General features: G+C 62.2%; 55 protein-coding genes, 1 tRNA gene and 1 pseudogene (3 of these 57 running past the window's edge). 26 read left to right on the forward strand and 31 right to left on the reverse strand.

Annotated elements, in window-relative coordinates; all coding sequences use genetic code 11:
• The 7 genes from NKI66_RS03445 to NKI66_RS03475 form a co-directional block, all read left to right on the forward strand.
• Positions 1 to 434, forward strand: partial view of an MFS transporter gene (locus NKI66_RS03445; RefSeq protein WP_352750893.1) — the final stretch only. 766 nt of this gene lie to the left of the window's left edge; only the last 434 of its 1200 coding nucleotides appear in the window; its start codon lies off the left edge, out of view; its stop codon occupies positions 432 to 434.
• Positions 431 to 1843 (forward strand): hypothetical protein, encoded by a 1413-nt coding sequence (locus NKI66_RS03450; RefSeq protein WP_352750895.1) that lies wholly within the window; start codon positions 431 to 433, stop codon positions 1841 to 1843. Before NKI66_RS03445 ends, NKI66_RS03450 begins: the two co-directional genes overlap by 4 nt.
• Positions 1844 to 2535: 692 nt before the next feature.
• Entirely contained in the window at positions 2536 to 4494 is a 1959-nt protein-coding gene (locus NKI66_RS03455) for a hypothetical protein (protein ID WP_352750898.1), read from the forward strand.
• Between the two features lie 169 nt (positions 4495 to 4663).
• The gene (locus NKI66_RS03460; RefSeq protein WP_352750901.1) at positions 4664 to 5548 is read left to right on the forward strand and encodes a hypothetical protein; all 885 of its coding nucleotides are present in this window, start codon (positions 4664 to 4666) and stop codon (positions 5546 to 5548) included.
• Positions 5549 to 11050, forward strand: a complete 5502-nt coding sequence (locus NKI66_RS03465; protein WP_352750904.1) for a DEAD/DEAH box helicase — start codon at positions 5549 to 5551, stop codon at positions 11048 to 11050.
• Between the two features lie 91 nt (positions 11051 to 11141).
• Positions 11142 to 13049 carry an ATP-binding protein gene (locus NKI66_RS03470; protein WP_352750907.1) on the forward strand — a complete coding sequence of 636 codons (1908 nt, stop codon included), beginning with the start codon at positions 11142 to 11144 and terminating at the stop codon, positions 13047 to 13049.
• The gene (locus NKI66_RS03475) at positions 13049 to 14233 is read left to right on the forward strand and encodes a PP_RS20740 family protein (protein ID WP_352750910.1); all 1185 of its coding nucleotides are present in this window, start codon (positions 13049 to 13051) and stop codon (positions 14231 to 14233) included. The genes NKI66_RS03470 and NKI66_RS03475 overlap by 1 nt, the downstream gene beginning before the upstream one ends.
• Before the next feature lie 11 nt (positions 14234 to 14244).
• On the opposite strand, the gene NKI66_RS03480 is transcribed toward NKI66_RS03475, so the two are convergent.
• Both NKI66_RS03480 and NKI66_RS03485 read right to left on the reverse strand, forming a co-directional pair.
• Positions 14245 to 14703 carry a very short patch repair endonuclease gene (locus tag NKI66_RS03480; protein WP_352750913.1) on the reverse strand — a complete coding sequence of 153 codons (459 nt, stop codon included), beginning with the start codon at positions 14701 to 14703 and terminating at the stop codon, positions 14245 to 14247.
• A gap of 69 nt (positions 14704 to 14772) precedes the next feature.
• Positions 14773 to 15822, reverse strand: coding sequence for a DNA cytosine methyltransferase (locus tag NKI66_RS03485; protein ID WP_352750917.1), 1050 nt, complete (start codon positions 15820 to 15822; stop codon positions 14773 to 14775).
• A gap of 248 nt (positions 15823 to 16070) precedes the next feature.
• Between NKI66_RS03485 and NKI66_RS03490 the strand changes: the two genes are divergently transcribed.
• Together NKI66_RS03490 and NKI66_RS03495 are read left to right on the forward strand one after the other, a co-directional pair.
• Positions 16071 to 17792: a hypothetical protein gene (locus tag NKI66_RS03490; RefSeq protein ID WP_352750920.1), complete on the forward strand. Its 1722-nt coding sequence runs from the start codon at positions 16071 to 16073 to the stop codon at positions 17790 to 17792.
• Positions 17793 to 18009: 217 nt separating this feature from the next.
• Positions 18010 to 18615, forward strand: a complete 606-nt coding sequence (locus NKI66_RS03495; RefSeq protein ID WP_352750923.1) for a hypothetical protein — start codon at positions 18010 to 18012, stop codon at positions 18613 to 18615.
• Between the two features lie 679 nt (positions 18616 to 19294).
• On the opposite strand, the gene NKI66_RS03500 is transcribed toward NKI66_RS03495, so the two are convergent.
• Complete coding sequence (locus tag NKI66_RS03500) at positions 19295 to 19531, reverse strand: helix-turn-helix domain-containing protein (RefSeq protein WP_352750926.1); 237 nt, start codon at positions 19529 to 19531, stop codon at positions 19295 to 19297.
• Positions 19532 to 19723: 192 nt separating this feature from the next.
• On the opposite strand from NKI66_RS03500, the gene NKI66_RS03505 reads away from it, so the two are divergent.
• Positions 19724 to 20203 (forward strand): helix-turn-helix domain-containing protein, encoded by a 480-nt coding sequence (locus NKI66_RS03505; RefSeq protein WP_352751104.1) that lies wholly within the window; start codon positions 19724 to 19726, stop codon positions 20201 to 20203.
• Between the two features lie 16 nt (positions 20204 to 20219).
• Here NKI66_RS03505 and NKI66_RS03510 read toward each other — a convergent pair whose 3' ends face one another.
• From NKI66_RS03510 to NKI66_RS03525, 4 genes are all read right to left on the reverse strand, one after another.
• Positions 20220 to 21473, reverse strand: coding sequence for a CapA family protein (locus tag NKI66_RS03510; RefSeq protein ID WP_352750929.1), 1254 nt, complete (start codon positions 21471 to 21473; stop codon positions 20220 to 20222).
• A 74-nt stretch (positions 21474 to 21547) separates the two neighbouring features.
• The gene (locus tag NKI66_RS03515) at positions 21548 to 22396 is read right to left on the reverse strand and encodes a transporter substrate-binding domain-containing protein (protein WP_352750932.1); all 849 of its coding nucleotides are present in this window, start codon (positions 22394 to 22396) and stop codon (positions 21548 to 21550) included.
• Between the two features lie 51 nt (positions 22397 to 22447).
• Positions 22448 to 23170 carry an ABC transporter permease gene (locus NKI66_RS03520; RefSeq protein WP_352750935.1) on the reverse strand — a complete coding sequence of 241 codons (723 nt, stop codon included), beginning with the start codon at positions 23168 to 23170 and terminating at the stop codon, positions 22448 to 22450.
• A 38-nt stretch (positions 23171 to 23208) separates the two neighbouring features.
• Positions 23209 to 23868 (reverse strand): ABC transporter permease subunit, encoded by a 660-nt coding sequence (locus NKI66_RS03525; RefSeq protein ID WP_352750938.1) that lies wholly within the window; start codon positions 23866 to 23868, stop codon positions 23209 to 23211.
• 272 nt (positions 23869 to 24140) lie between these two features.
• On the opposite strand from NKI66_RS03525, the gene NKI66_RS03530 reads away from it, so the two are divergent.
• A complete protein-coding gene (locus tag NKI66_RS03530) occupies positions 24141 to 25058 on the forward strand; it encodes a LysR family transcriptional regulator (protein WP_352750941.1) in 918 nt (305 codons plus the stop codon).
• A 200-nt stretch (positions 25059 to 25258) separates the two neighbouring features.
• Here NKI66_RS03530 and NKI66_RS03535 read toward each other — a convergent pair whose 3' ends face one another.
• Positions 25259 to 26353 (reverse strand): site-specific integrase, encoded by a 1095-nt coding sequence (locus NKI66_RS03535; protein WP_352750944.1) that lies wholly within the window; start codon positions 26351 to 26353, stop codon positions 25259 to 25261.
• A 128-nt stretch (positions 26354 to 26481) separates the two neighbouring features.
• Between NKI66_RS03535 and dusA the strand changes: the two genes are divergently transcribed.
• Positions 26482 to 27477 carry a tRNA dihydrouridine(20/20a) synthase DusA gene (gene dusA, locus NKI66_RS03540; protein WP_352750946.1) on the forward strand — a complete coding sequence of 332 codons (996 nt, stop codon included), beginning with the start codon at positions 26482 to 26484 and terminating at the stop codon, positions 27475 to 27477.
• Between the two features lie 10 nt (positions 27478 to 27487).
• Here dusA and NKI66_RS03545 read toward each other — a convergent pair whose 3' ends face one another.
• On the reverse strand, positions 27488 to 28192 hold the full coding sequence (locus tag NKI66_RS03545; RefSeq protein ID WP_023813938.1) for a TIGR02281 family clan AA aspartic protease: 705 nt from the start codon (positions 28190 to 28192) through the stop codon (positions 27488 to 27490).
• Positions 28193 to 28199: 7 nt separating this feature from the next.
• Complete coding sequence (locus tag NKI66_RS03550; RefSeq protein WP_352442418.1) at positions 28200 to 28433, reverse strand: DUF1289 domain-containing protein; 234 nt, start codon at positions 28431 to 28433, stop codon at positions 28200 to 28202.
• 197 nt (positions 28434 to 28630) lie between these two features.
• On the opposite strand from NKI66_RS03550, the gene NKI66_RS03555 reads away from it, so the two are divergent.
• Positions 28631 to 29629 carry a nicotinate-nucleotide--dimethylbenzimidazole phosphoribosyltransferase gene (locus NKI66_RS03555; protein ID WP_023813940.1) on the forward strand — a complete coding sequence of 333 codons (999 nt, stop codon included), beginning with the start codon at positions 28631 to 28633 and terminating at the stop codon, positions 29627 to 29629.
• A gap of 12 nt (positions 29630 to 29641) precedes the next feature.
• Here the strand turns inward: NKI66_RS03555 and NKI66_RS03560 are convergent, their stop codons facing one another.
• Both NKI66_RS03560 and NKI66_RS03565 read right to left on the reverse strand, forming a co-directional pair.
• A complete protein-coding gene (locus NKI66_RS03560) occupies positions 29642 to 30040 on the reverse strand; it encodes a GNAT family N-acetyltransferase (RefSeq protein WP_352750948.1) in 399 nt (132 codons plus the stop codon).
• A 181-nt stretch (positions 30041 to 30221) separates the two neighbouring features.
• Complete coding sequence (locus NKI66_RS03565; RefSeq protein WP_352721515.1) at positions 30222 to 31742, reverse strand: sensor histidine kinase; 1521 nt, start codon at positions 31740 to 31742, stop codon at positions 30222 to 30224.
• A 75-nt stretch (positions 31743 to 31817) separates the two neighbouring features.
• Here NKI66_RS03565 and NKI66_RS03570 point away from each other — a divergent pair, with 75 nt between their 5' ends.
• The 4 genes from NKI66_RS03570 to NKI66_RS03585 all read left to right on the forward strand — a co-directional run bounded on the left by NKI66_RS03570 (position 31818) and on the right by NKI66_RS03585 (position 34314).
• Positions 31818 to 32438, forward strand: coding sequence for a thermonuclease family protein (locus tag NKI66_RS03570; RefSeq protein ID WP_023813943.1), 621 nt, complete (start codon positions 31818 to 31820; stop codon positions 32436 to 32438).
• Between the two features lie 43 nt (positions 32439 to 32481).
• Positions 32482 to 33093, forward strand: a complete 612-nt coding sequence (locus NKI66_RS03575; RefSeq protein WP_352750951.1) for a glutathione S-transferase — start codon at positions 32482 to 32484, stop codon at positions 33091 to 33093.
• A complete protein-coding gene (locus NKI66_RS03580; RefSeq protein ID WP_352721571.1) occupies positions 33033 to 33713 on the forward strand; it encodes a uracil-DNA glycosylase family protein in 681 nt (226 codons plus the stop codon). Before NKI66_RS03575 ends, NKI66_RS03580 begins: the two co-directional genes overlap by 61 nt.
• 109 nt (positions 33714 to 33822) lie before the next feature.
• Complete coding sequence (locus NKI66_RS03585; protein ID WP_006205209.1) at positions 33823 to 34314, forward strand: Lrp/AsnC family transcriptional regulator; 492 nt, start codon at positions 33823 to 33825, stop codon at positions 34312 to 34314.
• 20 nt (positions 34315 to 34334) lie between these two features.
• Here NKI66_RS03585 and NKI66_RS03590 read toward each other — a convergent pair whose 3' ends face one another.
• The 12 genes from NKI66_RS03590 to moaA all read right to left on the reverse strand — a co-directional run bounded on the left by NKI66_RS03590 (position 34335) and on the right by moaA (position 43665).
• Positions 34335 to 34904 (reverse strand): DUF3299 domain-containing protein, encoded by a 570-nt coding sequence (locus tag NKI66_RS03590; protein WP_352721511.1) that lies wholly within the window; start codon positions 34902 to 34904, stop codon positions 34335 to 34337.
• A 170-nt stretch (positions 34905 to 35074) separates the two neighbouring features.
• Positions 35075 to 35779 carry a DNA alkylation repair protein gene (locus tag NKI66_RS03595; protein ID WP_352721509.1) on the reverse strand — a complete coding sequence of 235 codons (705 nt, stop codon included), beginning with the start codon at positions 35777 to 35779 and terminating at the stop codon, positions 35075 to 35077.
• Positions 35780 to 35788: 9 nt separating this feature from the next.
• Complete coding sequence (locus NKI66_RS03600; protein WP_352552222.1) at positions 35789 to 36658, reverse strand: NAD(P)-dependent oxidoreductase; 870 nt, start codon at positions 36656 to 36658, stop codon at positions 35789 to 35791.
• Between the two features lie 106 nt (positions 36659 to 36764).
• Positions 36765 to 37586 carry an ABC transporter permease gene (locus tag NKI66_RS03605; protein ID WP_352721507.1) on the reverse strand — a complete coding sequence of 274 codons (822 nt, stop codon included), beginning with the start codon at positions 37584 to 37586 and terminating at the stop codon, positions 36765 to 36767.
• A complete protein-coding gene (locus NKI66_RS03610) occupies positions 37583 to 38302 on the reverse strand; it encodes an ABC transporter permease (protein ID WP_352552218.1) in 720 nt (239 codons plus the stop codon). The genes NKI66_RS03605 and NKI66_RS03610 overlap by 4 nt, the downstream gene beginning before the upstream one ends.
• Before the next feature lie 80 nt (positions 38303 to 38382).
• A complete protein-coding gene (locus tag NKI66_RS03615) occupies positions 38383 to 39168 on the reverse strand; it encodes an ABC transporter substrate-binding protein (RefSeq protein WP_023813951.1) in 786 nt (261 codons plus the stop codon).
• A 157-nt stretch (positions 39169 to 39325) separates the two neighbouring features.
• Positions 39326 to 39835 (reverse strand): molybdopterin-guanine dinucleotide biosynthesis protein B, encoded by a 510-nt coding sequence (gene mobB, locus NKI66_RS03620; protein WP_023813952.1) that lies wholly within the window; start codon positions 39833 to 39835, stop codon positions 39326 to 39328.
• Complete coding sequence (mobA, locus tag NKI66_RS03625) at positions 39832 to 40458, reverse strand: molybdenum cofactor guanylyltransferase MobA (protein WP_023813953.1); 627 nt, start codon at positions 40456 to 40458, stop codon at positions 39832 to 39834. The genes mobB and mobA overlap by 4 nt, the downstream gene beginning before the upstream one ends.
• Positions 40459 to 40513: 55 nt before the next feature.
• Complete coding sequence (locus NKI66_RS03630) at positions 40514 to 41434, reverse strand: DMT family transporter (RefSeq protein ID WP_023813954.1); 921 nt, start codon at positions 41432 to 41434, stop codon at positions 40514 to 40516.
• A gap of 225 nt (positions 41435 to 41659) precedes the next feature.
• A complete protein-coding gene (locus NKI66_RS03635) occupies positions 41660 to 42019 on the reverse strand; it encodes a hypothetical protein (protein WP_023813955.1) in 360 nt (119 codons plus the stop codon).
• A 120-nt stretch (positions 42020 to 42139) separates the two neighbouring features.
• Entirely contained in the window at positions 42140 to 42613 is a 474-nt protein-coding gene (locus NKI66_RS03640; RefSeq protein WP_023813956.1) for a hypothetical protein, read from the reverse strand.
• 56 nt (positions 42614 to 42669) lie between these two features.
• The gene (gene moaA / locus NKI66_RS03645; protein ID WP_031213805.1) at positions 42670 to 43665 is read right to left on the reverse strand and encodes a GTP 3',8-cyclase MoaA; all 996 of its coding nucleotides are present in this window, start codon (positions 43663 to 43665) and stop codon (positions 42670 to 42672) included.
• 196 nt (positions 43666 to 43861) lie between these two features.
• Between moaA and NKI66_RS03650 the strand changes: the two genes are divergently transcribed.
• Positions 43862 to 44215, forward strand: a complete 354-nt coding sequence (locus tag NKI66_RS03650; protein WP_023813958.1) for a gamma-butyrobetaine hydroxylase family protein — start codon at positions 43862 to 43864, stop codon at positions 44213 to 44215.
• A 73-nt stretch (positions 44216 to 44288) separates the two neighbouring features.
• On the forward strand, positions 44289 to 44900 hold the full coding sequence (locus NKI66_RS03655) for a pyridoxamine 5'-phosphate oxidase family protein (protein WP_352721504.1): 612 nt from the start codon (positions 44289 to 44291) through the stop codon (positions 44898 to 44900).
• Positions 44901 to 44917: 17 nt separating this feature from the next.
• Here the strand turns inward: NKI66_RS03655 and NKI66_RS03660 are convergent, their stop codons facing one another.
• Positions 44918 to 45370: a MarR family winged helix-turn-helix transcriptional regulator gene (locus NKI66_RS03660; protein ID WP_023813960.1), complete on the reverse strand. Its 453-nt coding sequence runs from the start codon at positions 45368 to 45370 to the stop codon at positions 44918 to 44920.
• Between the two features lie 47 nt (positions 45371 to 45417).
• Between NKI66_RS03660 and NKI66_RS03665 the strand changes: the two genes are divergently transcribed.
• Positions 45418 to 46326: an alpha/beta hydrolase gene (locus NKI66_RS03665; RefSeq protein WP_023813961.1), complete on the forward strand. Its 909-nt coding sequence runs from the start codon at positions 45418 to 45420 to the stop codon at positions 46324 to 46326.
• A gap of 13 nt (positions 46327 to 46339) precedes the next feature.
• On the opposite strand, the gene NKI66_RS03670 is transcribed toward NKI66_RS03665, so the two are convergent.
• Positions 46340 to 46735 carry a rhodanese-like domain-containing protein gene (locus NKI66_RS03670; protein ID WP_023813962.1) on the reverse strand — a complete coding sequence of 132 codons (396 nt, stop codon included), beginning with the start codon at positions 46733 to 46735 and terminating at the stop codon, positions 46340 to 46342.
• Between the two features lie 108 nt (positions 46736 to 46843).
• Positions 46844 to 47458 (reverse strand): TetR/AcrR family transcriptional regulator, encoded by a 615-nt coding sequence (locus NKI66_RS03675; protein ID WP_023813963.1) that lies wholly within the window; start codon positions 47456 to 47458, stop codon positions 46844 to 46846.
• Positions 47459 to 47556: 98 nt separating this feature from the next.
• Between NKI66_RS03675 and NKI66_RS03680 the strand changes: the two genes are divergently transcribed.
• The 3 genes and pseudogenes from NKI66_RS03680 to NKI66_RS03690 all read left to right on the forward strand — a co-directional run bounded on the left by NKI66_RS03680 (position 47557) and on the right by NKI66_RS03690 (position 51689).
• Positions 47557 to 48303 (forward strand): 3-oxoacyl-ACP reductase family protein, encoded by a 747-nt coding sequence (locus NKI66_RS03680; RefSeq protein WP_023813964.1) that lies wholly within the window; start codon positions 47557 to 47559, stop codon positions 48301 to 48303.
• 209 nt (positions 48304 to 48512) lie between these two features.
• Positions 48513 to 50411 (forward strand): L,D-transpeptidase family protein, encoded by a 1899-nt coding sequence (locus NKI66_RS03685; RefSeq protein WP_352750954.1) that lies wholly within the window; start codon positions 48513 to 48515, stop codon positions 50409 to 50411.
• A 367-nt stretch (positions 50412 to 50778) separates the two neighbouring features.
• Positions 50779 to 51689, forward strand: a pseudogene (locus NKI66_RS03690) (arginase family protein).
• 153 nt (positions 51690 to 51842) lie between these two features.
• Here the strand turns inward: NKI66_RS03690 and NKI66_RS03695 are convergent.
• The gene (locus NKI66_RS03695; protein ID WP_032909546.1) at positions 51843 to 52328 is read right to left on the reverse strand and encodes a hypothetical protein; all 486 of its coding nucleotides are present in this window, start codon (positions 52326 to 52328) and stop codon (positions 51843 to 51845) included.
• Between the two features lie 219 nt (positions 52329 to 52547).
• On the reverse strand, positions 52548 to 52805 hold the full coding sequence (locus NKI66_RS03700) for a PepSY domain-containing protein (RefSeq protein WP_023813967.1): 258 nt from the start codon (positions 52803 to 52805) through the stop codon (positions 52548 to 52550).
• A 673-nt stretch (positions 52806 to 53478) separates the two neighbouring features.
• Between NKI66_RS03700 and NKI66_RS03710 the strand changes: the two genes are divergently transcribed.
• Entirely contained in the window at positions 53479 to 53832 is a 354-nt protein-coding gene (locus tag NKI66_RS03710) for a hypothetical protein (protein ID WP_031213807.1), read from the forward strand.
• Between the two features lie 49 nt (positions 53833 to 53881).
• Here the strand turns inward: NKI66_RS03710 and NKI66_RS03715 are convergent.
• Both NKI66_RS03715 and NKI66_RS03720 read right to left on the reverse strand, forming a co-directional pair.
• Positions 53882 to 53956: transfer RNA gene (locus NKI66_RS03715), tRNA-Val, on the reverse strand.
• A 361-nt stretch (positions 53957 to 54317) separates the two neighbouring features.
• Entirely contained in the window at positions 54318 to 54998 is a 681-nt protein-coding gene (locus tag NKI66_RS03720) for a phosphoglycolate phosphatase (protein ID WP_352750957.1), read from the reverse strand.
• 321 nt (positions 54999 to 55319) lie between these two features.
• On the opposite strand from NKI66_RS03720, the gene rpiA reads away from it, so the two are divergent.
• Positions 55320 to 56038 carry the 5' portion of a ribose-5-phosphate isomerase RpiA gene (gene rpiA / locus NKI66_RS03725; RefSeq protein ID WP_023813970.1) on the forward strand. It continues 13 nt past the right edge of the window, so the window shows 719 of its 732 coding nt (coding positions 1–719); its start codon is at positions 55320 to 55322; its stop codon lies off the right edge, out of view.
• Position 56038, forward strand: a 1-nt sliver of a protein-coding gene (locus tag NKI66_RS03730; protein WP_352442439.1) for a DUF2059 domain-containing protein. The gene runs 602 nt beyond the window's last position; only 1 of the gene's 603 nt is visible here; the start codon is cut by the window's right edge — 1 of its three bases falls inside, at position 56038; the stop codon falls past the right edge of the window. Before rpiA ends, NKI66_RS03730 begins: the two co-directional genes overlap by 14 nt.

The raw sequence follows: 56038 nt of genomic DNA on the forward strand, positions 1-56038 counted from the left end.
GCTACCTTGAGGCTGCATGGTCGACGGGCTCACTGATCGGCGCGGTCTCTCTGTTCCGGATTGAAAGAGCGATGAGTACCCACGCGCGGCATCTCATGCTTTTGGGCATAACGGCGCTGGTACTCATGGCGTTGGCATATCTAAGGACGCCTTGGACAGTGGTTCTTTTTGCCGCGCTCGGATTTATATACAATCTTGGACGCGTCAGCGTTGAAGTCACATTGCAGTCGCGAGTGTCGGTCTATCTGTTGGGCCGGGCAAAAGGCATTATGCACAGTGTGGCCGTGGCGCTCGGATTACTCGTCTTCGGCATCGCCGCCGCTGTAGGAGATCGAGCATTTCCTTCGACGATTTTCTTCAGCTTTGGCGTGGCGCTCCTCGTCAGTATTTTTGTGTTTGAGCGTTGGTGTAATTCAGACACAAGAAAAAGGTGAATCGTGAGGTGGAAGAGCTAACAGCAGGCGTTGATGCGAAACAGGCAGTCCTGGGGTCGCTGACGGCACTCTACCCCTGGATGAGCCCATACCATTCCCGGCCGATCCGCGATTATGCGTTTCGCCTGTTTACGGCGCCGGCTTCGGTTCCCATGCCAGAAATCCGGCTCCGAGCCTTCACCAAACTGCTCGACGTCATCAGGAAGGCAGCGACCCGAAACGGGTTGTCTGCCGATACCGCCTTGGAAATCTGCAGGGATTTCGAAAGGCGGCGCGTGTTGCAGACAGGCCCCCATTTGTTTCTCCTCATGGAGCCAGAAGCCTATTACACGCATATCTTCAGCCTCCTTGGTCTCTCGGCGCACGGATGTTCAACCTACGTTTCCTACGCCGTTTCGACGGTGAATCTCGTTGAAAGGGCACGCAAGGGGCCAGGCTGGCTCACCGTTGGCGGCAAGCCGGTCAATCTCTTCGGCCTCAGCCGCAGCCGGATGATCGGATACAGCCTGCTAGCCGGGCGGGGACCCTATAGGTTCGAGTTGTTGCCGACGGAACCAAATACTGGGGGCGACGCGCTCACGCTGCTTCGTGCCCTTCTGCCGAAGACGCAATTCGAGCGGCCCGCGCATGCCATCAAGGCAGCCAATCTTACGCTTTGGCCAAAGATGTTCGGAGGCCGCTTTGCCTTCCTGCAGATCGACGACGAGGATATTGCCGACTTGGTGGCGGACCATCTATCGGACGAAAATTCCTGGCTGCGCATGAGACTGCTGGAAGACCCGAAGTTCGCTCCCAACATCCTTGCCGGCCTCGACGGACTCGCGTCCGGCCCCTGGAGTGGCTGGCTCGCGCGCGGTACTGATTTCTTCTGGCTGTATGAAAATGGCAAACGCCGTCCGCTGCGTCTGGTCGCCGGCGAACTCATCGATCCTGCGACCGGGATGAAGGTGGCGTGCTTCACAGCCCCCGACATCCTCGAGCGGCTGGCAAACCGCAGCCTTGTCCCGAATCTCCTGCTGATGTTTCTGGTTTTGTCGATCCTGCCCGGCGTGCGCGCGCTTGGAGGCAGCTATCAGCCGATCTACTACCCCCTGATGCGCTATGTCGTCTGCCGGGCGCTCGAGGCCGCAGGCGTGGATGGAGATCTTCGGCAGGCTCTCGCAACCGACGACCTACCGGGTGCCTGGGGGCATCGGGTAATCGAGTGTGATGATGATCCGCTCGAACTGTTCCTAAATGGCAGGAATGGCGGGGGGAGTGATCTTATCGACCGTTTGGGCGACATTTCCTTCGCCGAGGCATGTGGAAGCATGAAAGGCTTCGTGACAGACCCGTCGTGGCATGAACTTCACAGCCGGCTGCGGCACGGGCTGATTGCGCCGACCGACGAGGAATGGGCTTTTTCCTGAAATGTTTTTGTGCGACCCAGAACCTGGCATGTATGCGCCGAAACGGCAGCGTCTTTGCTAGATCGCGCTTCGTCGTAGACGCGTAATTCCCCGCTCTCTTGCATCGTCGCGATCCCCGAGCCTGCATATGTTCTCGCCCGGGTCCATTCGGAAACAGCTTCGCGGCTATCCAGCAATACAGCAATATAGAAAGCCCTCGTGAGATACCGTCTCGGATGCGACGCGACCGCGATCTTCCACCGAGTGGTAAACGGGTCGCGGACCGAATTTATGGACATATTGGCTGCTCACGGCAAGTAATGTCCGAGTAGTATTGCGCGACGTCAGGTTTGGTTTAAGTTGTGCCTCGGTTGGGGGAGATTGTCGGAATGTTGAGGTTGTCGAAGGAAAATGCCGGGGCGAATCTTCGAGGTTGCCTCAGCTTCTCGAGAGGGATTCAGTCGGCACCTACCATCTTACAACTGCGACTCGCGCTGCGCTGCCCCGCCGAGGCGTGGAGCTGACGGGTGCTGGGGTTCCTCCGTTCGGCCCGCCGTTTCGCTGAGAGGCTGCTCCGTCGCACGCTAAATATGTTCGGCGGCCGGAAAACTGAGCCGTTCGCGCCAGTTTCAGCCCGTGAGGGCAGGGCGGCGGCGGTAGCGAAACGGGGAGGACCTTCTCTCCCGGCTCACGTCGAGGCATCGGCGGTGGGTTTGACGCGGGGCGAACTGAGCAGCAAGGACGATGTCGCCGAGATGGCTGACATGTCCGTCATCGCGGACTCCGATATGGAAGACATAGCATCGGTCGGCATCACTTCGGCCGACGCAGGGCCATTGGACGCGGCCGGGTCTCACGACTCGCCCGGGGAGGAGCAGGTTCAGGCTGAGGAAGTCGAAACTGGAGGGCGGCGGGGTGATGAGGCAGTGTATGATGTCGCCGCCGTTGCGGCACCCCAGGTGCTGCCGGAGTCGGAGTGGCTCACGCCCGTGACTGATGCTCGCCGCCCTCTAGATGAGTTGGTAAGCGTCGCACGGGCTGAATGCATCGGAGGCGGGGGGCCGCCTTTTGCAGCAGCCGAGATCGCAAGCTCGGAGGTTGCCTGCCGCGCGCCGATGGAAGTCGCCTTGACCGCTCCGCCTTTCATTGGCGTAACGGAAGAGTTATTTGAGGACGCAGCCGATGCTCCCCAGTGTGCTAGGGTCGAGCCGGCGATCGCTCCTGCGTGCTGCGCCGATTTGCCAGATAAATCCGATGAGGACGACCACATTATCCCACGCCAGCCGGCGACCGGGGATGTTGGGCGGCTCGCCATCGCCGGAACGGAAACGACCGAAGTGCCTCAAGTGGCCGATGTACCCACTGGCACGCCCGAGCCTGCCCTGTTGGGACCCGGCGCGTCGCCGGATGGCGGTTTCCCGGACGTGACGGTATTCGATGCCGAGTCTAATGCAATCGAGGTCCCCCATCCGGAGATAGCTCCAGACATCATCGATCCAGCGTCCTCAGGACCCGAGCGGTCCACCCCCCAAGGCGGGGTGGTGCCCGGCGAGAATGAAGCCGGCCGAGAGCCGGGGCCTGGCCGGCCGCCGACCTACCGCCCAAGACTCGAACGGTCGCGGACTAAGCGCGAACCCGGGCTTCCCGCTGCCAACGCGGAACGTGAGTATCAGGATCTGGAAGCGGACCTTCAGCTACTATTCGGCCCGGGTGATTGGGGGATTGAACTGAGCGCGCTGCTGCGCCAGCCGGTCGGCGCTGAAGAAGTCGCGGTATTGGAAGGCGGAGACGAAACTTGGCTGGGCGCGCTGGATGACCGGCTCCTCGAGCCGCTTGCGCTAGCGGATTGTGCCCGTGTCCTTTCGGAAGGTCTGTCAATCGCGGCTGTGGGGTTGAACGCCCGGTGGCACCGCTCGTCGCGGGACATTCACATCTTCGGGGAGCATCCGAGCGTCGCAGGATTCGTCAGCCAACCTCGCGTTGCGATCGGGCGCGAGAACGTGGTCGTCTGCAAGGAAGATCTCGCCGGCGTGGCGCTCGCCCAGATCGCAGCCACGGGCGCCACCGCTCCCATGAGGATCGAGGGTCCGGGAGTTCCGGCCAATTGGTTCTGCTGGCGCGGCATCCGCCCGGCCCGGCCCTCAGCTCCCCAGGATGGCCCGGCGATCCTCCATGCACTCGATCCGCTGCCTGCCGTGTCGATCGAATTGGCGGGAGGCCTGCAGCTTGCGCGTGGAAGGTGGCTAGAAGGGCACCCGCCTTCGATCCGTTTGCTAGGGCTGTTGGAGCCAGGCGAACCCGTGCGTATCGACGGCCGTACCGCGTCGCTCGAAGGCGACGGTACCTGGGCCGCAGAGGGCTGGGACCGCCGAGGTGGTCATCGAATCGAATATGGCGGCATTACTGCCACCACGAGGTCGAACCTGGTGCCTTGGTCTGGGATTGGTGGCCCGCGTGGGGTGAGACGACGGCTGTGGCGGGTGCGCTCGCCTCGGAGAATGGAGGTAAATACTTCCATGTCGATCCCTTCGCACATCTGCTCGGTGCAGCGCCGGGTGAGATTTGTGGCTTTAGCGCAGCGATCGGCGGCATCTACGTCGCCAGGCCGGAATTCACTCCGGTATGGCTTCTGGCTCGCGCCGCGAGCATGCGCAGCTCAAAGCCCTCCCTGATCGGCGCACCGCTCGCGCCCTCCGCGTCGGCCGACGCGGCGACCTCGGCGATCATCCGGTGGGCACGGACAATCTGCTCCGCTGGACGCGCCGGGGCACGCGGATCTGCGGATCGGCGTTTGTGGGACCAGTATCTGGCGGTTGCCAAGCGAAAACGAAGGCCGCCGCGATGAACGAGCTTCTCCAATGGGTGTCGGCGGTCGCATACGGCACCGACGCTACTTTCAAGCGTAAAGCAGCGGAGCTTCTTCCTTCCTTGCGGGGCGGGCCAGCCGCTCACAACCGGGCGATGTGGGCGTTCGGCAGCCTGGCGCACTGTGAGTTCGGCCACGCAGCCGGAGGCGGGTGGCGCGTGGTACCGCCGATGCTTGCCGCCGGCGATCCCGCGACTTCGGCGACCGCTGTCCTGTGCGGTGCGCGCAGCGACGCGATCCTCGAGCGCCTGGCTTCCGCGGCAGCCGGAAGGATGTTCACGCTTCCGCAGAGAGGAGCCCCTGATCTAGTGCGCGTCGAGGCAGCATCGGCCGGAGAGATGATCGGCCTGGCGCGTGAAGTGGGCATCCCCGTGCAATGGAACGCCTCGCTGGCCGTGCTCGCAGCCTACCGAGTCCCGTCGCCTGCGAGCTTTCCGGAGACGGCGTTGCCCAGCGGCGGGTGGAAGGTGTCGCGATTCTCCCGCTCGGGAATGGACTGGACTGCCTCGACTCTGGCGGAGGCCGGGTGTGCGCAGCGCGGCCTCTTCCGATTCAGCTCTGACTACGGCACCCGCCATATCGTCAGGCACGCCGGGATCTCCCGCGACGCACCTCCGGCCGTGGCGAAGTTCTGGGTCCTTGGCCGCCGACAGCGTGCGATGCGGCTTGACCTGTCCAAGGGCATCGCCAGCTTTCCGATCACGGTCCGGCCGCCAGGCCTCATCGACCGCGCGCTGGTGGTCTGCTCCGGCACGCTGCCGTCCATTGCAGAGCGGCGCCTCGTTTACTCCGGGGTGACCGCCCCGGTTGCTGCGGCAGTGTCAGCCGCCCTGCGAAACATTGGAGAGGGAGCTAAGTAGTTGACGAACCCGGTTGCGATTTTCGAGCGTATGCGCGACATCTATCTGCGCTACCTCGATAGCCCCTTCGACCTTCGATATGACAGCCTGGTCGCCGAGCGCCGCGCGCTTCTCGATGCCGACGGGCGCCTCTACCGCCGCCCGCTCATCGAGCCGGCACCGCCATATGCTATGAGCGGCCGCAACTTCGCCGCCGCGGCATCCGACATCCTCGGCGGATCCCTCTCGCCCCAGCTCATCACAGACATATCGGACTTCGTGTCGCAGGGCCTGTTCCCCGTCGAGCGCGAGCTCTTCCAGCATCAGTTCAGCGCGCTCGATGCTTCGATGCGTGAGCGCAGGGACGTCATCGTCACCAGCGGCACGGGTTCGGGCAAGACCGAATGCTTTCTCCTGCCGCTCGCAGCGGCACTTGTCGCCGAATCCGCGCGTTGGGGAGCCCCAGGAGCCGTGCCGGCCGAGCACGACTGGTGGAACCACGACGGCCCGCAGGGACTGCGATACCACCCGCGCATCTCGCAGCGAGGTCACGAGAATTCCGTCACACGGCCGCCGGCGATGCGCGCATTGGTGATGTACCCGCTGAATGCGCTGGCGGAGGATCAGCTCGTGCGCCTTCGCCTGGGCTTTGACAGCGTAGGCGCCAGAACCTGGCTCGACAGCCACCGCCACGGCAACCGCCTCTATTTTGGCCGCTATACTGGTCGCACGCCAGTTCCTGGCGATCCGTCATCCACGAGCAAGGCAGGAGAGCTGCGGCGCGAGCTGGCATCGCTTGAGCGGGATGCATTTGCTGTCGCCGGATCACCCGAAGCTGCCCATTTCTTCCAGAGCATGGACGGTGCGGAGATGTGGTCCCGGTGGGACATGCAAGACAGCCCGCCTGACATCCTGATCACGAACTACAGCATGCTGAACATCATGCTGATGAGAGGCATCGAGGCACCTATCTTCGATGCTACGCGTGATTGGCTGAGGCTCGACACGCGGAATGTGTTCCATCTCGTAGTCGACGAACTGCACACTTACCGCGGCACTCCTGGAACGGAGGTGGCGTATCTCCTGCGGGTGCTGCTCGATCGCCTGGGGCTTCACCCGGACCACGATCAGCTCCGCATCATCGCGTCGTCCGCTTCCCTCTCTGACGATGTCGCCGGGCGCGACTACCTGCACGGATTCTTTGGCCGCGACAGGTCGCGATTCGCCGTGATCGGCGGCACGCAGCGGCCGCTGTCACCGACTGCGATGTCATCCATCGCGTCGCACGCTGCCGCGCTTGCCGCCTTTCCGGCGGCAGCCGCCTCGACAGGGACGGAGGCAGCAGCCGGCGCGCTCGAAGCCGCGATCGGGGTCAGCCAGAACGGCCATCTTCTGGCCGGGGAAAGGCTTGGCCGCGCTCTCGCGCACGTTGAGGCAGCCGATGCGCTCCGATCAGTGTGCAGATCCAACGATGGCTCTGGAAGATTGGAGCCAAGACAGACCGCCGACATCGGCGCCCGCCTGTTTCCTGCCGAGACTCCGCAGGTAGCGGCGGCTGCGGCGGAGGGCCTGGTGACTGCGCTCGCCAGCGCCGAGCTGCCGAATCGAGACTCATTGCTGCCGGTCCGCGCCCACATAATGTTCAGGAACGTGCAGGGGCTCTGGGCCTGCGCCGACCCCGCCTGCGGGCACACCCCACAGCGCTCTGACGCGCCACCTGTCGGTGCGCTCCATCACGTTCCGGCTTCCGGGTGCGGATGCGGCTCGCGTGTGCTTGAGCTCCTGTATTGCGAGCCGTGCGGCGAGGTATTCTTGGGCGGATATCGCGGTGCTACCAACAATCCGAACCAGTGGCGGCTGACACCGGACTTTCCCGATCTCGAACAGGTGCCGGACCGTGCCGGCGCGGAGCGCGACTACGGCAACTACGCGGTATTTTGGCCGTCCGCCGGGCGCACCCCGCGTTCGGCGACGTGGAGACAGGGGAACGCCCAGCGGGAATGGCGGCGTGCGCGCTTGGATCCGGCCTCCGGTATTTTGACAGCGGGCGTGACGGGCAATGGGCACATCTACTATGTTCGTTCCCAACACCAACCGCAGCGCGCCGGCAGCCCAGTTCCGCCGTCACCGGGCGCATTTCCATCTCGCTGCCCGCGCTGCGACGCGGACTGGGCGGGCCGCAACGTCGGCTCGCCAATTCGCGGCCAGCGCACGGGTTTCCAGAAGGTCGCCCAAGTCCTCGCGGATTCGCTCCTGCGCGACATCGCTCCTCCGGGCAGCGAGCGGAACCGGAAGCTGGTCGTCTTTTCCGACAGCAGGCAGGATGCGGCTAAGCTTTCAGCTGGCATGCGCCAGGCGCACCATCTCGACGCGGTTCGCCAGGCGGTCGTGGCTGCACTGGAAGTCGCAGGCCAGGGACCTGCCGCGTTCCAAAGGCAGGTCGCTGGTGCCCAGCTCACACCGGAGGAGGCCGCAGCAGCAGCAGCCTTTGTGCTAAGTTCGCCGCAGGACGCAATGGTCATCGGATCGGCTACTGGCCCGTTGGCGGGGCAGCCGTGCCCCTATTCACCCGGCTCCACTTTCGCCCAGGCGGCGGCGGCGATCCTCGCCCGGACAGCGGGGCCGTTCCTCGTCGGCGACCTGTTTCGCGATGCAGAACTCCGGCTTCTTGCAGCCGGCATCAATCCGGGAGGGTACGCCCAAGACAGCCTTTGGACCGATCCAGATCGGAAGACGGGCAACTGGCGGGAGCTGTTTGACTGGGCAACCTCGCCGCCATCGCCATTGCCAGGAGGGCTGTCGATCGAGCAGGACGAGCATCTTCGGCGGCTGCGCCGCAATGCTCATGCGGCGGTGCTAAACGTGATTTTCGCCTCGGGACGCCGTGGACTGGAGGCCCTTCAGATCGCCCACGCCGCCGTCGGGTCGGGGGCGCCGGGAGACGGCGACGCGGTCGTTGTCCAAGCGGCAGACAGCACGCTTCGGCTCCTCGGCGAGCGCCGCCGCATCGATGGCGAGCCCTACACCGCCCTAGGTGCACCGACCGCCCCGGGCTTTGTCCGAGACTATCTGGACGAGGTCGCAAGGGTCAACGGGAGATCCGCCGCGGCATTGGTGACGGCAGTTGAAACCCGGCTGTCCCATGCCGGGCTAGTCACGAGCTGGCTGATCCAGCCGAACCGCCTGCGCATCGCGCGCGTTGGTGGTGGATCGTGGGAATGCGGTGCCTGCCGACGCGTCCATCTCCACCCGAGTGCGTCGGTATGCACCGATTGCCAAGGCCAGCTGGTAGGGCCCCAGCCTGTTGGGGCCGGCGCGACAGCAGAGGACTACTACCTATATCTGGCAAGGGGCGCGGGACCGCTTTTCCGCCTCAACTGCGAGGAGATGACGGGACAGACCGGCAAGGCCGAGGCGCGCGCGCGTCAACGGCTCTTCCAAGGTGTCTGCCTGCCCGCTCCCGAGGAGATTCCGCTCGTCGACACTATCGATCTCCTTAGCGTGACGACGACGATGGAGGCTGGTGTCGACATTGGACCGCTGCTCGCAGTCATGATGGCGAACATGCCGCCGCTGCGGTTTAACTACCAGCAGCGGGTCGGTCGTGCCGGCCGGCGCGGCACCGCGCTCTCCATCGCGCTGACGCTCTGCCGCGGTCGAAGCCATGACGACTACTACTTCCAGCGGCCTGAGAAGATCACGGCCGATCCTCCGCCGCAGCCTTATGTCGACCTCACGGTGGAGCCCATAGTCCGGCGCGTCCTGGCGAAAGAGGTTCTCCGCGAGGCGTTTGCAGCACTCCAGCTGTTTCCCGCGGCATCCGCAGACAGCGTTCATGGAGAGTTCGGGGAGACCGCCGCATGGGCGCAGCCCTTAGGCGGTTTTGGCGGTGGGGCTGGCCCGACAGTTCGTGCTCAAGTCTCCGCCTGGATCGGTAGGAACGGGCCTAGGATATCCGCGATCTGCAGTGTGCTTCTTCAAGCAGCGGCTCCCGTTCTTCAGGTGCGCCAGGGCAGCTTGGAGGCGTGGGTCGCCGCGACCCTCGTGGGGGAGATCGACGCTGCCGTGGCCAGCCCTCACCTGGTGCAGACGCAGCTCAGCGAGCGGCTGGCCAACGCCGGCATTCTTCCGATGTTCGGCTTCCCGACCAGGACGCGCTATCTATTTCACGGTCGGCCGGGCCGGGGACAGTGGCCGCCAGCCGATGTCGTTGATCGTCCCCTCGATCTGGCGATCAGCCAGTTCGCTCCTGGGTCGGAGACCGTTAAGGAAGGCATGATCCACACGGCAATCGGCGTGGTGGACTATCAGCTTCGGGGAGGCATCCCCACAGAGATAGCAAACCCACTCGGACCGCCGATCCCCACGGGCATCTGCCGGCGGTGCCAGTCGATCGACGCCGCCGCCGTCCCTGCGTTCTCCTGTCAAGTGTGCGGCGCGGGGGCCGCCGATTACCAGGTCGTCGATCTCTCGGAGCCGCGCGGCTTCAGAACTCGGTTCGGCTCCGAGCGGGATTATGATGGGACCTTTGAGTGGACACCGCGCGCGACGCGGCCAAAGCTTGGCCTTGCGGGGCCTCCGCTCGCGCCGCACTGCAATTTCGGCATCCACAGCGGCGGCCAGACGGTCCACGTGATCAACGACAACAACGGGCAACTGTTCGAGTTCGAAAGGTTCTGGGACGAGACCTGGGCAACGCGTCAAGCCCTTAGCAAAGTCGACGCGGCACCTCGGACCCAACCCACAGGCGGTCCCGACCGCCGGGCGCTGGCCGCGATAAGCCGCACCGACGTGCTCGTCGCCGGGGTCGAAGTGTGGCCATCCGGCGTGTTTGCCGATCCGCTGCATGTCGAGGGCCGGGCGGCACTATACTCGTTCGGGTTCCTGCTGAGGCGGGCTGCGGCGGTCCGCTTGGATGTTAGCGATAGCGAGCTCAAGGTCGGGTTGCGCACGACAGTTGCGGCGGGGAACGTCGTCGGCCAGGTATTCCTCTCGGACACGCTTGAGAACGGTGCGGGCTACAGCACCTTCCTGGGAGCGCCAACCGAGTTTGAAGCGGTGCTGAACGATGTACTTGGACCCGGCCTCCTCGGCCGGTTCCAGGTTATGGCCAACCCGCGCGACCATGGCACGGTGTGCCAGACATCCTGCCACGAGTGCATGCGCGACTATGGAAACCTGGCCTACCACAGCATCTTGGACTGGCGTCTCGCGGTGGATGTCGCGCGGCTCTGCCTAGACGTGGCGGCTCCCATCGACTTCTCGCCTCCCTATTGGACCGGCGTTGCGCAGTATGCCGCAGACCGGGTGCATGCCGCGCTTCCGGGATCGTCGCGGACGACCCTCGCAGGACTGGAGGCGGTCGTCATCGCGAGCCGCGCGATCGTAATCGGACATCCGCTCTGGGATGTCCGCCAAGGCATGACCCACCCTGCGCTGACCGCCGCCGAGGTTGCTGGCATGCAAAATGGCCTAACCGTCGAGTTCCGCTCCACGTTCATGGCGATCAGGAGGCCAATCTGAAACTGCTGGACACAGGGGGAGGGGCGCGGCAAAACGGCACTCGCGGTGCAGCATGCAGCCGCAGCGTGCTCCAGCACAGATAGGGGGATTGATGCAGGATCGCGCTGAAGAACTGGCGCTTGAGATACGTCGTGGCCGTCAGAGCGGAGACGTCGTCCGAACGACGCTCCGTGTCGACGACCGCGTGCTCGCCCGCGTCACCGATGGCATCTACCGCCGGCCGTCGTCCGCGTTCCGCGAGCTGATCTCGAACGCCTATGATGCGGATGCCACCGAGGTCATCCTGCAGACCGATGCGCCGCGCTTCGAGCGCATTGTCGTCCGAGATAACGGCCTCGGGATGTCGCCCGAGGTCCTGGCTGATCTCGTGACCCACATCGGTGGCAGCTCAAAGCGGACCGCCAAGGGTAAGCGTCTCGGGACAGCGAACCTATCGGACCCGACGCTCTCCCCCGGCGGGCGTCGGCTTATTGGAAAGATTGGGATCGGGCTCTTCTCGGTCGCACAGCTGACGCAGCATTTCCAGGTGATCACAAAGCGTCGCGGGGACGACTTCCGGACCTCTGCGGTCGTTGTCTTGAAGACTCACACAGAGGAGATGCTCGCCGCCGCCTCCGACAGGCACGCCTTCGAGACGGGCACCGTCACGATCATGAGCGAGCCCGCGACCGACATCGAGACGCAGGGCACCGAGATTGTCTTGATGGAGATTACGCCACAGGCGCGCGAGCTGCTCCAGGGCCTCGACAGGTGGACCTTTCTCGACCGAGCAGAGGCCGGGGACGTGGATGGCGCTCCCCCAATGCCACCGAGCTACCATATCGGGCGGGTCGCACGCGACGATGCCGATGTATATCTCGAGCAACCCCGGCTGCCATGGGACGCGTCCGATGCCCCGGGTGCCAGGTTCCGGAAGCTGTATGCAGCGGTGCGCCAAGAAGTCCGCACACGCAAAGCTACGCCCAACATCGAGGAGTCTCTCGATCACTATCTCGGAATGATCTGGTTGCTCAGCCTGGCGGTGCCCGTCCCTTACATTGACCGGCATCCTTTCGAGCTGACGGCCGGGGACGGGATCGGCTTCTACAGCCTCACTAGCAGGTCGGCGGAGCCTGTGGAGCTGACAGGTACAGAGACCATCGGGCAGCGGCTTGGGCTGACGAGCACCGTCGACCCAGTCGGCTTGTTCCGCGTGCTCCTCGACGAGGTCGAGCTGCTGCGGCCGATCTCGTTCGACAGGGATCTCCACGGCACTAGCGATATCGGTCGCCCGCTGATGTTCTTCGGCAAGGTGACATCTGGTCTGGGAGCGGTGCCCCCCGATATTGGCGGAGGGGCGCTGTCCTTCGAAGCATATCTATACTGGAACCAGAAGATCACCCCCAAGGAGAACAACGGCTGCCTCGTCCGCGTGAACAACGCGAGCGGTGTCCTCTTCGATCCGTCGTTCTTAGGCTATCAGGTTTCCGAACTGACCCGTTTGCGCCAGCTCATGTCGGAGGTCTTCATCACCGAGGGGCTCGATGCCGCGCTCAACATTGACCGTGAGTCCTTCAACTACAGCCATCCGCACTACCAGTATCTCCAGAAGTGGGTGCATTTCGCCGTCCGCCAGACGACCAACCGGCTCAAGCAGCTCAATAAGGAGTTGCTTGAGGCACGGCGGGCGGCCGTGGCCGACAATCGTGTCTCTCGCCTTGAGAGCCTCGTCGAGCGCGTCTGGCGCGACCGGAGGGGCTCGGATGCCGAGCCCCCACCAGAGGTCAGGCTGGCGCCGGGCGGCCAAGCCCTCCTCGCGGACCGCGAACGCGGCGTACTGGTATTCAACGCTGACACTTTCGAGGCTGAGGCGGCAGCGCGCGGCAGCACCGTCGAGAACACCCAGCTTGAAGCATTGGTGAAGGTGTTGAGCGCCTGGGGGCTGCTCGACAACCTCTCGTGGGAGGACCAGCAATCGCTTGTCGCGGACATCGCAGCAGTGTTCGGAGCCCGCCCCTGATGGAGGAGTTCAACGACGACGAGATTCTCAGCCGGATCCTGCGCAAACCGACCGACGAGGAGCCCTCACTGCATCCATTCAAGCCTTGGCACCGCCCACGCAAGCAGTGGGTCAGGCGATACCAGTGGCACGACTCGCTTCTTCACATGCTTCGTGAGACGCACTTTCCGGGTGACGCAAGGACGGTGCGCTATCTCAGCCTGCCCGGCGAGGATCTCCTTGACGTGCGCGTGCTCCGGGAGGCATGCGAGCAGGCGGGCCTCGATCTTCGCTTCACTGGCCTCAACTCGGTGCGGCGGGGGTCAGCGGACGACGTGCAGCTGAACATCTCTGAGAGCGAGGTCCGAGGTCTCGCGCGAATCCACAGCGGCTCGATGATCTTGCGCGAGCGGTTCGAATCTATCGCGAACCGGGGATCGCTTGCATACGCCGAGGTGCGGGGCGGCGGACCCTTTCATGCGGTGAACATCGATCTATGCGATCATATCGCGTTGCGCGCGGCTGGCGCCGGGCGAGCGACCGTAATCGACGCGCTCGCCGAGCTCATCCAGCTGCAGCTAACCAATGCGATCCATCCATGGCTGCTGTTCATAACCACACGCGTGGCACCGGACCGTATCGACGCTCGGAACCTTGCCGCGCTGATAGAGGCTATCTCGGACAATATAGCAGCGAGCGACGAGTTCGGACGACAGACTGGGGAGCTGCTCCGTGCCGAGGGCGACAGGCTTACTGCCGTGCTCGCCGATCCAGGCTCACTGGACCCGCGGGCCTTCATGAACCTATTCGCACTCGGGTTCGGCAAGTGGCTGCTGCGGTTCGTTGGAGCGGCTCATCCGGAGCGCACGCTTCAGATGCTGCCGGGCTGCTTCTACGCAGTGATCCCGGATCATCCCGACATGCTGTCGCTTGGTTTCCGTTGCGATGTCGTGCAGGTGCCCGCGCATGACCGCTATCGCTTGGTCGGCGGGGACGCTGAGATCGCCATCGCAAACGAAGTGGACCATGGCCTAAGCCTGATCGGCGCGACCGGCGAGTTATTCGATCTCGACGAGATGCTTGGGCGGGAAGCTCAGCTGCTTGAGTCCCTGACGATCGAATCCACAGATCTGCTCCGGTCGGCACATTACGACGTGGATGGTGCCGCCGGATACCGGGGCTGGTTGGAGGCCAATGCTGCGTAGCGCGCGGCACGTCAGACCGCCGCTGTCTCTTCGTCCTCGGTATGTCCCGCGCGGCCGGGGACGTGTCCCAACACAGACGCAAGGTAAGTTGCCAGGTCCGGCTTCCTTGCGTCGCACTCCCAAACAACCAGAACCCTCCACCCCAGCGCCGTGAGGGCAGCGGTGATCTTCACGTCCCGCTCGCTGTTGCGCTGGAATTTCGCTGACCAGTAATCTTGCCGGGTGCGGGGCATTCGCGCATCCCGGCAGCCATTGTGCTGGTGCCAGAAGCACCCATGGACGAGTATGATGGTCCGATGCCTCGGGAGCACGATGTCCGGCGTGCCGGGGAGATCACTGCGATGCAGCCGGAAGCGGAATCCGAGCCTATGGAGTGCGCGGCGCACCATGACCTCGGGCTTGGTGTCCTTCGATCTGAACTGCGCCATCATCTTGCGACGAGCGACATCGTCGAGCACGTTCTTGGTCACCTGCATTACCCAAAGCTCGGCAGTGAGCCTCAAATCTTCAAGTGGCAGGGCGATTATCGAAGCGTCGGCTCAACCTCGTGCGCGCTGCTTCTCAGCTCGCCCGGCCGCGATCTGGGCATCCAGCTCCGCGACCCGCGCGCGTACCGAGGCCGCGACAGCTGCGGCAACCGGAGGGGGCACCGCCTCGCTCACCTGGATGATCTGAGAGGAGAGGCTGCCGAGGAGCTCGTACTTCTTGGGGAACCCCTGGAGCAGCATTGCCTCGTAGACACTAAGCCGACGCTGGCAATCGGGGTGGATGTGAACCTCTCGGTGTCCATAGGCTACCGTTGGACTTGGAGATTCCCAAGCCAGAGTCTTGAAGCTGCGATTGCGTCCATCGCCAGGCCGAAGCGCTCCCGGTGTCGTGAACTTCGGCGATTTCGGACGCATGCACCAGTGGTTGGGGTGGTGCGCGATGCCGGAGGGTTTGAGATCGCGATCAAAGAACGTAGCATCGGGCAGATCACCGATGGCACCTCTGACATCGGGCCGCCGCCCATCTGCGGTGACTACCTTGGCAGGCGGAGACCAGGCCGCTTCGCCGTATAGCTCCCGGTTCAGCCCGATTACGAAAACACGCTCGCGTATCTGCGGCGTGGCGTAGTCAGTCGCCAACAGGACGGCACGGCTGAGCGAGAAGCCAGCATCGTCGAAAGCTTTCTCAATTCGTCGGAGCCGATGCGCGTGCCGGTCACTCATCAGGCCGGTCACGTTCTCCATGACGAAGAACTTCACCGTTTTGCGCTGATTGAGCGACTTCAGAAGCTCGGCGTATGCCAGCGGCAGAGAGTGCCGCGGATCGGCCTCAAGGTACACGGTATTGGCGCGGCTGAAACTCTGGCACGGAGGCCCGCCAATGATGCCCTCAGGCTCGAAGGTGGCCCCATGCAGTCTGTCGAGCTCGGCCAGTGTCAGCTTCGAGACATCACCGACGTGGCCGCGGTGCGCCCCTTTGCGGTTATGATTGTACGACGCGATGCTGTCGGTACGAAGGTCGAAAGCCAATCCGATTTCGTAGTCCGTAGTCTCGAATCCCAAGTCAAGTCCACCTGCCCCGCAGAAGAGGCTGAGTAGCATCAAATGCCTCCTCGCAAATGGCAGCAATCGTCAACAGCACCCCGCGCAAGCATGCCCACGCCGACGCTGTCATCGCTCATTGCGGCCGGAATGTCGAGGAGAAAGCGTTCTCAGCCCGAGCGTACACACAACTGGAATCGGGCTGGGTCGCCTGCCTCCGAGACTGGGCAACATGACGATCGCTTACGGCTGACCCGTGGATACGCTACCCTGCATATTGCAATGCTTAATTAAGAGGTTAGCGATTCGTGGCCAGCGATCTGCGAGAGTTCTACGACTGCCTCAACCGCGAGGAGGCGGAACTAGCGACCGAGATCGCGACTGATGGATTGGGTCTTCTGATGCGCGTCGCCATCAACGAGCTTGACCTTGATTTTGAGAATCGGGGCGATGCGGTTTGTGATGCCGATCAAGAGCGCACGTATATCATGCGAATCGGCGTGGTTCGCATAATCAAGCTGGCAATGCAGGCGCATCCACGGTTTGAGGCACCTACGCTGACGTTGCAGCGCGACTTGGTGTATTCGCGTCCTGCGCTTTCATTGATCAACAAGGTCGGGACCATTGAGCACGGCCGACGGGTGGCGCAGAGCCTTGCCGCGAAAGCCGGCAGAATAGAGAGGCAGCAAGACTGCTTCCGCATCGTCCTTGCGGCCAATCTAATCGATCTCGAGCTGCATGAGCGTGAGCTCGATCAATATCATGTCAGGCGGCAGCGAGAGATTTTTGCGCGAGGATACGAGGCGCTCGTGGATGTACAGGTGGGCGACGAGGTGAGGTCGCTGCTCACCGCGCTCGTTTATCCGTTTCACACGCACTTCATAGGTTACGAGGCCGACCCTACGCTCGACGTATACTTCTTTGGGCATGCCTATAACGAGATCCAGATGTCCAAAGGCTTCGACACTTTTCACTTCTCCACAACGTTCGGCAACATGACCTTCCAGCATTACCAATTGGCGGCCATGTTCATAGTGTCGGTGGGAATGAAGCATCGGGCCTACGTGCAAGCGCTAATGGAGAAAGTGCCTACGATCCGGATCGAGGACGTCCTCACGGTGTCAGTCAACACAGATAGCTTCCTCGAGGGCCTTCGAGAATTCATCAACCAGGCCGGCGAGAAATTTGAAGGTCTCGTGTCGGTGACGGAAGAAGGCGTTCAGACAATCTTCGATGTCCTCTCCGTTAGTCGACGCAACCTGGCACTGTTGGATCGGCCCGGTGCCCCCGTACCTCCCCTGATTCAGTGCTCCGATCAGCATGTGATAAGACCCTTGGCCGGCGCGACCGCCGACAACGTGATGCTGTTCCTCCTCAACTCGCTTCAGCACAATTTCCCGACGGACTACGATCGGGCCCAGCGGGCGCGCGAGGGTGTCATGCAGCGCGCGGTCGAGAGAGTTCTCCGGACCGTGCTCCCCGAGCTGGAGTATCGAGGAAATACTAAGTTGAGGCGGGGGCGGAACGTATTGACAGATATCGACTTGGTGCTTGCGGAGCAGCGGACAGGTCGCGTGATCCTCATTCAGCTAAAGCATCAGGACCCGTACGGTGACGACCTCGCCACGAAGCAGGCAAGGACTGGGCGGCTGAACCAGCAGGTCGGAGACTGGCTGTGCAAGGTGCGCTCATGGCTGGCTGCCGTGGGCACCTCCGAGCTCCGAGCGACCCTCCGGCTCCCATCCTCCGTGAATAGGCCGGCGGTAAGCCTCTTGGTCCTGACGCGCCACTATGCGCATTCGCTCCGCCCGGTCGTCGGCGGCGACGATGCGGCTTTTTCCAATTGGACTCAGCTGGTCACTGCCGTTGCCCGGTTGCGAGAACTGAAAGGTCCGGCTGCCGCAATAGACGATCTTATCAAGGAGTTGAGGAGCTTGAGCGTTCCCGAAGAGGAGGATTATCTCCCCGAGCCTCCCAGCGACTGGACCGTCGGAAACTTGCGCTTCACCATCGAACAGGAGCGTGTTTGAGCGTTATCACGAAAGAGATCAGGTGAGTCGCACCAAATGGCTGAAATGGGGACACCATCTATCTCGCGACGGCTTCCTCCTCTAACCGAGGTTGAGGTTATACGGGTTGACTTCAAAGGCCGCTTCGCGGATGCCCACGCTTATCAGCTTTGCCCCCTTCGAGGCAGCGAGACCCCCAGAAGCTTGATCAAGCTCCTGCCCGAAACCAGGAAACCCGATGCTCAGCCTTACAGTCTTTCTAAATCTCCTCCCCGGCATCAAGCCATTGAAGGCTCGCCATCTAATCCTCGAGGGATTGCTTCTGACCAGTGAGCAGCGAAAGGATATCCGGATGAGGGATCTCAACGTATTCGACACGGTGCTGGAGGTCGGCCCCGACGCGGCGACCGCAATTATCGAGGCTTACCAGGCCGGCAAGCTGCCAATGCAGAAAGCCTCGCTTCGGCCTTCCTCGGTACCTGAAGCTGAATCCTATCTGGCCGATGCTTCCCGACTTCGTGAGGAGATCGCGGAGCGGCGACGCCTGGAGCGAGCCGTCAGCGATCCGTCGGTCCTCAGGGAAGCGGACCTCAGCAACTACCAACTCCTCGATCGTGTGTTCTTCGCAGCCAAGGGGGCGGGAGCAGGTACTCTCGTCCTCGCAGGAATCTCGGTCACCAAGAGCCTCGCCGGGTATTCGAGCAATTCCGGCAAGACGACTGGATGGCGGGTTTCGTTCTCATGGACGGCCAGTGACGGCCAGCAACGGTTGATAGAGAAAGTGCCGCCGGAGGCCGACAACCGCCGAAACGACCCGGAGCGGAACTGGGGATTGTACGACTAACCGCTTGATGGGAACCTGGGCAAGGGATTGGATTTTCGCTTGCGGTCGAGGCAGGCGAAGTCGTGCTCTGGCTTCACGTCTTGATTGGGGCGCGAAACCGATACTGCGTCGCAAGCAGGAATGGGAACTCTCGGGCAATAGCGAACTGGCCCAGAAGGGTCGCCTGTAAAACGGCAGCTTATCGCAAATCCCAGCCGAAATCCGCCAGGCCGGTAACGGCCCATTTCGGCCGCTCAATAATATCCTTCGCGACGCAGCTATCCGCCGTTTTCGGCGTGTCGCGCCTTAATACCACGACGTTCAGCATACTCGATCAATGCGAGCTCAATGACAGCGGTTACGGAACGACGTTCGGACTCTGCGAGTTGTTCAGCCAGAGCTAGCACAGATGGGTCCAAACGCGTTGTGAATGGCTTTTTTATCATTGTCGCTTTTCGGCTTGAACTTGGCGTAGAAAAAATGCATAACAAAGCACGTGCAATGCACATGCATCGCGCGTGCTACGGCCGATCATAGCTTCCAACACTCTGATCGGTCTGACCACAACCACGCTGTCAGTAGCTCGGATCATGGCTGATTCCGACAATACCACGAGTTTGCCTCTCGTCACCCGCAGCAGGGGACTTGTGGCAATTGCGATTGCGAGAACCTGTCACCTGTCTTTCAGCCAACGGGACATTCAAAGCAGAGGATCTAAGAGCCGTACACCTTCACCCTTTTGGCCAGCCGGCAGGAATTCGACACCCGCTTTTATCAGAGCCGCCTCAATGGCCTGCAAAGTGCTGATCCGGGAATCTACCTTGCCGTTTTCCAACCGGGCCAGCGCATTCAGCGACACAATTGCCTTGTCAGCAAGCTCCTGCTGCGACCAACCAAGCAAAGCCCGTGCGGCTCGAATCTGTCGTGGACTGACCATGAGTCCACAATCGGCAGGCCGATTTTCTTTGCCACATATAGGGTTATTTTACACCCTGTAAGGTATATTAAATGGCGATCGGCATTCGGGGGACCTCGGTAGGAGGCCGGGGTCACACCCTCACAATCCCGATCCGGCTGACTATGGGAGCATAGAAAGGCATTGTTGAAACCGCAACGCCTCGTCTTTCGGATGGAGCCGAAGCCAAAGATCGAGAGCGACCCGCATCCCGCCGATCAGCATGTCGGCAGGCAGATTGCGACCGTTCGCGTCCAGTCCGACGTATCGCAAGCCCAGCTTGCCCGATCGATAGGCATCAGTTTCCAGCAGCTCCAGAAATACGAGAACGCGCGCAATCGCGTGAGCGCTTCGATGCTCTACGAAATCGCCAGGTCGCTCGGCGTTCCTGTCAGTCGATTCTTCGAAGGCCTGCCGGGCAACGATGAGACCCGCGTCGAGGCGCGGCCCCTGCCGGTCGATGAGCGCCTGGATTTCATTGCCAGCGCGGAAGGGCGGCGCCTGATTCAGGGGCTGGTGAACCTTCCGCTCCGTGTGCGCGGTCGCGTCTCGTCGCTGATCGCTGGGTTAGGAGAAGAACTGGCCCTGCTAGACACAAAGGCGGACAGCGAAACGGCCGGCGAATCCGCGCCGGCCGAATGCAAGACAGTCTGACGGCCGGTCGGGCCCGTCAGCCGAATTTTCGGGCAGCGGGCACGAGAATGCGGCCGCAAGTCGAGGACACTTCGATTTCGACGCCGAACGCCCGCGAGCGGGTCGCGAATCCCTCAAGGATCTCTCTTGCCGCGCTTCCCGTCATGGCAACGGGCACCAGTCTGCCCGTTGTTGATCCGAGGGACTGAGCTTCCGCGCCGATCACGACCGGCAGGAGGTCTATTTCTGCGAGGTTTCCGCTCCCATCATAGCGGCACGCGGCGACGATGCTTTGCCAGACTTCCGGTGGGTCCCATTCGGTTTCGTCGGGGTGGACGTGGAAGAGGAAGTTTCCGAGGCCGTAAAAGATCGGCGAGTCCTTGTAGATTTCCACGGCCTGCAACACCGGCGCGCCGTGGCTGACGAAGAGGTTGGCGCCGGCGTCGATGCACATCCGGGCAAAGGTCTGCACCCAGCGCGGCACGTCCTGCCACCCTGGTTCCCAATGATGGTGGTGCAGATAGGCGATGACGAAATCGCCTTGGGCCGCCGCGTGTCGGATGGCGGATAGTTGAACACCCGCACTCCGCTGATCGACTTCGATCAGACGGCGGAAATCGGCGGCTTGCGTGAACACGGTGCCGTAGAAATTGATCTCCTTGTCGGCCGACACCTCTACCGGGTCCTCCGGTTGCGCATAGTTGGCCAGCTCAAAAGGCGAGCTTTGCAAATGAGTGCCCAGCCTTGCCAATCTGCGGAAATGTCCGTCCGGCACCCCCATCTTGCGAATGGTGTTCAGACGATTGACGCCCGGCCGAGCCGGCCGGAAGGCCGTGCGGTCTTCGGCATACATGTTGGTCGGGCCCGGGCCTGCATCCATCGCAAGAAGCGCGACCTCGCGCGCGCCCAGCCGGTGGCGGCCCGGTTTCCTCGCGTCAGTCTCGTCGGACCCGATGCCGGCATGGAGGAAGCCCCGCGCTTCCACCTCCTCCAGCGTCGAGAGGATGCCGCAGGCGCCGAGATCGAAGGCGTGGTTGTTTGCGAGCGCAAGCGCGTTGAAACCGATGGCCTGCAATGCGTCGAGAACTTCAGCCCTGGAATATCCGAAGTATTTGCCCTTGGTCGGCCACCCGCCGTGCTTGCCCAGGATCGTCGACTCGAAGTTGGTGAAGACGACGTCGCCTTGGCGCAGGAAGTCCGTGACCGCGAAGAAACGTTCGTCTTTGACGTCACGGATGTCGTGCTTGATCAGGGATTGGCCGGTAACGACCGCGCAGAACTGGTTTTTCATGGGGCTCGCCTTGAGGGAGGGGAGGGCGCAGGCGTTCCGGCCCGCGCCACGTCAATGTCGAAGTCGGTTGCCGCCTATTGCGAGAGGGCCGGTGAGATATCGCTCTTGAACCATTTCAGGCTCAGCGCCTTGATCGTTCCATCCTTGGTGGCCGCGTCGATGGCCGCGTTGAACTTGGCGAGCAACTCCGTATCGTCTTTGCGCAGACCTGCGCCAACGCCCGGCCCCCAGAGCCCGCCATTCAGTTCAGGGCCGAAAAACACCACATCCGAGCCGGAAGGCGTCTCCAGAAAATCCCGCCAGGTGAAATAGTCGGCGAGACCGCCGTCGATGCGACCCGCGGCAAGATCGAGCTTCATGTTGTCCTGGCTGTCATAACTGCGGATGGTCACGACATCGCCCAGGATTTCCTTCACGACGGCTTCCGAATTCGACGAGCGCAGGGCCCCGATCGCCCTGCCGGCGAGTGTCGATCTGAGGCGTTCGATGGTCGCCTTCTCTTTGTCCCCGATCGTCGAGAGGTTGACCTTTTCCTTGGTGTCGCCGGCGTCGAGACCCAGGTCCTTGCGCACCACGAACTGGTTGAAGCCGGTGGCGTAGGGGATCGAGAACGCGATGGACTGCTTGCGTTTTTCCGTGATCGCCATGCCGGACATGATCACGTCGAACTTGCCGACAAGCAGTGCCGGGATGATCCCGTCCCAATCCTGCGGAACGAAGGTACATTTGATCGCGATGCGACGACACAGCTCCTGTCCAACATCGATATCGTAGCCGTAGAGTTGACCGTTCGCGTCGGTGCCGTCCCAAGGCGGCGAGGCACCTTCAGTGGCAATCGATATGACGCGCCCGCTTTCGGCGCCGGCGGGGAATGCCGACATCAGGGATGCGATAGAAAAAGCAATAGCCAGGGGTATGCGCATGATGCACCTCTTCGTTGGTTTGGATGGAACGGGAGCTCAGAACCTGCGGCGTCAGGGCAGGGGCGTCGTGATCTCTGGGTCAGGTAGGGCTGAGCGCACTCGCGCCTTTCGTCGACGCACCGGATGGCCGTCGGTCGAAAGCCATCGCTCCAGCAACTGGATCGCTTTCACCGCGATCGAGGTAAGAGAAAGGTAGATCGCTCCAGCGACGATGAAGATCTCGTACGGCGCGAACGTAGTCGACACCATCTGTCTCGCCATGCCGGTGATCTCAAGCAGCGTCACGGTGCTCGCGACCGACGAGCCCTTGATCATCCCGACGATCTCGTTGCCGTAGGCCGGGAGCGATATCCGGAAAGCGATCGGGAAGGTGATTAGGCGAGCGATCTGGAAGCGTTTCAAGCCGAGAGACGTGGCCGCCTCGGTGACGCCCTTCGGCACGGACTGGAGACCACGGCACAGGATCTCGGTGGTGTGTGCCGCGCTGTTCAGCGAAAATGTCAGAAGGGCGCACCAGAATGGATCCCGCAGGATCACCCAGAAGATGCTGGCTCGCACCGCCTCGATCTGAGCGAGGCCGTAGTAGAGCAGGAAGAGCTGGACGAGCATCGGCGTTCCGCGGATGACATAGGTATATGCCAGCACCGCGAGCGAGAGGCCGGGACGTCCATACGCGCGGATGAAGGCCAGCGGCACCGATAGAAGAAATCCGGCCGTCAGCGACAGGACCGTCAGGGTCAAGGTGAGGCCAATGCCCGAAGGCAGGACAACCATGCGTCAAACATCAAGCCGAGGTTCATGGTCGCTCCCTCTTACCGGCCGAGGGCTGGATAGCGTCGCTCAGCCAGCCGGATCGACAGCAGCGTGACGGTGGTCAGCGAGAGGTAGAGAGCGGCGGCCGCAAGGTAGAAGGTCAATGGTGCGCGTAAGGATCCGGCCCCTACATACGCGACGCGCATGATATCGGTCAGACCGACAATCGAGACCAGGGCGGTGTCCTTGAAAAGCGAAATCCAGAGATTGCCATAGGCCGGCAGCGCCAGCCGCAGCATCTGCGGTCCGATGATGAACACCCAGCGCTGCCAGGTGTTCAGCCCAAGCGACTTTGCCGCTTCGGCTTGACCCGCTGGCACCGCCGCAATCGCGCCGCGAAACACTTCGGTCGCATAGCCGCTGAAGACGACCGAGAGCGCGATAACGCCTGCGGTGAATGCGTTCACCTCCACGTACCGGCCGGCGATCTTGCTGGCGAGGGTCGTTCCGCCGAAGTAGATGAGCAGGATAATGAGAAGTTCTGGTACACCACGGACAACCGTCGTGTAGGCCGTCACGACGCTGTTGAGGCGCGGCTGTGCCGTGCCCTTCGAAATGGCCAGAAACAGCCCGAATGCCGTACCCAGGCAGCCGCTGACAAGAGCCAGGCTTATGGTCACGGTGAGTGCGACAACAAACTGAGCAGTAAAACCACCCATGGGGCGCGTTCCTTGGCTCGCAATACCGCGAGATACGACGGTCCGTGTCACTCAGACCAAGTCGTATAACCCAAGGTTGCGAATTGTTATATTGGTAATTTGGAGTTAATTGGAGATATTGCCCAATTCTAACGCTTGAAATTACACACTCAATCTATAATTTTTATTATTTTATCTATAACGCACCGTTATATACTGAAGCGGTTCGTTGCTCCCCAGGTTAGCGGTATCTGCTTCCCGGGTGGGCGTTATCAGGGAAAGGAGCGCAGGGAATGGAGTTGCTGCAGAGCGACCTGAAGCTCCGTCAACTGAAGGTCTTCCGAGAAGTGTTGCGGGCCGGTTCGACAAGGCGAGCGGCGGCAGCGCTCGGGATAAGCCAGCCCGCCGTCAGTCAACATGTGAAGCAGCTCGAGACCACGCTCGGCATCACACTCTTCAAGAGATCAGCCAACCGGATCTTCCCCTTGCAGGAAGCCTGGGAACTCCTACGAAACGTAGAACTCGCCCTGACGTCCCTAGATCGGTTGGAAGCATCGATCTTCGCTATGAAGAACGAGGAAAAGCAACGGATTGCCATTGCCGCGCCTTCTGTCTTCGGTTTCGTGACCTTGCCCAAGGTTGTGGCGATTATCCACTCAAGAACCGCTTCGAATGTTCGGTCGATTTCGGGAAGCTACGAGCAGATCGGCGAGCACATCCTGGCCGGGCGTGCCGAACTCGGAATCTCGAGGCTGCCGCTGGATCCAAGTCTGTTTGATTGGGCGCCGCTTGGATCAGCGCGCAACGTGTGCATTTTCCATCCCGATCATCGGTTCTCAAAACAGACCTGTATTGAGGCCCAAGACCTGGCAGGCGAAACGATCGTCGATATCGATCCCCAATTCGCCGCTCACCAAATGAACTTCAATGCCTTGCGCTTCGCCGGCGTTGAGCCGAACATACTGGTGGAATTCGATTGCAACGGTCACGAAGCCGGATACGTTTCGGCTGGCCTAGGCATTTCGATCACTAACGAGATCATCGTGCGCGAGTACGCGGCGTTTAACCTGGGAATAAAGCCAGTGGAACCATCCGCGCTGTATCACTACGTGGCGATTTGGCAGAAGGGCAGGACCTTTTCCAACGCACTGAATGTGTCGCTCGAGGCGATCATCGCTGCCTTTTCCACGGAGCTGCCTACGAGAGGTTGATAGGTATTCCTCGGTAAGCGTCGATTTATTGGTAGTCGGCTAGGCTACCATTGCAACTCGGATTGTGTGCAGGGTTTCCGGCTGAGTTGCGTATATCACCGCAACATCTTCCAATCCTTGCGACCCGTGACAACATCGCTCAATCCATCCTGGATTCGTCGTTGTCCTCCTAGCAACGCCGGATGTCTGGCAAGGTGGTATTAGCCGATTGCTTGCCGCAACTCCGTATTTGGCGGTGTCTGTTGAAGCCTCGCCGCGATCACATGAAGATGCTCCGGCCTCAAATGGGTATAGCGGCGGAGCATCTTCCAATCCTTGTGCCCGGTGACCATCGCGACCTGCTCGATGGTGAAGCCAGCTTCGAACAGGCGGCTTGTACCTTCGTGACGCAGGTCGTGGAAGTGCAGGTCCTCGATCTTCAATTCATGACACGCACGTCGGAAGGCGGTTCCGGTCGACTTCCCATTGTAGGGAAAGATGCGTCCCTTTCCCTCAGTGGAGAAACGCTGCTCTTCGAGGATCGCGCGGGCGTCGTAACCACTCACATCGAGGAGCGGGATACGCATGTGATTGCCCTTCTTGTGGCGTGGGTCCTTGCGATCTCGTATCAGCAGGGTGTTGTTGCGGTCGTTGAGGTCCTCCCAGGTGGCGTTGCAGATTTCCCCGAGCCGCATGGCGGTTGAGATCGCAAAGCGAATGATCTTATCGACGGGGATAATCTGGAAGTTGTTTCCTCTGAAGTATCGGATCAGGGCCTCTATCTCCTCAAGCGTCGGTCGCCGATCGCGCTCGTTGCCCTTGCCAACAAGACCCAAGCGGGTGAGGGCGACACGACCAAGCTCCACCGGCTCCGCTGAATAAGGCAGTCCATGCACAGCCGCGCCGTGCACCAGCAATGTCCGGACGTATCCGATGTCTATTCCAACGGTGACAGGTCCGGCGCCTTCCTCGGCTCGTTCCTTGCCGAACTTGATGACCTGTTCGCGATTAAGATCGGCGATGTTGAGCCTTCCGAGCCTGGCTCGTAGCAGGTCCAGGCTGAATGCCTTCGAACGCCCGATCACCTTGCCAACTTCCGTCATATCCGCGATATGCAGGTCGATCAGGTCGGAAACCGTTTTGATCCCGTCCTTGTGCTTGGGAGCAGGCTTCTGACCCAGGTCGATTTCTCGCTCAATTCGGCGCGCCCACATCTCGGCGTCCTTGCGGAGCGAGAAGCTGGTGGTGAGGTAGTGGCCCTTGCAGCGAACCTGCACACGCCACTTGCCGGAAGCCAACTTGTTGATGGATGCCATGGGTGGTCTCTTTTTCGTGCACGCTGTGTGCACAGGGAGGAGTACAAAATGCGAAAACTGACGGATATCATGTCGTACAAACGGCGAACGTGTGCACGTTTTAAGGCCCTGAAAATACGAGAAAAAGCGTGATAAATCAAGCTCATAGGATTTCCGTTGCGCCTATGATGGACTGGACGGACCGGCATTGCCGGTTCTTCCACCGCCAGTTGACGAGCCATGCACTGCTTTACACCGAGATGGTGGTGGCCGACGCGGTCATTCACGGCGCGCGCGAGCGGCTGCTCGGCTTCGATGCGACGGAACATCCGGTCGCGCTGCAGCTCGGCGGCTCTGATCGTGAAAAGCTCGCCGAGGCTGCCCGCATCGGCGAGGCTTTTGGCTATGACGAGATCAACCTCAATGTCGGCTGTCCGTCGGACCGCGTTCAGTCGGGCACGTTCGGCGCCTGCCTGATGAAGGTGCCGGACCTCGTCGCCGGCTGCGTCGCAGCGATGAAGGCGGCGGTGACAATTCCCGTCACCGTCAAATGCCGCATCGGCGTCGACGAGCAGGACCCGGAACCAGCCCTCGATGCGCTGGCGGATGGGGTTTTCGATGCCGGCGCCGACGCGTTGTGGGTGCATGCACGCAAGGCGTGGCTGGAAGGGCTGAGTCCCAAGGAAAACCGAGACATCCCGCCGCTCGATTACAGCAGAGTCTATCGACTGAAGGCAAAAAAGAACAACAAATTCATAGGCATAAATGGTGGAATTCAGTCGATTGAAGAGGCCCAGGCGCATCTCGGTCACGTCGACGGCGCCATGCTTGGCCGCGCCGCCTACCACACGCCCGGCATTCTGGCCGGCGTCGATGCCGCTTTCTACGGCGTCCAGTCCGAGCCGTTCGATTTTGCCGCGCTGATCGATACCATGGCGGACTATGCGGCACGCCATATCGAGCAGGGTGGCCGGCTTGGCCATGTCACCCGCCATATGGTCGGACTGTTCCATGGCCTGCCCGGTGCGCGCCGCTACCGGCAGATCCTGTCCACCGACGCGACAAAACCCGGCGCCGGCCCGGACGTGCTGAAGACGGCTTTCGCGGCCGTCGAGTTCGGTGGAGCAGCAGCCGAAGCGGCTTGAGTTTTGGGGATCAATCCCTGAGGATCATGCGGTCGCCGCGCACGTCAAAACCCGACAATGAACCGATGAAGTTCATGCCGAGCAGGCTCTGGCTGAGCATGCCGGGTGCGGCGATCATCACCGACATATCCCTGCGCATGATGCCGCCGATCGCAATCTGATCGGTTTTCACGGCCGCGGCGCGTGCCATGCCGTTAGCGGTCGAAACCGGTATGGTGTAGTTGAGCGCGGCCGGATTGAATCCGGCGGCCTGCGCATCCTGTGACGTCAGCACGGTGCTGGTTGCACCCGTATCCACCACGGCCCGGACCGGGTTGCCGTTGACCAGGATGCGCGCTTCGAAATGGCCGTTGTCGGCCTTGTCGAGCGTCACCGTGGCGTGACCGTCTTCGACGCCGAGCGCAAGCGGGCTGCCGGGAACAAGGCCCGCGGTCACCCGGCTGGCGACATCCTGCAACTCATAGCGATATTGGTAGCCAGCGATCAGCGCGAGTGCGATCGCCGCCCAGGCGCCGAGGTTGCGGGCCATGGCGCCCAGGGGCCGGCCCGAGCGAAGCAGGCCGGCGCCGACAAGGGCGCCAAAGGCGCCGAGCCAGATCAGTCGGCTGAAATCGTTGTTCTCGACGCCGAGCGTGCTGCCGGCGGAATCGTTGAGCATGAGCAGGACTGCTCCCACCCCGATCGCGGCCATCAAGATCCAGAACAACCGGCTCATCCGCACCTCACGATAGCGCGTCGCGTTCGCGCGTCATGCGGGTGCGGCGCGTTTCCCGGCGCGGCCGGCGCTCGACCGTTTCCAGCCGGGCCGGCAATTGCGCCATGACGCTGCGGCGCGTTTCCGTCGTCATCCCGATCCAGGCGCCGATTTCCTCGCGCGTGCGGCCGCAACCGAAACAGAAGCCGGTTTTCATGTCGATCGAACAGACCAGGATGCACGGGGATTCGATGACCGTCATGACTTTCTCTTGGGCTTCCATCCGGAATCCCTTGTTCCACCTCCACATGGTGCAACGGCAAAGCCAATGCAAGCCCTCGCGATTGCGCCCTTCGGGGCCGGCTTTGCGTCAAATGCAGGCCCATCATCCCGGAGGTTGTGCCAACCTCGCAAGGCGGCTATGCCGCTCACCAACTCCAGGGAATGATCGACAACAAGATGACCAGCGCACTGCCTTTCGACGATTTTCGCAACCTGTTGGCCAATCTGCCGACGGCCGACACGGCAGCCGAGACCCGCGTGCGCATGCTGTTTGCCAAGGCCGACAAACCAGGCAATTCGCTTGGCCGTATCGAGGACATCGCCGCGTGGCTGGCAGCCTGGAGCGGGCGGGCCCCGCCCGCGGTGACAAGACCGCTGATGGCGGTCTTTGCCGGCAATCACGGCGTCACGCGCCACGGCATTTCGCCACGGCCGGTGGCGGCGACCGCCAATGCGGTCGAGCTTTGCGCCGCCGGAGGTGCCGCGATCAACCAGATCTGCATCGCCAACGATCTCGGACTGAAGGTCTTCGATCTCGCCCTGCACGTCCCGACCGCCGACATCACCGAGGATGCTGCGCTCGACGAGCGTGGCTGTGCCGCCACCATGGCCTTCGGCATGGAAGCGATCGCCGGCGGCACCGACCTTTTGTGTCTCGGCGATCTCGGCGTCGGCAACTCCACCGTCGCCGCCACCCTGTTTGCGGCGCTGTTCGGGGGCAGGGGCGCCGACTGGGTCGGCGCGGGGTCGGGGGCCGATGCGGCCATGCAGGCACGCAAGGCCGACGTGGTCGATGCTGCGCTGGCTTTTCATGACGGCCATCTCGGCGACCCGCTCGAGGCGCTGCGCCGGGTCGGCGGCCGTGAATTCGCAGCAATCGCCGGCGCCATCCTTGCCGCGCGCATGCAGAAAATCCCGCTGCTGCTCGACGGATTGGCCGCCACGGCAGCCGCAGCGGTACTGCATGGCGTCAATCCCACCGCGCTCGATCATTGCCTGCTGGCCAGCCTGTCGCCAGAGCCTGCGCATGCACGCGCCGCCCAACGGCTCGGCCTGCGCCCGTTGCTCGATTTGGGCATCAGCCATGGCGAAGGGGCAGGGGCCGCCCTTGCCGCGGGGCTGGTCAAGGCCGCCGCGCTGACCAGTTCGGGCATGGCTGCGGCAGTACGCGGCTAGAGTCTTGAGGTATTAGCGCCGGAGATTGGGAATGCGATAGACGACAGCGTTGTATTTTGGGTTGGAGCGGCCGCCGACTATTACGCCTCCAAGGCGTTCCGCTATTCTTCTGCTGGCCACGTTCCTTTCGGCAACCGGATATTCGAAGCAGTCCGGTTCAAGTGCCTCGGAGGCCCACTCCGCGACAGCAGCAATTGCCTCTTGGCCAATGCCGTTTCCTTGAGCGTCTTCCCTGATCCAGATCCCGAGTTCGGGACACACGGTCTTCGCTGCATGAAGGCCGACAAGTCCCAGACAGCGATCGTCCGCCAATGCACGCACAACAAAGTGCAAATCCGATCCGTCCTGGATTGGCGTCAGCCAGGATCGCCATACTTTGGCAAGGCCGCCAGTGATCGAGGTGGTTCCCACTGCATGAAACGGGTGATGGCGGGAGTGATGGCGAAAAAGAGGTCTTCAGCGTCGTCGGCTGTAAACAGCCTCAAGCGAAGGCGGTCCGAGTGGATCTCTATGCCAACGACGTGCCAATCACCTTCTGCCATCGTGGGGCGCCGTCCTTCTTGCTGGCCATCGACACAGTTCGCCGCGACGCTTACCGTCGTCGAGCCGCCACCGCCGCGGTCGGCAGTGCTGGCAGTTCCTCCATCACCCGGCTCAGTGGGAAGATGGCGATCGCCTCGGTGCCTTCGCGCAGCTTGGAATGAAGCTCGAACTCGCCGCCATGCATGGCGAGCAGCCCTTGCACGATCGGCAGGCCAAGCCCGGTGCCTTGCTCGGCGCTCTTGATCGCGATCGAGCCCTGGCCGAAGGCGGAAAGCACGATCGGGATCTCGTCTTCCGGTATGCCCGGACCGTCGTCCTTGATCGAAATGTATTGTCCGCCGCCCGCCGTCCAACCAACGCGGACACGGATTTCACCGCCGGTGGCGGTGAACTTGATGGCATTCGACAGAAGGTTGAGCGTGATCTGTCGCACCGCACGCTCATCAGCGAAAAGGCGCGGCAGTTCGTGCTCGAAATCCTGGACGACCCGGATATCCTTGTTGCGCGCCCTCAACTCCATCATGTGACAGCAGTCCTCGACGATACCAAGCAGCATTACCGGTTCTTCGTTGAGCTGGTAGCGGCCGGCCTCGATGCGCGACAGGTCGAGGATCTCGTTGATCAGATCGAGCAGATGCTGGCCGGATTCGTGCACGTCATGCGCGTAGTCGCGATAGGTGGGATTGCTCATCGGCCCCAGCACCTCGTTCGACATCACCTCGGAAAAACCGAGAATGGCGTTGAGCGGCGTGCGCAATTCGTGGCTCATCGAAGCGAGGAACCGCGATTTCGCCAGATTGGCGTCCTCGGCCCGCCGCCGCGCCTCGTCCGACATCGATTTCGCCGTCTCCAGTTCGGCGATCAGCGCATCCTTTTCGGAGCGGAACGACAACATCATCAGGGACGAGTGGTTGAGATGCCGGGCCACATAGGCGAAGAACGGCAGCGACATGACCAGCAGCGCGGCCATGATCGCCTCGACCGGCATCCATAGCTTGGCGCCGGCATAAGCGTAGAGCGCCACGGGAACGGCAAAGGTGGCCAACAGTGCCCCGCGCAGAGACGAGGTCATCACCGCGGTCGCCGCCATGGCGAACAACAGCACCACGGCCTTGACGATGTGGAACGGATCGACCTCGCAGACGCTGCAGCCAAGCCACACAAACCATGCCCAGCCGAGACCGCACAGGAAATGGCCGATCAGGAATTCTCGTCGTGCTTGCGAAGGGTTGAGCTCGGAAGCTTCCGTGCGCTCGATGCGCCGCGCCATGAAGGCAACGATGGTGTAGCAGGTCAGGGTGAACAGCGCCCAGAGCCCGATCTCGTTGCCGATTCCGGCCAGCCGGCCGGCCGCCGCGATCGCCAGAACAAGAAGCGGGATGGCGATGGCGCCGCTGGTCATCGCGCGGGCATGCAGCTTCAACAGTTCGCGATCGAAATCGGGATTGCCGGCCTGCTGCGAAAGACGGTCACGCGTCTTGCGCACCGCGCGCGCCACATCGCTGTTGCGATGAGGTTTCCTGCGGTCCACAATGAACTTGTCCGCTGTGTTCGAGCGTTGCAAGGGCATCAAAACTTCAATTTATGCGAGCAGCGGTTTCCAAGTGTTAAGCTACGTTCGAATGATTAACCAACCGTTTGCCATATGAGCCGCTCGTGGTCGCCAAGACCGCGCCGGCGATACGTTGCGCGCCCCAGAAGCCTGTGGCGCCGGCTGGTGGATTACGGGCTTGCCGTCATCATCCTCGGACTGCTGATCCTGCTGGCGGCCCGCCTCGACCGGGTGGAGACACGCAAAACGCAAGGCGTGGCAATCATCAACGACGGCGATTCGATCACGCTTGGCACCGAGCGTATCCGCATGCGCGGCATCGATGCTCCGGAATATACGCAGACCTGCCGCAAGAACGGCGCGGACTATTCCTGCGGCACGCTTGCGCGTCAGTCGCTCGTTCGCCTGATCGCCGGCAAGCCCGTCTCTTGTACCGGCTGGCAGCGTGATCGTTATGGCCGGCTGCTCGGCGACTGCACCGCCGGCGGCAAGAATCTCAACCGCGCGCAGGTCGAGGCGGGCTGGGCGGTTGCCTATGGTGACTTCGAGAGCGAGGAAGCCATCGCCCGCGCGGGAAAGGCCGGCATCTGGGCGGGAACGTTCGATCAGCCGCAAGACTGGCGAGACAGCCATCACGGCGAAGTCGTCGAGAAGAAGCACGGCACGCTGGCGTCGATCGGCGATGCCGTGCGCGAGATTTTTCGCTTCTGGTGATGCACATCCTGGAACTGGAACCGAGAACGAACAGGAGGATGGAATGAAACTCTTCGACGGTGGCCGGGCGCCCAACCCGAGGCGGGTCCGCGTTTTCCTGGCCGAGAAAGGCATCGAAGTTCCACAGGTGCCCATCGACATGGGGGCGCTGGAACACAGGCAACAGGTGGTCGGCTCGCGCAATCCCTTGCTGCGCCTGCCGGTGCTGGAACTCGACGACGGCACCATCATCACGGAATCCGTCGCCATCTGCCGTTATTTCGAGGAACTGCATCTCGAACCGGCCCTGTTCGGGCGTGGCGCACTCGGCAAGGCGCAGGTCGAGATGTGGCAGCGACGGATGGAATTCAATTTGCTCAGCTGCGTCACGCAGGCTTTCCGGCACACCCATCCGGCGATGAAGGAATGGGAAATCCCGCAGTTCCCCGAATGGGGTGAGGCCAATAAGCCGAAGGCCGTGGCGTTCCTCAGGCTTCTGGACGGCGAACTGGGCAGCCGGGAGTTCATCGCCGGTGACAGCTATTCGATCGCCGACATCACCGGCCTGATCGCCGTCGACTTCATGAAGCCGGCACGCATCAAGGTGCCGGATGACTGCGCGAATGTGTTGCGCTGGCATCAGGCCGTCTCCAGCCGGCCGAGCGCATCAGCCTGAGAATGACTGTTGAACTCGAAAACCTCGTCGCCAGGGTCCGCGCCTGCCGTATCTGCGTGGAAAATCCGGCCGGCAAGCCGTTGCCGCATGAGCCACGACCAGTGCTGCGCCCTTCGTCCAGCGCTCGTATCCTGATCGCCAGCCAGGCGCCCGGCACCAAGGTGCATCTGTCGGGCATGCCGTTCACCGACGCCTCCGGCGACCGCCTGCGCAGTTGGCTTGGCGTGACGAGCGACGAATTCTACGACATCGAAAAATTCGCCATCGTCCCGATGGGCTTCTGCTTTCCCGGCCAGGATGCCAAGGGGGGAGATCTGCCGCCGAGGCGCGAATGCGCGGCGGCCTGGCGCGCGCCTTTGATGGCCTCGATGCCACAGATCGATCTGGTGCTGACGATCGGCATCTATGCGCAGTCCTGGCACATGGGTGCGGCGCGCCGGCCCTCCCTGACCGAAACGGTCATGGACTGGCGCTCCATCTGGGAGAATTCCGTCGGTCCGAAAGTGCTGCCGCTGCCGCATCCCTCGTGGCGCAACACCGGCTGGCTGAAGAAGAATTCATGGTTTGAAATGGATTTGCTGCCTTTTCTGCGTTCGGAAATCCGATATCGCCTCGGCTGACCTTACAGCAAGAAATCACTCGCTTTTCCGTCAATTGGCAGAATTTCTTTCTTGTGAAAGGTCGGAATAAGGGGGAGTATAGCCAATCTATTCCCCTGGGGAGCAAAATATGGACCGCCTCGATAGAAAAATTCTCCGTCTTTTGCAGGAGGACGCGACACTCGCGGTCGCCGACGTCGCCAAGAAAGTCGGGCTGTCGACAACACCTTGCTGGCGGCGCATCCAGAAGCTCGAGGAGGAAGGCGTCATCAAGCGGCGCGTTGCCATTCTCGACCATGAAAAGGTCAATGTGCGCGTCACCGTCTTCGTGTCGATCCGCACCAATTCGCACAGCCATGAATGGCTGCGGCGTTTCTCGGAAGTCATCCAGGAGTTTCCCGAGGTGGTCGAGTTCTACCGCATGAGCGGTGACGTCGACTATCTCCTGCGCGTCGTGGTTCCAGACATCGCCGCCTATGACGCCTTCTACAAGCGGCTGATCGCCAAGATCGAAATCCGTGACGTGTCGTCGTCCTTCGCCATGGAGCAGATCAAGTACACGACCGAAATCCCGCTCGACTACATGGTGCTGGACAAGGAATCGGGTGCCAACGCTGCCTGAGCTGCAGCAGGTTGTCCTGCTTAGTTCTTCTTTTTGTTGAGGAAACTCCAGGGCGAGTTGACCGGCAGGGTGACGGTGTCCGGTACGCTGCCGACGGCGACCACGTCTGCCTTGCGGACGCTGTAGCCAGACTGGATGACGCTGACGCCGTCGAGGATGAACAGCTGGCTCTTCTCCATGTCCGGCTTCAGCGCGCCGGTGACCGCGACCGGCTGATAGGCCTCGGACATTTTGTAGGGACGTGCCGGCGTGACCAGCACGATCTGGTTGGGGGGCGGCGTTGGCATGTGGCTGCACGCACCCGTCCACGGCACCAGCAAGAACTGATAGACAAGATCGCCGTCGCGATCGACCGGCAATGCGTAGCCGGCCAACTGAATGCTTTTGTCCTGCAGGTTGACGGACAGCGTCTCGCCATGGTCGGGCAATTTTGCCGCGATCATCGGCAGCCCGACGTTTTCGGCGGCGGATTGCGTAGCCGGACGCAGATCCTTCCAGAATATGTGCGCGGTCTCGGCCGAGGCATCGGTGGCCGCGGACACAAACAATGCCGCTGCGAAGGCCAGGATTGATTTGGGAGGATTGCTCATGGCCGCGTCCCTTTGAAGCTCAAGTAAAGACGCCGCTGTCAACGACGTCAACGCTCCCACCGCATCACATGTCGGCAGCCGCATCACATGTCGGCAGCCGCATCACATGCCGGCAGCCACTTCACATGTCGGCGAGATCCAGACATGCCGGAAAGCGGATTTCCGCGCCGTCAGCCTTTCCTGGCGACGATCCGCGCGAGCGTCTTGGCATTGGACAGCTCCCTTACGGCGTCCTTGCCGATCCAGCGCGCCGTCTTGTCTGCCGACTGCGCCAATCGTTCGGCGACAGCCAGGGCAGCGCCGTGCATGTCCATTGATCGTTTGCCGATCGACCGAAGCGCCCAGTTCACGGCTTTCTTCACGAAATTGCGGCTGTCGTTGGCATGCGTTTCGATGATCGGCAGGAAGGCGAGGAAGGTCGCCCCCGGCTCCTTCTTCCGGTGGACGACAGACCAGGCCATCATCGCGAAGGCCGTGCGCCGAACGAACTCCCGCTCATCGGCCGCGAACTCGGGGATCAGTTCTTTCCAGGCGTCCGTGTCGACAAAGAGGTCGGAGACGCCGTCGACGATGTCCCAGGAGTCGAAGCTGGCCGCCCATCGTCTTGCATCTCCAGCAGAAAACCGTTTCGGGTCAGCCGTGACGGAGGCGATGAACTGCGCCTCCATGATGCCGGTGTCCCATAGCTCGAAGGCGCGCTCGTGGTTGCGTTTGATCTTCCTGGCGATCTGCCGCTGCATGCCGTGCGAGATACCAAGCGCACGGTCGATCTTGATGCCGTAGCGCAACATGCCGAGGCGGTTCTCCTCCGACCCGATAGCGCGAAGATGGGCGACGATTTCCGCGGCTGTGGATTGAGGTGAGAGCTCTGCCACGGCGGAAACCTACTTCTCCAGGCGCGCCAGCAGCGAGGACGTGTCCCAGCGCTTGCCGCCCATCGCCTGCACATCCTTGTAGAACTGGTCGACAAGTGCTGTCACCGGCAGTCTGGCGCCATTGCGATCGGCCTCGGCCAGACAGATGCCGAGATCCTTGCGCATCCAGTCGACGGCGAAGCCGAAATCATATTTGCCGGCATTCATTGTCTTGTGGCGGTTCTCCATCTGCCAGGAGCCGGCGGCACCCTTGGAAATCACCTCGATCACCTTCTCGATGTCGAGTCCGGCCTTCTTGCCGAAATGGATGCCTTCGGCCAGGCCTTGGACGAGGCCGGCTATGGTGATCTGGTTGATCATCTTGGTGAGCTGGCCGGCACCGGCCGACCCCATCAAGCCGACCATGCGGGCAAAAGCGTCGATAACAGGCTTCGCTCTGTCGAAAGCGTCCTGCTCGCCGCCGACCATGACGGTCAGCACGCCGTTCTCGGCGCCGGCCTGGCCGCCCGAGACAGGCGCATCGAGAAACGAAAACCCGCCGGCTTCCGCCGCCGCCGCCAGCTCGCGAGCGACCTCGGCCGAGGCCGTGGTGTTGTCGATGAAGACCGAACCCTTCTTCATCGATTTGAAGGCGCCTTCCGGACCGGTCGTCACCGAACGCAGATCGTCGTCATTGCCGACACAGGAGAAGACAAAATCCTTGCCCTCGGCGGCCTGTGCTGGCGTCGCCGCAAGGCTACCGCCATGCTGGCCAACCCATTGCTCGGCCTTGGCCTTGGTGCGGTTGTAGACGGTGACATCATGGCCACCCTTGTTCTTCAAGTGCCCGGCCATCGGATAGCCCATCACGCCAAGACCGAGAAATGCAACAGATGCCATGAGCTTGCCCTTCAGAAACGGAATTTGCTGCGAAAGCTCTAGGCTCTGCGCTCAATTCGTCAAGACGCGTAGGGCAGGATCGGCTGGTGCAGCTGAATTGAAATAGTCAGCGTTTCAGGTGAACGGTGATCCGGCGCTCGATCCATTCGACGCCATGGCGCAATATCTCGACCATCACCAGATAGACGAGCGCGACCCAGATATAGGCCTGGATGTCGAACGAGTTGGCGAAGGCGAGCTTTGCATTGCCCATCAGATCATAGACCGTGATGATGGCGACGATGGCGGACGCCTTGACCATCAGGATCAGTTCGTTGCCATAGGGCCGCAAGGCGACGATCAAGGCTTGCGGCAGGATGATCTTGCGCAAGGTCTGCAACTTGTGCAGACCAAGCGATGCCGCCCCTTCCCATTGCCCTCTTGGCACGCTCTCGATGGCGCCGCGCAGAATCTCGGCCTGATAGGCGGCGGTGTTGAGCGCAAAGGCAAAGACGCCGCAATTGAACGCGTCCTTGAAAAAGTCCCAGAGGCCGATCGACTGGAGCTCGACCCTGAACGAGCCCAATCCGTAATAGACGAGATAAGTCTGGACCAGCAGCGGCGTGCCGCGGAAGAAATAGACGTAGCAATAGGCGAGGCCGGACAGGATCCGGTTCTTGGACATGCGCCCGTAAGCGACGGGCACCGACAGGATCGCGCCGAGCACCATCGATATGGAAACCAGCGAGAGCGTTACCCCAAGCCCTCGCAAATAGGCTGGCGCATATTTGGCGAAGAACTCAGGGTTCCAGGCAAGGAAGAGATAGCTGACGATGCCAATGCCGAACAAAATCCACAGGCAGACCAGCGCATAACCGGCAATACGCCTGCGCGGCCAGCCGCGCGCCCGGGGCGGGGGCCGTTCGACGATGGTGGCCGTGGCGCTCATCGTTGCGCCTCCCGCCGGCCAAGCGAGCGCAGAATCGCGCTGGTGGCGAAGGACGACAGGACGGCCAGGGCAAGAAAGACCAGGGAGGCGACGCCGAAGAACAGGAAAGCGTGCTTGGTGACGCGGGCGGCAATGCTGGCATTGCGCAGCGTCTCGGCCAGGCCGACGACCGATACCAGGGACGTGTCCTTGAGCAGGCTGAGCCAGCAGTTTTCCAGTCCGGGGAACGCGATGCGCAGCAGTTGCGGCACGATCACCTTGCGCATGGTCAGCCAGTTCGAAAGACCGATGGCATAGCCACCCTCATACTGGCCTTTCGGAATGGCCCGGAAGGCCGACAGGAAAACCTCGCTGGCATAGGACGAGAAGATCAGCGCAAGCACGATCATACCGGCGACAAAGCTGTTGACGTCGATGGTGGTGTCCGGCCGGAAGTACCTGACGAGATGCTGCAGCAGGATCGGCATGCCGAAGAAGAACAGGAAAAGCGTCACCAGCTCCGGCAGGCCGCGAAAGACGGTGGTGTAAATGTTGGCGGCAAGGCGCAACGAGGGTTCTTCGGACTGCTTGGCGAGTGCAATGAAAAAGCCGATCGCCAGGCCGATGGGCAGCGTGGCAAGCGCAAGCGCAATGGTGATCAGTGCGCCATAGGCAATATCGTCAAGCCAGCCTTCGGGTCCCCAACTGAGAAGTGTCCATATGCTCTGGGCTGGCATCGACCGGTCTTATCTCCACGGCATTCCCAAGACGAATAGAAAGACGGCGGGGAAATTCCCCGCCGTCTTGACCGTATTTATCAGGACTCGGCGCCGTAGACGTCGAACTTGAAGTACTTGTCGTTGATTTCCTTGTATTTTCCATTGGCGCGGATGGCGTCGATGGCCGAATTGAGCTTGTTGACCAGGTCGGTCTCGCCCTTGCGCACGGCAATGCCGGCGCCCGGCCCGAAGATCTCGACCGGCTGCGGCGAAGGCTGGCCGAGAATCTTGCAGCAGGCGCCATCAGGCGAATCCAGAAACTGCTGCAGCACGACGATATCGTCCTGGATGGCGTCGAGACGACCATTGGCAAGATCGGCCTGCTCCTCGGGGCTGCTCGGATAACCCTTGACGGTGCTGTCGGTGTAGGTCTTCGAGGCATAGTTGAAATGCGTGGTGGTGGTGGCGACGCCGATGGTTTTGCCGGCGAGATCTTCCTTGGTCACGCCTTTCAACGTCGAGTCTTTCGGCACGGCGAGCGCCGACGGCGTGTTGTAGTATTTGTTCGAGAAGTCGACCTTTTCCTTGCGCTCGGGCGTGATCGACATCGAGGCGACGATGGCGTCAAACTTGCCGGCCTGGAGGGCTGGAATGATGCCGTCCCAATCCTGGGCGACGAAGGTGCACTTGACCTTCATCTCATCGCAAAGCGCCTTGGCGATGTCGATGTCGAAGCCGACGAGCTGGCCATCGGCGGTGAGGTTGTTGAATGGCGGGTAGGCGCCTTCGGTGCCGATCTTCAGGGTCTTTTCCTGGGCCTGAGCTACGCCGAGCGTCAGCAGCGCGGCCGAAGCGGCGAGCGCGATACGCAGTGCAATACGCATGATAGTCCTCTCTTTATGGTCCCGGCCGTCGTTCCGAACGGCTCTGTGGGGCGGTGCTTTTGACCGCCCGCTGGCGCGATACTCCCATTCTTTCCAAGAAAAAAGCAACTGCAAAACCACAAAAATGGGCAAGGCTATTCTGCCGTTGCGTCAGCGCTCAAGCAACGAGCCCAGTGGTGCGCTCGATGAAGTCGGCTATCGATTTTGCATCGTCGAGATCGAATACCGGCAGCAGCTCGCCTTCAATCGCAAAATCGGCGGCGACAGCGACGATGTTGGGATCCTCCGCCGAAAGCGGCGTACGGTCCTTCGCATCCAGCCGGCGGGTTTCGATCTTGTCATGGGCTTCGCGCTTGTAGCCCTCGACCAGCACAAGGTCGCAAGGGGCAAGCCGCGACAGGACAGTCTCCAATGTCGGCTCGTCCTCGCCGCGCAGCTCGTGCATCAGTGCCCAGCGAACGCCGGAGACGATCGCGACTTCGGTGGCGCCAGCCTGCCGGTGGCGAAAACTGTCGGCGCCCGGTTTGTCGATGTCGAAATCATGATGGGCGTGTTTCACCGTCGAGACTTTCCAGCCGCGCCGGACAAGTTCGGTGACCAGCCTTTCGGTCAAAGTCGTCTTGCCGGAATTCTTCCAGCCGGTGATGCCGAAGACGCGTCTGTTCATGGCTTGATGCTCTGCAACAGACGCTCGGCAGACACAAGATCGTCCGGATCGTTGATGTTGAAGAAAGGGTCGACCCCCGCCGATTGCAGAACAGGGAATTCCACCTCGACAAAACCGTGCCGGTCGATGAAAGCCGAAACCCGCCTGATATCCTCGTCGACCAGAAAGTGCCGCAAGGCATCGCGGCAGCCGAGCGGCCAGAGCGCGAAGGTCGGGTGCCGCTTGCCGGCCGAGCAGGCAACGGCAATCGAACCGGGACTTTGATCGGCGGCCGCTGCCAGACGCTCGACAAGGTTCAACGGCAGGAAAGGCGTGTCGCCGGCAGCACTGACGATCGCTTTGCAAGACGTATTGGCCGCGGCCCATTCGAGGCCGGTCAGGATTCCGGCGAGCGGCCCGGCAAAGCCGGGCACGCTGTCGGCAAGCACCGGCAGTCCAAAGCGCAGGAATCGTGCAGGATCGCCATTGGCGCTGAGCGCCAGCGATTCTATTTGCGGGGTGAAGCGCGACACGACCTGGTCAAGCAGGCAGCCATCGCCAAGCGGCAACAGGCTCTTGTCGCCGCCGCCCATCCGTCTCGACTGGCCACCGGCCAGGATGATCCCCGCAATGTCTCGCTTCATGCCACGAAGCCTGTACGCCAGCCGTCGGAAATCACAAGAACCTTCATTGATCTGGCTAGATTCCGTCCGGAACCATGCTCGGCCCCGTGCTTTCGGCGACGATCTTGCGCCGGCCGGCGACCCGCTCGCGGTAGAGCGCATAGAGGCCCGAGCCGATGATGATGGTGGCGCCGACGATCATCGGCGGATCGGGGATATCGGCGAAGATGAACAGGCCAAGCAGGATCGACCAGATCAGGGCCGTATAGCGGAACGGCGCGATGAAGGAGATGTCGCCCGCCCGCATCGCCATGATGATGAACTGGTAGCCGATCAGCACCAGCACCGCCGCCAGGGCCAGCAGGGCTGTGCTGTCCCCCGTCATCGGCGTCCAGCCGCCCATTGCCGGCAACAGCGCCGCACCGACGATGGTCATGGCAAGCGCGGTTGCCGTCGACACCAGCAATGTCGGAATGGCCTTGGGAATTTGCTTGGTGGCGAGATCGCGCACCGCACAACAGGCAACGCTGGCCAGCGCCGCCAGCGAGTAGATGCTGAACCCTTCGAAGCCAGGCCGCACGATGATCAGCACGCCGGCAAATCCGATGGCGATGGCCAGCCAGCGCCGCCAGCCGACAGCCTCGCCAAAGACGAGCGCGGCCCCCATCGTCACCGCCAGTGGCAGCGCCTGCAGCACCGCCGAAACATTGGCGATCGGCAAATGGGCGAGGGCGACGAGAAAACTCACCGTGGCACCGGCCTCGCTGATCACGCGCAGGGCCACCAGAGGCTGCAGCATCGAGCCCGGGCGGGCGAGCGCGCCGCGCTGCCAGGCGAGCAAGCCAACGAAAAGCGAAGCGAAAGCCCCACGGATCAACATGACCTGCGCCATGTTCATCGATTGTGACGAGTATTTGGTGATGGCGTCGTTGAGGCAGAAGCCGGCCATCGCCACCATCATGAACAACGCGCCGCGAATATTTGGTGACAGGGGCAAGACGGCTACCGGTTCTGCTAATGCATGTCGCCCAAAAGTGACCTCGATTTTTGGGAAACGGCATGCATAAGAAACAAAGACCTAAAGCGCGTCACCTGAATCCGTTCAAACGCGACGCGCTTCAGGCAGCAAGCCTGTAACAGCCGGGCATGAAACAGCAATAGCAAAGGGCTGGGCCACAGCCTTGTTTGTGGCCCAGAAGATCACCTGCAATGGCGGCAGAACTTACTTCTTCGGCGTCAGCACCTCGGTGCCATTGCCTTCCTTGCCGGCGATGGTCCACAGACCATGCAGCGAGCCGTCGTCCGTCATCTTGTAGACGACGAGGCCGATATCCTTGCCCATGACATAGCCGGCGGAGAAGGCGTCATCGTTGCGCATGCAGATGCCGTCGGAAGATGAGCCACCGGTTTCCCAATGGATCGCGCAGGTCGTCCCGCTGGTCAGCGTGATGGTGGCTTCGCCGCCATAGGCCGAACCGTCGAAGTTGGTGCCGGCGACCGTATAGGTGCCGCCGATCGACTGCGCCGCGGCGGGCGCGGCCGCGAGACCGAGCAAGGCGAGAGAAAGAATGAGTTTGCGCATGATGTATTCCCCCTGTGAGCGAAGAGCCGCTTCCAGAGAAAGGCTAGGCTGGAACAGACTGGCCGTAAATCCGGCTGCGGTTCGCGAACAAGACTTTTTCTGGGGTGTGGTCCGAAACGTTCATGGTCCCTTGAGACTGCCGGCAATGGCGCCGACCAGCGGGTCGTATTTCGACTTCAGGGCCGGAGGGTAGTCGACCCAGACCGTGCGGATGACGCCATCTCCACCAAACAGGCGCCGCTCGTAAAAGATCTTTCCTTCCTTCAAGCCCGACAGCACTGCCCAGTCCTTTCCGGCCCTGCTGTAGGTCACCTTGTAGCCCGGCTCGTTGCTCGCCTTCTGCGCCGCGACAAAGCCTTTCGGCGTATCGTCGTCGATGTTGAGGATGCCCGAGCAGATCAGGCTGGCACCATCGGCACTCAGCCATTGCTGCCCGTCGCCATTGTCGGGCTCGGGCTGGTGCTCGGTGAAGATTTCCTCGGGAAAGGTGCAGACGGTGCCGAAGCGCTCGTTCACATAGGTGAACGGCGCGGCAATTGCCGTGCTCGCCGCGATCGCAGCGAAAAACGTCCCGAATGAAAAGAACCGCCGCATGTCTTGCCCCGAAGTCGATGACCGCACGGCAATTCTTGCACAGATCGGCGGGAAGATCAGCCGCCGGTGACGCTCATATGGCGCGATACCGATGGGCGGCTGGTGCGGCGGTCGATGATGAAGTCATGGCCTTTCGGCTTGCGGCCGATCGCTTCGTCTATCGCTTCGGCGACCAGCTCGTTGCCTTCGGAGGCGCGCAAGGGCGCGCGCAGGTCAGCGGCATCTTCCTGGCCCAGGCACATATAGAGGGTGCCGGTGCAGGTCAGCCGGACGCGGTTGCAGCTTTCGCAGAAATTATGCGTCATCGGCGTGATGAAGCCGAGCCGTCCGCCGGTCTCGGCGACCTGGACGTAGCGGGCCGGGCCGCCGGTCTTGAAGGGAATGTCGGTCAGCGTGAACTGGCGTTCCAGCGACGCGCGCAGCAGCGACAGCGGCAAATACTGGTCGGTGCGGTCGGCATCGATCTCGCCCATCGGCATGGTTTCGATGACCGTCAGGTCCATGCCGCGGCCATGCGCCCAGCGCATCATCTCGGGCAGCTCGGCGTCGTTGAAATCCTTCAGCGCCACCGCGTTGAGCTTGACCTTCAGCCCCGCCGCCTGCGCGGCATCGATGCCTTGCATGACCTTGTCGAGATGGCCCCAGCGGGTGATCTTGTGGAACTTGTCGGCATCGAGCGTATCGAGCGACACGTTGATGCGCTTCACGCCGCAATCGGCGAGTTCGGCGGCAAAGCGCGACAGCTGCGAGCCGTTGGTGGTCAGCGTCAGTTCTTCCAGCGCGCCGCTGGCGAGATGCCGCGACAGCTGGCGCACCAGATGCATGATGTTCTTGCGCACCAGCGGCTCGCCGCCAGTCAGGCGCAATCGCCTGACGCCCTTTTCGATGAAAACCGTGCACAGCCGATCGAGCTCTTCCAGCGACAGCAGGTCCTTCTTCGGCAGGAAGGCCATGTCCTCGGCCATGCAATAGGTGCAGCGGAAATCGCAGCGGTCGGTGACCGACACGCGGAGATAGCTGATCGTGCGGCCGAAAGGATCAATCATGTCCATGCAAGCGCTTCCCGTGGCCGTGAACGGCTTCGTTATATACCGCTATGTGATACGATCCGGCCATTCATTCAAGATACCGCCTCTCGATCTTTGGTAACACCCCTCAGCCGACATCGCATGTCGGTCGGTCTCATCAGGTCTTTTCCCGTTTGGCGAAGCGGCGTAGGGAAAGGCGGATGAGACGGGATCGAACAGCATGACCGCACCGAAAGAGCTCAGGGTCTCCAAGGACCGCAAACTTTTGTCCGTCACCTTTCCCGACCATCGGCCGTTCGAACTGCCGGCGGAACTGCTGCGCGTCGCCTCGCCATCGGCCGAAGTGCAGGGCCATTCGCCGGATCAGCGGGTGACGGTCCCCGGCAAGCGCAATGTCGCAATCCTCAAGATCGAGCCAGTCGGCAACTACGCCGTGCGCATCACCTTCGACGATTTCCACGACACCGGCATCTTCACCTGGAATTACCTGCATACGCTCGGCCACGAGAAGGATGCGCGCTGGGAAGCCTATCTCGCGGAGCTTGCGGAAAAGGGCCTGAGCCGGGACCGCTAAAATTGATTCCCCTCGCTGTCGTCAAAACGTCATCGATATGACGTAGCGCCGGCAAAAGTTTGGAGGCGAAAACATGTCCGTCATCACCACGGTCGAGCAGCTCGAGGCGCTCTATGGCGTTCCAGGCGAGGCCTCGCTGGTCAAGGAACTCGACCAAATCATTCCCGAATATGCCGCCTTCATCGAAGCCTCGCCGTTCGTCGCGCTGGCGACCAGTGGCCCGGAGGGGCTGGACTGTTCGCCGCGCGGCGATCTCGCCGGCTTTGTGCGCATCCATGATCCGAAAACCCTGATGATGCCGGATCGTCGCGGCAACAACCGCGCCGATTCGCTGAAAAACATCATCCGCGACCCACGCGTCGGCCTGCTGTTCCTGGTACCGGGCTCCGGCACGACGCTGCGTGTCAACGGCCGCGCTCATATCACCACGGATACGGCGCTGTGCGCATCATTCACGGTGGACGGCAAGGCGGCGCGATCGGTAACCGTCGTCGACATCGATTCGGTCTATTTCCAATGCGCCCGGGCCATCGTCCGTTCCGAGCTCTGGAACGCGGCAAGGCACGTCGACCCGAAGTCGCTGCCGACGCCCGGACAAATCCTGGAAATCACCAGCCGCAGCAACATCGACGGCGAAACCTACGACAAGGAATGGCCGGAGCGGGCGAAGAAGACGATGTGGTAGGTCTGGCTGAAAGGTCGTCACGCCTCTTTTAGCACATCATAGATCTTGCGCATCTGCTCGCCGATCATGTCGCATTGTTCCGGCGTCGACTGGCTCATCGCCTTCTCGATCAGCGCCATATGCACTTTCAGCGCCTGCATCAGCAGCGCCTCGCCGGCCTCGGTGAGCGCGAGCCGCAGGATGCGCTTGTCCTTCTCATCACCTTCGCGGCGCAGCAGGCCGCGCGCCTCCAGCTGCGGCAAAAGCATGGTGATGTTGGAGCGGCCGACGAGCAGCTTGCGGGCAAGATCGTGCTGCGACATGCCGGGGTGGCGATAGAGGTTCATCAGCACGTCGAGCTGCGCCGGTTTCAAATCGAGCGGTGCAAGCTTCACCGCGAGCGTGCGCTCCAGCACATGGCATGCGCGCGCCACCGCGACCCAGTTGCGGAAACGGGGGTTGTCCCAAGGCAGCTCTTGTTTATTGTTCATCTTTGAACTATTATGTTCATGCTTGAACGTATGGATGGATTTTCACTATGGCATCATTCGGGCTGAAGGTCATCCGGGGCGTGTTCGGTGCGGCAGAGCGTGTCGCGCCGCGGCTTAGCGGACGCGCGGCGTTCGAATTGTTCTGCCGCACCCCGAATGTCAAGGTGCTCAGCGATGGCGAGCGCCGCGCTGTCGAGCGTGCGGCCGGGTTCATGACCGAGGCGCGACATCACCGACTGAAGACCGCGACCGGCTGCGTCATGGTGCACGAGTTCCGGCCCGAGCCGGGCAGGGCGGCCGCCGGCACGGTGCTCGTCGTCCATGGCTGGCGCTCGCGCACCGAATATATGCGCGCCTTGATCGAAGGCTATCGCGCCGCCGGCTACAGGGTCGTTTCGCTTGACCTGCCCGGCCACGGCCAGTCGCAGGGCCGGCGCCTGAACATGGTCAATGCCGTGGATGCGGTGCGAATTGCCGGCGAATGGTTCGGCCCCTTCGTGGCGGCGGTCGGCCATTCCTTCGGCGGCGCCGTCGCCGCCAATGCCATCGCCGGTTCGGTCAAGAACATTCCGCCGCTGGCGGCCGGACGCCTGGTGCTGATCGCGGCGCCAAGTTCCCTGCCGGCGATCTTTGCCGACTTCAGTCATATGTTGAATGTCGGCCCGCGCTCGCAAGCCGCCATGGCGGACCGGGTCGAGCATCTTTCCGGCCGGCCGCTGCACGAATTCACCGGCGACCGTCAGCTCGCCCAGGCGCCGGTGCCGACCCTGGTCATCCATGCGCAGGACGATCGCGAAGTGTCGGCCGATCATGCAAGGCGCTATGCCGGCGCCGGCGGCCATGTGCGGCTCTACTGGGCCGACGGGCTCGGCCACCGCCGTATTCTCGCCGACAAGGGCGTGGTCGAACGCGCGGTCGGCTTCGTGACGCATCGCGAGCCATTGCTGCTGCACTGAGCGGCGGTCGAGATTATTTCTTCTTCTCGCCGGGTTCGACCGGCAGTCCGGCGGCCTTCCAGGCGGTGTAGCCGCCAAGGATGTGCTTGACCGGCGAAAGCCCCATGTCCTGCGCCGTCTTTGTGGCCAGCGCCGAGCGCCAGCCGCCGGCGCAGAAGAACACGAAGCTCTTTCCCGAGGCGAAGAACGGCTTGTGGTAAGGGCTTTCGGGGTCGATCCAGAACTCCAGCATGCCGCGCGTGACATGCTTGGCGCCGGGAATCTTGCCGTCGCGTTCCACTTCGCGTGGATCGCGCAGATCGACGAAGATCGTGTCTTCATCGTCGAGCAGCCCGGCCGCTTCCTCCGGCGAAACCACCTCGATCACGGCGTTCGCCTCGTCCAGCAGCTCGCGATAACCCTTTTTCACACTCTCATCCCTCCCGGCCTTGCCGGCCCTAGCATTGCTGGCCTCCCGGCCTTGCCGGCCCTAGCATTGCTGGCAAGTCAGAATTTCGAGCACACCAGCCGGCGTTTGTCACGCCGCGTTGCCGCCGGCCAGCGTCCTCCAGGCCGCCATGGCCCCGGCAACCGTCGCCAGCAGGGCATCGTGCGAGGCGCCGTCGCGTGCCTGGATCGACATGCCGTGCTGGACCGTGGCGAAGAAAGTCGCGGCGGCGCTCGCATCGAAATTCGCCGGCAATTCGCCTTCGGCAACGCCGCGCTCGAGACGCTTCTGCAGGGCGGTGTGGTTTTCGGCACGGCGACGGCGCAGATCGGCGCAGATGGCGCCTCGGCTCGAATCCTGATGCAGCGCGCCGAGCGTGATCAGGCAGCCCTGCGGACGATCGCTCTGCGCATAGGCCTTCGCCGTCAGGCACAGGAATTGTTCGATCGCCTGCCGCGCGGTCGGAGCTTCCTCCAGCGCCAGCCAGATGTCGGCACCCTCGGTGTGCGAGTAAAAATCCGTCGCCTCGAGGAACAGCGCCTCCTTGCTGCCGAAGGCGGCATAGAGGCTGGGCGAGTTGATGCCCATGGCGGCGGTCAGATCGCTCATCGATGCGCCTTCGTAGCCACGCGCCCAGAACACCTGCATAGCGCGGCGCAGGGCTGCGGTTCGATCGAAGGTGCGGGGGCGGCCTCGTTCCGACATGATGATCTTTTCTGTGTTGATCGATACATAATTAAGTTGACGCCGGTGGGCAAGGCTGACAGATATTTATGTATCGATCGTTACAAAAGGAGAAATCGATGTCTTCCAGCAAATTGAACGGCAAGGCCGCGCTCGTCACCGGCGGCAGTCGCGGCATCGGTGCGGCGATTGCGCGACGGCTCGCGGCCAACGGCGCCAGTGTCGCTCTGACTTATGTGCATGGCGAGGAGCAGGCTCGCTCGGTTGTGGCCGAAATCGAGGCCAAGGGCGGCCGCGCCATCGCGATCAGGGCCGACAACCGCGATGCGGTGGCCATAGACAAGGCCGTCGACGACGCAGTGACCGCTTTTGGCCGGCTTGACATCCTGGTCAACAGCGCCGGCATCTGGCGGGCCGCCCCCATCGACACGCTGTCGCTCGCAGATTTCGACGAGACCATGGAGGTCAATCTCCGGGGCCCGTTCATCGCTTCCAAGGCCGCGGCCGTGCATATGGGTGAGGGCGGCAGGATCATCTCGATTGGCAGCAACCTTGCCGAGAGGGCGACCGACGGCAGCCTCACGGCCTATTCAGCCAGCAAGGCGGCGCTGGTCGGCCTGACCAAGGCGCTGGCGCGCGACCTCGGCCCGCGCGGCATCACCGCCAACGTCGTCCACCCCGGTTCGACCGACACCGACATGAACCCGGCCGACGGCCCGCATGCCGAGCATCAGCGCCGGAAGATGGCAACACAGCGTTTCGGCAAGGCCGATGACATTGCCGGCATGGTCGCCTGGCTTGCAGGCCCTGAAGGCCGCTTCGTCACCGGCGCTGCCCTGACCATCGATGGCGGCGCCAACGCCTGATCCCGAGAGATTTCCGGCTGGGGCGGAACAACCCTCCGCTCCAGCCGTCACGATCTTGTGAAACCGTTCTGCAACAGGCTTTCCAAAATTTATGAAAGCTTAACGAAATCGGTATGAATCAGTATAGTCGCGCCTTACATCCGCCATGCGGTGAGCGGGACGATCTAGCGTGCGGAACGGGAACCGGTTGCGGCCGGAGCGGGTGATTCATGAAATTCCTCGGAAACAAAGCAACCGTGATGCCGCTGATGGCGATCACGGCAACGCTGGCTTTCGGTGTACCCCAGGCAGGCGCGCAGGGGCTGTTCGACATGCTGTTCGGCGGCGGCGTCAAGCATGCGCCGAAAGGCGAGTTTCCGCCTCCGCCACCGAAGCACAAGCCAAAGCCGAAGGCTCCGGCCAGCGGTGGCGGTGGCGGTGGCGGTGCGAGAATCAGCAGCCCATCCTACTACACCTACAAGGCCGACCGGCTGGTTCGCGTCGACTTCTCGGCGCTGGCCCCGACGCCAGAGCCGGCGACGCCACAGGATGCGGCTTTCGTGCCGTCGGCAACGGGCGCCGCGTTTCGTGATGCGGTTGCCAGCTTGGGTGACTACGAACTCTTAGCCGAGCCCGACATCGCCAAGGCGCTGATCGCGTATTACTCGGCCAATCCGGATTTCATCTGGATAAGCGGAACCAGCCTCAACAGCCGCGCGCAGGATGCGGTGCGGGTGCTTGGCGAGGCTTCAAGCTATGGTCTCACGCCCGCCGACTATACGGTCGAAGTGCCCGCTGCCGGCGCATCGTCGTCCGATGCCAATACGCAACTGAAAGAGCTCGTCCGTTTCGAGATGGCGCTTTCCGCGCGTGTGCTGCGCTATGCCCACGACGCCCAGAACGGCCGCGTCGATCCCAACCGCATGACCGGCTACTATGATTTCCCGGCCAAGCCGCTCGACTTGCAAGGCGTGCTGAGGACGCTGGCGCATACCCAGCAAGTGCGCACCTATCTCGAGTCGCGGCATCCGCAGAATGCGGAATACCAGGCGCTGCGTGTCGAACTCGAATCGCTGCAGGCCAGTGCGGAAAACGAAATCGTCGTCGACCCCAAGCTGTTGCTGAAGCCGGACGAAACCAGTCCCGAACTGCCGAAGCTCTTGACCTTGATCGCGCGCAATCTCGATGACGATATGGGCGGCGCCTATGGCGAAATCCTGTCCAGGCTGGCCACCAGCGAGGTTTATGTTCCGGAACTGGTTCCGGTCATCAAGGCGGTGCAGCAGAAGGCAGGCATGAAGGGCGACGGCGTCATCGGCCCGCGCACCGTCGCGACGTTGGCCGGAACATCCAAGGCCGACAAGCTGCTGAAGGTGGAAGTGGCGCTGGAGGAACTGCGCTGGCTGCCCTCCGATCTTGGCAGTCCGCGCGTCTTCATCAACCAGCCAGCCTTCACCGCAAGCTACATCGACAATGGCGAGGAAAAGCTCAAGACGCGTGTCGTCGTTGGCCGGACCACCAACCAGACCTCTTTCTTCTACGACCAGATCAAGCAGGTCGATTTCCATCCCTATTGGGGCGTGCCGCAGTCGATCATCGTCAACGAGATGCTGCCGAGATTGCGCAACGATCCGGGCTATCTCGACCGGGCCGGCTACGAGGTGACGGATTCGCGCGGCAAGCGCATTCCTTCGTCGGCGGTCAATTGGGGCGCCTATGGCTCCAACATCCCCTACAGCGTTCGCCAGCAGCCGAGCGAGGCCAACGCGCTGGGCGAGTTGAAGATCCTGTTCCCCAACAAGCACGCGATCTACATGCACGACACCCCGCAGAAATCATTCTTCCAGCGGGATATGCGCGCGCTCAGCCATGGCTGCGTGCGGCTGCAGGACCCGCGCGGCATGGCGGCGGCGGTGCTTGGCACCTCCGTGGACTATATCGCCGAGAAGCTGAAGCACGGCCACTCGACCGAGAACGTGACACGCACGATCCCGGTCTATGTCGCCTATTTCACCGCCTGGCCCGATCTGTCCGGCAAGGTCGAATATTTCGGCGACGTCTACGACCGCGATTCGCGCCTGAAGCAGGCTCTGGACGCTACGGAGGCGGTTCGCTCGCCTTTGAGTTGATCCAGGACTTCGGTAGACCGTTAACTCATAAATACGGAATGACCGAAAGCGGAAAGGCGGCTGAGAGGGAACGAGGAGCGGCGGCTACCGTTATCGAACAAGCTCAAAACGCAACTGTGATCCTGTTTCGGTAGGGACGAACGATGTTGAGCGATCGAAGCGATTCTGCGACGGTGTTTTGCCATCGTCGGCATTCTGCCGATGGCTGACGAAGGTCGACCAAGCTACGGAAGTGGGCACGTTTCGCTTCAGCGTTCAGATGGAAGACGCGCAACCGTTGGCACGACACCATAGCGACGATGCCAACGACTTCGGGCCTTCATTCGCGATCACACGGCCACAAAAGGGGCCCTGACCTACTCGCGAAATGGTCACTAACGGAGGCGCCTATGTCGAGCCATTATGCGATTCTCGAAGCCCCTCCACGCTGGGCCTGGCGACCGACGGTGTGGAGCGCTTGCCTGACCGGCTCCTGGACCTTGCCTTGCGGAGCGCATCCAGGCGCGCCGCGCCGGGCGGCTGGCTGTGCCTGCGAAGGACCCGACGCCCGATCCCGAGACCGGCACCCTGAACGCCAGGGCAATTGCGCAGTGGTCGCCCCAGCTCGCCGACGCCGTGGAAGCGGTGCTTGACGCAGGCGGGTTTCCAGTGGTGCTGGGCGGCGATTGCACGATCGTGCTGGGCTCGGCGCTCGCGTTTCGACGACGCGGCCGCTACGGCTTGCTCTTCATTGACGGCAACGCCGATTTCTTCCAGCCAGAGGCGGAACCCAATGGTGAGGGCGCCTCGATGGACCTCGCCTTCGTCACCGGCTACGGTCCATCGCTCCTGACCGACATCGAAGGTCGCGGTCCTCTGGTCCGCCCTGAAGACGCTGTCGCCTTCGCGTATCGCGATCACAAGGATCAGGAGGAGTACGGAAGCCAGCCGCTCCCCGAAGAGCTCAAGGTGCTTGACCTTCCCGCTGTGCGCGCCACGGGCATCGAGGCCGCCGCACGCGAAGCGATCGATCACCTGACGAGAGCTGAATTGGACGGCTTCTTCATCCATCTCGACGCCGACTGTCTCGACGACGTCATCATGCCAGCTGTCGATTTTCGCGTGCTAGGCGGGTTGTCGTGGGACGAGCTGACGGCTGCGCTCCGGCTTGCCTTGGCGAGCGGCAAGGCAGTCGGCCTCGAGATCACCATCTACAATCCGCGCCTTGATGAGGACGGCAGCGCCGGACGCGGCCTCGCCGACGTACTGGCCGCTGCGCTCGGAACAGCAGCGCCATGACGACGAGCTATGGCTGCTCTCAGGCAGCAAGGCGCACTGAGCGACCGATTTGAGATCGTTTTCCGACTGGCGGCTTTCATAATGCGGCGGAATCTGTTTCTTTCAGGCTCGGCATGAGCCGATATGCCGGGCTCGCGATTGTGAGCCTGCAAGCTAGTAGCGCTGGAACAATGGCCGCCGGAAGCCGGCGTCGCGCCCGGCGATCAGCCAATAGAGCAACCCGGCGACAAGTCCGGCAGCGGCAATGATGCCGATGTCGACCCAACGCTCCGGGTCCATATCCTCCGGTGCACTCGGCCAGATCAGGGCGAAACCGCCGACCGCGGCGCCGGCGCCGAAAACCATGTGCAGCAGGACATTGCGCAACGAGAAGAACTCGGCGATCAGCGCGAAGATCAGCGTCTGCAGCGCGGTCACCACGATGGTCAGGAAATAGACGAACATGCCGAGCGGCGGCACCAGCAGCACCGCGATCGGCGAAACGCCCATGACGTCGAAATAGCTGGGCGCGTTGGGCAAGGAGCTGAGCACGCCATAGATCACCGCGATGGCGATCAGGCCGACCAGCACCGACACGAAGTAGCCGGCCAACATCATCAATATGCGCTTCATCACGTGCTTTGCCGTCGCCATCCCCATCCCCCAATGCGGCGCCCAGAGCAATTCCAGGAAAAGTGTGAAACGGTTTCCGTCCGGAATTGCGCCAAAACAAAGAGTTAGAGCGGTTCACCGTTTCCATGAAGCGGTGAACTGCTCTGGCGCACAGTCAGCCATCAAAGCGACGCTGACGCAAGGGGAGGCGCCCGCGCCGGGAATGGCCGCTGACACGGCCGGGAACGAAATGTCTGCCGGCGAACCCTATTTCGGCTCCGCCGTCACAGGATCGTAGGTGATTTCGACCTTCGCCTTGTCCGCCGTGTAATAGGTGACGGTGTAGGCGCCGCTGTCCCAGTCGACCTCGTCCACATAGCGAAAGCCGTCGCGCTGCTCGACCTTGGCGATGATCTCGGACAGCTTCTTGGCATTGGGCGGCGGCAGCGGCTTGTCGTCCGCGGCCAAGGCCGGCGCGCCGGCGAGAAGAACGGCGACGCTGGTCGCCGGCAGAAATCTGGACATGGCTTTCCCTCAAGTTTTCGTCGGAGAGAAACTCGCTGGCGTGCCGGTTTGTTCCGCAGCCGGAATGCGTGCCGATTCAGTCCACAGGTTTGCAGCTGCCCGAATAATGGGCCGCCGCCCGCTTGACTTACGCAGCGCGTCGTTGAGCGGGGTGGAGACCTGAACGGGTTCGACGAGGGTCGACGGCGGTCACGATGCTGTGGTGGTGATCGCAATAGACGCGATCCGCCGAAGTTGGCCCAGCACAGAAACGATAACCGCCGGGCACTGACCGGTCTTCGCTCACCGGGAAGCGGCACTGATAGACGCCTAGCTGAATGAGGGGGACGTCTTTCGAAATCGGTCTGATATTTTCAGGCATGGTTTTTCAGGTTCCTGGTTCATAGCCATTGCCGGCCGATGGCCGCAAAGCGACCGTGTCAAGGCGAGCTTCTCTCGTTTTGGAGGGCTGTGGATCACCATATGGTGTTGGTCGCAGCGTCAATGAAGCCCGAAACCCTGCATTTCGGAAGTCAATCATTGCGACTTAAGGCCACACCAGCTGCTGGGCGGGCGGGCTACGGAAGCGAATACATCTGTCAGCAGAAGTGTGGTCGCGTCCCCGAGCATCTCTGCGAACCGCTTCGCCGGTGCTATGGTGTGCCTGCATGATCAGGCAGCAGGGATATGAGCCATGCCCGAAGTCACCCGCCGTACACTTCTTGCGTTCACCGCCGTGGCCTCAGTCATTGAACCGACATTTGCTGAAGGGGAAGGGGCCTCACCCGGATTGCGGGCGCTGATCGGAGCCCATGAAGCCACCTATGTCGGGCTTCACAGGGTTGTTCATCAAGCGGGCAGTAGCAGCCACGAACGCAAGAGGGCAGACCGGATTGAACAGGAAGCACTGCTGGCCATCTGCTCCTATCCTGCGATCAGCCGAGGCGATCGCCGGGCCAAGGCCGATTACCTGTTGACCGCCGAGGCTCGGGGTGAACTCGACCTGGAAGAGCACATGCAGGCCATCCTGCACTCGATGAAGCGCTGATCGCGGCTGGTGCATCTCCACCAGACATCGCCAACTGCCGTAAGGATTTTGGTGGGCGATGCAGGGATTGAACCTGCGACCCCACCCGTGTGAAGGGTGTGCTCTCCCGCTGAGCTAATCGCCCGCTCGTTGCCCAAAGGCCAAGCGAGCCGCGATATAAGGGAGGCGGGTGCGGGAAGTCAAGGCGGTGTTCGGCGTTCCGACAGGATCGGATTGTCGGCCTATCCGGCCTTGTCTCGACGAGACGTGGCCGCTTCCAAAGGCAATCGAATATAGGTTCTTGCGAAGAGGACCCCCACCCTAGCCCTCCCCACAAGGGGAGGGAAGCTGCCGCGCTCTCGCCTTTTGCGTCGAGAACGTTGGAAATCTGCTGATATCAGCGCCGACGGAATCTCCTCCCCCTTTGTGGGGAGGGGTTAGGAGTGGGGGTATTCGTAGGGCGCAAGCCTTTGCCCATATGCGATTGCCTGCGCCACTCCCCGTCACTACCCGGCGGCGGCAATCAGCTTCTGCGCCAGACCGAGCGTCAGGGCGTCGAAATGCGAGATCACCGCCGAGGGCTCGAATTCGCTGACATGCCGGTCGGTGTAGCCGAAATCGACCGCCACCACCGGGATGCCGACGGCTTTCGCCGTGTCGATGTCGGTTTGCGAATCGCCGACCATCAGCGCGCAGTGCGGGTCGCCACCGGCCAGCTTGATGGTCTCGATCAGATGGCGCGGGTCGGGCTTGCGGAAGGCGAACGTGTCCTGTCCGGCGATGGCCGCGAAATGCCTGGACAGGCCGAGCGCCTCGATCAGCGCCAGCGAGTTGGCTTCGTATTTGTTGGTGCAGATGGCCAGGAGATAGCCGGCCTTTTCGAAGCGCGCGATCGCCTCGACGACACCGGGGTAGGGGCGCGATTTGCCGGGGATGTTGATTGTGTAGTGGTCGAGGAACAGTTTCAGCAGCCGGTCGTGCTCCGCGACATCGAGCGATCGCTGATGGGCGGCGTGCGCCCGCTCGATCATCACCCGGCCGCCGTGACCGACAAAACGCCTGAAGCCGGCTTCGTCGACCGCCGCGATCTCGCTGGCGGCCAGGCTGTGGTTCAGGCTGTCGAGCAGGTCCGGCGCTGTGTCGATCAGCGTACCGTCGAGGTCGAACACGATGATCGGTCGGGTCATGGTCTGTCCTGGGCAGGTGTGCAATGGGCAGGCGATAGCGGCTGCGGCGCGTCAAGGCAAGCGCGGGGCCAGTTCGTTCAGGCGGGGCCTGCCCATCAGGCCGGGCATTCGCGGCGGGCCGTCCTATATGAAAAAACCCGCCTCGACGGCGAGTTGTTGGCACAAATCAGCACCATGGACAAAAATGTAGCATAGCTGCCCTCACCGGTCAAGGAAATAATTCCTACACAGGCATCACCTGGAGAAGCGCCGTCCAGGGCTTTGACCGGACCGGCAAAAATGCTACGAGCCCGGCAGCGAATTTCCGGGGCAATTACCGACATGGATGCAAGGCAATTGAAGGTCGAAGCCGCGCGCGCCGCACTTGCCCATGTGGGCGACGGCATGCGGCTCGGCATCGGCACCGGCACCACGGCCGAAGAGTTCGTGCGGCTGCTTGCCGAAAAGGTCGCCACCGGCATGACCATCATCGGCGTGCCGACTTCGGAGCGCACCGCGTTGCTCTGCCGCGAGCTTGGCGTGCCGCTGTCGACGCTGGAGGAAACGCCAGAGCTCGATCTCACCGTCGACGGCGCCGACGAAGTCGACCCGGAACTGACCCTGATCAAGGGCGGCGGCGGCGCGCTGCTGCGCGAGAAGATCGTCGCCGCGGCGTCCCAGAGCATGATCGTCATCGCCGACCGCTCCAAGATGGTCGAGACGCTCGGTCGTTTTCCGCTGCCGATCGAGGTCAATCCGTTCGGCCTGCGCGCCACTGAAATCGCGGTTGCCACAGCGGCTGAAAAGCTCGGTCTTTCCGGGCCGGTCACATTGAGGATGACGGGGGGGCAGGCTTTTGTTACAGACGGCGGCCATTTTATCCTCGATGCATCTTTTGGCCGCATTCCGGATACAAGAGCGCTTTCGAATGCTCTCCACGCCATTCCGGGCGTGGTCGAGCATGGTCTTTTCATCGGGCTGGCTTCAGCGGCCATCATCGCCGGCGGCGACGGTATCCAAACCGTCCATGCCGCCCGAAAACCAGGGAGTTCTACCGATCA

Origin of the sequence: Mesorhizobium sp. M0518, from assembly GCF_040321125.1 — a bacterium.
Classification (GTDB): domain Bacteria; phylum Pseudomonadota; class Alphaproteobacteria; order Rhizobiales; family Rhizobiaceae; genus Mesorhizobium.

Bases quoted from the DNA above. Each gene is read 5' to 3' on its own strand.
- NKI66_RS03460 (WP_352750901.1), top strand. From the start codon at position 4,664: ATGAACGAGCTTCTCCAATGGGTGTCGGCGGTCGCATACGGCACCGAC.
- NKI66_RS03470 (WP_352750907.1), top strand. From the start codon at position 11,142: ATGCAGGATCGCGCTGAAGAACTGGCGCTTGAGATACGTCGTGGCCGT.
- NKI66_RS03475 (WP_352750910.1), top strand. From the start codon at position 13,049: ATGGAGGAGTTCAACGACGACGAGATTCTCAGCCGGATCCTGCGCAAA.
- NKI66_RS03485 (WP_352750917.1), bottom strand. From the start codon at position 15,822: ATGCTACTCAGCCTCTTCTGCGGGGCAGGTGGACTTGACTTGGGATTC.
- NKI66_RS03495 (WP_352750923.1), top strand. From the start codon at position 18,010: ATGCTCAGCCTTACAGTCTTTCTAAATCTCCTCCCCGGCATCAAGCCA.
- NKI66_RS03500 (WP_352750926.1), bottom strand. From the start codon at position 19,531: ATGGTCAGTCCACGACAGATTCGAGCCGCACGGGCTTTGCTTGGTTGG.
- NKI66_RS03505 (WP_352751104.1), top strand. From the start codon at position 19,724: ATGGAGCCGAAGCCAAAGATCGAGAGCGACCCGCATCCCGCCGATCAG.
- NKI66_RS03510 (WP_352750929.1), bottom strand. From the start codon at position 21,473: ATGAAAAACCAGTTCTGCGCGGTCGTTACCGGCCAATCCCTGATCAAG.
- NKI66_RS03515 (WP_352750932.1), bottom strand. From the start codon at position 22,396: ATGCGCATACCCCTGGCTATTGCTTTTTCTATCGCATCCCTGATGTCG.
- NKI66_RS03520 (WP_352750935.1), bottom strand. From the start codon at position 23,170: ATGGTTGTCCTGCCTTCGGGCATTGGCCTCACCTTGACCCTGACGGTC.
- NKI66_RS03525 (WP_352750938.1), bottom strand. From the start codon at position 23,868: ATGGGTGGTTTTACTGCTCAGTTTGTTGTCGCACTCACCGTGACCATA.
- NKI66_RS03530 (WP_352750941.1), top strand. From the start codon at position 24,141: ATGGAGTTGCTGCAGAGCGACCTGAAGCTCCGTCAACTGAAGGTCTTC.
- NKI66_RS03535 (WP_352750944.1), bottom strand. From the start codon at position 26,353: ATGGCATCCATCAACAAGTTGGCTTCCGGCAAGTGGCGTGTGCAGGTT.
- NKI66_RS03545 (WP_023813938.1), bottom strand. From the start codon at position 28,192: ATGAGCCGGTTGTTCTGGATCTTGATGGCCGCGATCGGGGTGGGAGCA.
- NKI66_RS03550 (WP_352442418.1), bottom strand. From the start codon at position 28,433: ATGACGGTCATCGAATCCCCGTGCATCCTGGTCTGTTCGATCGACATG.
- NKI66_RS03555 (WP_023813940.1), top strand. From the start codon at position 28,631: ATGACCAGCGCACTGCCTTTCGACGATTTTCGCAACCTGTTGGCCAAT.
- NKI66_RS03565 (WP_352721515.1), bottom strand. From the start codon at position 31,742: ATGCCCTTGCAACGCTCGAACACAGCGGACAAGTTCATTGTGGACCGC.
- NKI66_RS03570 (WP_023813943.1), top strand. From the start codon at position 31,818: ATGAGCCGCTCGTGGTCGCCAAGACCGCGCCGGCGATACGTTGCGCGC.
- NKI66_RS03575 (WP_352750951.1), top strand. From the start codon at position 32,482: ATGAAACTCTTCGACGGTGGCCGGGCGCCCAACCCGAGGCGGGTCCGC.
- NKI66_RS03585 (WP_006205209.1), top strand. From the start codon at position 33,823: ATGGACCGCCTCGATAGAAAAATTCTCCGTCTTTTGCAGGAGGACGCG.
- NKI66_RS03590 (WP_352721511.1), bottom strand. From the start codon at position 34,904: ATGAGCAATCCTCCCAAATCAATCCTGGCCTTCGCAGCGGCATTGTTT.
- NKI66_RS03600 (WP_352552222.1), bottom strand. From the start codon at position 36,658: ATGGCATCTGTTGCATTTCTCGGTCTTGGCGTGATGGGCTATCCGATG.
- NKI66_RS03605 (WP_352721507.1), bottom strand. From the start codon at position 37,586: ATGAGCGCCACGGCCACCATCGTCGAACGGCCCCCGCCCCGGGCGCGC.
- NKI66_RS03610 (WP_352552218.1), bottom strand. From the start codon at position 38,302: ATGCCAGCCCAGAGCATATGGACACTTCTCAGTTGGGGACCCGAAGGC.
- NKI66_RS03615 (WP_023813951.1), bottom strand. From the start codon at position 39,168: ATGCGTATTGCACTGCGTATCGCGCTCGCCGCTTCGGCCGCGCTGCTG.
- mobB (WP_023813952.1), bottom strand. From the start codon at position 39,835: ATGAACAGACGCGTCTTCGGCATCACCGGCTGGAAGAATTCCGGCAAG.
- mobA (WP_023813953.1), bottom strand. From the start codon at position 40,458: ATGAAGCGAGACATTGCGGGGATCATCCTGGCCGGTGGCCAGTCGAGA.
- NKI66_RS03635 (WP_023813955.1), bottom strand. From the start codon at position 42,019: ATGCGCAAACTCATTCTTTCTCTCGCCTTGCTCGGTCTCGCGGCCGCG.
- NKI66_RS03640 (WP_023813956.1), bottom strand. From the start codon at position 42,613: ATGCGGCGGTTCTTTTCATTCGGGACGTTTTTCGCTGCGATCGCGGCG.
- moaA (WP_031213805.1), bottom strand. From the start codon at position 43,665: ATGGACATGATTGATCCTTTCGGCCGCACGATCAGCTATCTCCGCGTG.
- NKI66_RS03650 (WP_023813958.1), top strand. From the start codon at position 43,862: ATGACCGCACCGAAAGAGCTCAGGGTCTCCAAGGACCGCAAACTTTTG.
- NKI66_RS03655 (WP_352721504.1), top strand. From the start codon at position 44,289: ATGTCCGTCATCACCACGGTCGAGCAGCTCGAGGCGCTCTATGGCGTT.
- NKI66_RS03660 (WP_023813960.1), bottom strand. From the start codon at position 45,370: ATGAACAATAAACAAGAGCTGCCTTGGGACAACCCCCGTTTCCGCAAC.
- NKI66_RS03665 (WP_023813961.1), top strand. From the start codon at position 45,418: ATGGCATCATTCGGGCTGAAGGTCATCCGGGGCGTGTTCGGTGCGGCA.
- NKI66_RS03675 (WP_023813963.1), bottom strand. From the start codon at position 47,458: ATGTCGGAACGAGGCCGCCCCCGCACCTTCGATCGAACCGCAGCCCTG.
- NKI66_RS03680 (WP_023813964.1), top strand. From the start codon at position 47,557: ATGTCTTCCAGCAAATTGAACGGCAAGGCCGCGCTCGTCACCGGCGGC.
- NKI66_RS03685 (WP_352750954.1), top strand. From the start codon at position 48,513: ATGAAATTCCTCGGAAACAAAGCAACCGTGATGCCGCTGATGGCGATC.
- NKI66_RS03695 (WP_032909546.1), bottom strand. From the start codon at position 52,328: ATGGGGATGGCGACGGCAAAGCACGTGATGAAGCGCATATTGATGATG.
- NKI66_RS03700 (WP_023813967.1), bottom strand. From the start codon at position 52,805: ATGTCCAGATTTCTGCCGGCGACCAGCGTCGCCGTTCTTCTCGCCGGC.
- NKI66_RS03710 (WP_031213807.1), top strand. From the start codon at position 53,479: ATGCCCGAAGTCACCCGCCGTACACTTCTTGCGTTCACCGCCGTGGCC.
- NKI66_RS03720 (WP_352750957.1), bottom strand. From the start codon at position 54,998: ATGACCCGACCGATCATCGTGTTCGACCTCGACGGTACGCTGATCGAC.